This is a genomic window from Streptomyces sp. H27-H1 (assembly GCF_026627445.1).
Lineage (GTDB): Bacteria > Actinomycetota > Actinomycetes > Streptomycetales > Streptomycetaceae > Streptomyces.
Map to the genome: position 1 here is coordinate 297,673 of NZ_JAPNLJ010000002.1, position 42,757 is coordinate 340,429.

Annotated in this window: 37 protein-coding genes and 1 pseudogene (1 of these 38 cut by a window edge); 23 read left to right on the top strand and 15 right to left on the bottom strand. The window is 72.4% G+C overall.

Annotated features, from left to right (window positions below):
• Positions 1-1,909 carry the 5' portion of a right-handed parallel beta-helix repeat-containing protein gene (locus tag OTB20_RS03225; protein ID WP_267815011.1) on the bottom strand. The gene continues 269 nt to the left of window position 1, outside the view, so 1,909 of the gene's 2,178 nt are visible here — the first part of the coding sequence; its start codon is at positions 1,907-1,909; its stop codon lies beyond the left edge, outside the window.
• 610 nt (positions 1,910-2,519) lie between these two features.
• Here OTB20_RS03225 and hmgA point away from each other — a divergent pair.
• Entirely contained in the window at positions 2,520-3,842 is a 1,323-nt protein-coding gene (gene hmgA, locus OTB20_RS03230; RefSeq protein ID WP_267815013.1) for a homogentisate 1,2-dioxygenase, read from the top strand.
• Between the two features lie 63 nt (positions 3,843-3,905).
• A complete protein-coding gene (locus tag OTB20_RS03235) occupies positions 3,906-4,655 on the top strand; it encodes a GntR family transcriptional regulator (protein WP_267815014.1) in 750 nt (249 codons plus the stop codon).
• A 76-nt stretch (positions 4,656-4,731) separates the two neighbouring features.
• On the opposite strand, the gene OTB20_RS03240 is transcribed toward OTB20_RS03235, so the two are convergent.
• The gene (locus OTB20_RS03240; protein WP_267815015.1) at positions 4,732-4,896 is read right to left on the bottom strand and encodes a hypothetical protein; all 165 of its coding nucleotides are present in this window, start codon (positions 4,894-4,896) and stop codon (positions 4,732-4,734) included.
• 172 nt (positions 4,897-5,068) lie between these two features.
• Between OTB20_RS03240 and OTB20_RS03245 the strand changes: the two genes are divergently transcribed.
• The gene (locus tag OTB20_RS03245) at positions 5,069-6,202 is read left to right on the top strand and encodes a type ISP restriction/modification enzyme (RefSeq protein ID WP_267815105.1); all 1,134 of its coding nucleotides are present in this window, start codon (positions 5,069-5,071) and stop codon (positions 6,200-6,202) included.
• Positions 6,203-6,329: 127 nt separating this feature from the next.
• On the opposite strand, the gene OTB20_RS03250 is transcribed toward OTB20_RS03245, so the two are convergent.
• Positions 6,330-7,055: a TetR/AcrR family transcriptional regulator gene (locus tag OTB20_RS03250; RefSeq protein ID WP_267815016.1), complete on the bottom strand. Its 726-nt coding sequence runs from the start codon at positions 7,053-7,055 to the stop codon at positions 6,330-6,332.
• A gap of 71 nt (positions 7,056-7,126) precedes the next feature.
• On the opposite strand from OTB20_RS03250, the gene OTB20_RS03255 reads away from it, so the two are divergent.
• The 5 genes from OTB20_RS03255 (at position 7,127) to OTB20_RS03275 (ending at position 11,453) form a co-directional block, all read left to right on the top strand.
• Positions 7,127-8,161 carry an ATP-binding cassette domain-containing protein gene (locus OTB20_RS03255; protein WP_267815018.1) on the top strand — a complete coding sequence of 345 codons (1,035 nt, stop codon included), beginning with the start codon at positions 7,127-7,129 and terminating at the stop codon, positions 8,159-8,161.
• On the top strand, positions 8,158-8,946 hold the full coding sequence (locus OTB20_RS03260; RefSeq protein WP_267815019.1) for an ABC transporter permease: 789 nt from the start codon (positions 8,158-8,160) through the stop codon (positions 8,944-8,946). Before OTB20_RS03255 ends, OTB20_RS03260 begins: the two co-directional genes overlap by 4 nt.
• A 145-nt stretch (positions 8,947-9,091) precedes the next feature.
• Positions 9,092-9,466, top strand: a complete 375-nt coding sequence (locus OTB20_RS03265; protein WP_267815020.1) for a PadR family transcriptional regulator — start codon at positions 9,092-9,094, stop codon at positions 9,464-9,466.
• On the top strand, positions 9,463-10,119 hold the full coding sequence (locus OTB20_RS03270) for an HAAS signaling domain-containing protein (protein ID WP_267815021.1): 657 nt from the start codon (positions 9,463-9,465) through the stop codon (positions 10,117-10,119). Before OTB20_RS03265 ends, OTB20_RS03270 begins: the two co-directional genes overlap by 4 nt.
• Before the next feature lie 122 nt (positions 10,120-10,241).
• Complete coding sequence (locus OTB20_RS03275; RefSeq protein ID WP_267815022.1) at positions 10,242-11,453, top strand: CaiB/BaiF CoA transferase family protein; 1,212 nt, start codon at positions 10,242-10,244, stop codon at positions 11,451-11,453.
• An 85-nt stretch (positions 11,454-11,538) separates the two neighbouring features.
• On the opposite strand, the gene OTB20_RS03280 is transcribed toward OTB20_RS03275, so the two are convergent.
• Positions 11,539-11,808, bottom strand: a complete 270-nt coding sequence (locus OTB20_RS03280) for a hypothetical protein (protein WP_267760327.1) — start codon at positions 11,806-11,808, stop codon at positions 11,539-11,541.
• Between the two features lie 288 nt (positions 11,809-12,096).
• Between OTB20_RS03280 and OTB20_RS03285 the strand changes: the two genes are divergently transcribed.
• Positions 12,097-13,773 (top strand): protein kinase domain-containing protein, encoded by a 1,677-nt coding sequence (locus tag OTB20_RS03285; protein ID WP_420716310.1) that lies wholly within the window; start codon positions 12,097-12,099, stop codon positions 13,771-13,773.
• 50 nt (positions 13,774-13,823) lie between these two features.
• Here the strand turns inward: OTB20_RS03285 and OTB20_RS03290 are convergent, their stop codons facing one another.
• Positions 13,824-14,624 carry an SGNH/GDSL hydrolase family protein gene (locus tag OTB20_RS03290; RefSeq protein ID WP_267815107.1) on the bottom strand — a complete coding sequence of 267 codons (801 nt, stop codon included), beginning with the start codon at positions 14,622-14,624 and terminating at the stop codon, positions 13,824-13,826.
• 218 nt (positions 14,625-14,842) lie between these two features.
• Here OTB20_RS03290 and OTB20_RS03295 point away from each other — a divergent pair, with 218 nt between their 5' ends.
• Together OTB20_RS03295 and OTB20_RS03300 are read left to right on the top strand one after the other, a co-directional pair.
• On the top strand, positions 14,843-15,943 hold the full coding sequence (locus OTB20_RS03295; protein ID WP_267815024.1) for a DUF5925 domain-containing protein: 1,101 nt from the start codon (positions 14,843-14,845) through the stop codon (positions 15,941-15,943).
• Between the two features lie 137 nt (positions 15,944-16,080).
• On the top strand, positions 16,081-16,623 hold the full coding sequence (locus tag OTB20_RS03300; protein WP_267815025.1) for an FABP family protein: 543 nt from the start codon (positions 16,081-16,083) through the stop codon (positions 16,621-16,623).
• Between the two features lie 151 nt (positions 16,624-16,774).
• On the opposite strand, the gene OTB20_RS03305 is transcribed toward OTB20_RS03300, so the two are convergent.
• Positions 16,775-17,167 (bottom strand): GntR family transcriptional regulator, encoded by a 393-nt coding sequence (locus OTB20_RS03305; protein WP_267815027.1) that lies wholly within the window; start codon positions 17,165-17,167, stop codon positions 16,775-16,777.
• A gap of 72 nt (positions 17,168-17,239) precedes the next feature.
• Here OTB20_RS03305 and OTB20_RS03310 point away from each other — a divergent pair, with 72 nt between their 5' ends.
• The 4 genes from OTB20_RS03310 (at position 17,240) to OTB20_RS03325 (ending at position 20,622) form a co-directional block, all read left to right on the top strand.
• The gene (locus OTB20_RS03310; protein ID WP_267815029.1) at positions 17,240-18,187 is read left to right on the top strand and encodes a GNAT family N-acetyltransferase; all 948 of its coding nucleotides are present in this window, start codon (positions 17,240-17,242) and stop codon (positions 18,185-18,187) included.
• A 29-nt stretch (positions 18,188-18,216) separates the two neighbouring features.
• Positions 18,217-18,711 carry a DUF402 domain-containing protein gene (locus OTB20_RS03315; protein WP_267815030.1) on the top strand — a complete coding sequence of 165 codons (495 nt, stop codon included), beginning with the start codon at positions 18,217-18,219 and terminating at the stop codon, positions 18,709-18,711.
• Positions 18,712-18,807: 96 nt separating this feature from the next.
• Complete coding sequence (locus OTB20_RS03320; RefSeq protein ID WP_267815031.1) at positions 18,808-19,326, top strand: HIT family protein; 519 nt, start codon at positions 18,808-18,810, stop codon at positions 19,324-19,326.
• Between the two features lie 249 nt (positions 19,327-19,575).
• A complete protein-coding gene (locus tag OTB20_RS03325; protein ID WP_267815032.1) occupies positions 19,576-20,622 on the top strand; it encodes a lytic polysaccharide monooxygenase in 1,047 nt (348 codons plus the stop codon).
• Between the two features lie 92 nt (positions 20,623-20,714).
• Here OTB20_RS03325 and OTB20_RS03330 read toward each other — a convergent pair whose 3' ends face one another.
• Positions 20,715-21,575, bottom strand: coding sequence for an esterase/lipase family protein (locus OTB20_RS03330; RefSeq protein ID WP_267815033.1), 861 nt, complete (start codon positions 21,573-21,575; stop codon positions 20,715-20,717).
• 232 nt (positions 21,576-21,807) lie between these two features.
• On the opposite strand from OTB20_RS03330, the gene OTB20_RS03335 reads away from it, so the two are divergent.
• The 3 genes from OTB20_RS03335 (at position 21,808) to OTB20_RS03345 (ending at position 24,943) form a co-directional block, all read left to right on the top strand.
• Positions 21,808-22,926 (top strand): DUF3533 domain-containing protein, encoded by a 1,119-nt coding sequence (locus OTB20_RS03335; RefSeq protein ID WP_267815034.1) that lies wholly within the window; start codon positions 21,808-21,810, stop codon positions 22,924-22,926.
• Positions 22,923-23,585, top strand: coding sequence for an acetate uptake transporter (locus OTB20_RS03340; protein ID WP_267815036.1), 663 nt, complete (start codon positions 22,923-22,925; stop codon positions 23,583-23,585). Before OTB20_RS03335 ends, OTB20_RS03340 begins: the two co-directional genes overlap by 4 nt.
• 401 nt (positions 23,586-23,986) lie before the next feature.
• Positions 23,987-24,943: an AAA family ATPase gene (locus tag OTB20_RS03345; protein ID WP_267815037.1), complete on the top strand. Its 957-nt coding sequence runs from the start codon at positions 23,987-23,989 to the stop codon at positions 24,941-24,943.
• A 31-nt stretch (positions 24,944-24,974) separates the two neighbouring features.
• On the opposite strand, the gene OTB20_RS03350 is transcribed toward OTB20_RS03345, so the two are convergent.
• From OTB20_RS03350 to OTB20_RS03360, 3 genes are all read right to left on the bottom strand, one after another.
• Positions 24,975-26,246, bottom strand: coding sequence for a DUF2201 family putative metallopeptidase (locus tag OTB20_RS03350; RefSeq protein ID WP_267815038.1), 1,272 nt, complete (start codon positions 26,244-26,246; stop codon positions 24,975-24,977).
• Positions 26,243-27,505 (bottom strand): AAA family ATPase, encoded by a 1,263-nt coding sequence (locus OTB20_RS03355; protein WP_267815039.1) that lies wholly within the window; start codon positions 27,503-27,505, stop codon positions 26,243-26,245. The genes OTB20_RS03350 and OTB20_RS03355 overlap by 4 nt, the downstream gene beginning before the upstream one ends.
• A 79-nt stretch (positions 27,506-27,584) precedes the next feature.
• The gene (locus OTB20_RS03360) at positions 27,585-29,036 is read right to left on the bottom strand and encodes a hypothetical protein (protein ID WP_267815040.1); all 1,452 of its coding nucleotides are present in this window, start codon (positions 29,034-29,036) and stop codon (positions 27,585-27,587) included.
• Positions 29,037-29,197: 161 nt separating this feature from the next.
• Between OTB20_RS03360 and OTB20_RS42385 the strand changes: the two are divergent.
• Positions 29,198-29,410: pseudogene (locus tag OTB20_RS42385) on the top strand (IS630 family transposase); the annotation flags it as partial.
• Positions 29,411-29,463: 53 nt separating this feature from the next.
• Here the strand turns inward: OTB20_RS42385 and OTB20_RS03370 are convergent.
• The 3 genes from OTB20_RS03370 to OTB20_RS03380 form a co-directional block, all read right to left on the bottom strand.
• The gene (locus OTB20_RS03370; RefSeq protein WP_267815042.1) at positions 29,464-30,126 is read right to left on the bottom strand and encodes a hypothetical protein; all 663 of its coding nucleotides are present in this window, start codon (positions 30,124-30,126) and stop codon (positions 29,464-29,466) included.
• A 361-nt stretch (positions 30,127-30,487) separates the two neighbouring features.
• Positions 30,488-32,140 carry an amidohydrolase gene (locus tag OTB20_RS03375; RefSeq protein WP_267815043.1) on the bottom strand — a complete coding sequence of 551 codons (1,653 nt, stop codon included), beginning with the start codon at positions 32,138-32,140 and terminating at the stop codon, positions 30,488-30,490.
• 43 nt (positions 32,141-32,183) lie between these two features.
• A complete protein-coding gene (locus tag OTB20_RS03380; protein WP_267815045.1) occupies positions 32,184-33,572 on the bottom strand; it encodes a purine-cytosine permease family protein in 1,389 nt (462 codons plus the stop codon).
• Between the two features lie 225 nt (positions 33,573-33,797).
• Between OTB20_RS03380 and OTB20_RS03385 the strand changes: the two genes are divergently transcribed.
• Positions 33,798-34,355: a TetR/AcrR family transcriptional regulator gene (locus OTB20_RS03385; protein WP_267815108.1), complete on the top strand. Its 558-nt coding sequence runs from the start codon at positions 33,798-33,800 to the stop codon at positions 34,353-34,355.
• Between the two features lie 333 nt (positions 34,356-34,688).
• On the opposite strand, the gene adhE is transcribed toward OTB20_RS03385, so the two are convergent.
• Positions 34,689-37,325 (bottom strand): bifunctional acetaldehyde-CoA/alcohol dehydrogenase, encoded by a 2,637-nt coding sequence (gene adhE, locus OTB20_RS03390; RefSeq protein WP_267815046.1) that lies wholly within the window; start codon positions 37,323-37,325, stop codon positions 34,689-34,691.
• Positions 37,326-37,625: 300 nt separating this feature from the next.
• On the opposite strand from adhE, the gene OTB20_RS03395 reads away from it, so the two are divergent.
• Positions 37,626-38,528: an alpha/beta fold hydrolase gene (locus OTB20_RS03395; protein ID WP_267815048.1), complete on the top strand. Its 903-nt coding sequence runs from the start codon at positions 37,626-37,628 to the stop codon at positions 38,526-38,528.
• Between the two features lie 92 nt (positions 38,529-38,620).
• On the opposite strand, the gene OTB20_RS03400 is transcribed toward OTB20_RS03395, so the two are convergent.
• On the bottom strand, positions 38,621-39,817 hold the full coding sequence (locus OTB20_RS03400) for an RNA-guided endonuclease InsQ/TnpB family protein (protein WP_267815049.1): 1,197 nt from the start codon (positions 39,815-39,817) through the stop codon (positions 38,621-38,623).
• Positions 39,818-40,190: 373 nt separating this feature from the next.
• On the opposite strand from OTB20_RS03400, the gene fxsA reads away from it, so the two are divergent.
• Both fxsA and fxsBH read left to right on the top strand, forming a co-directional pair.
• On the top strand, positions 40,191-40,355 hold the full coding sequence (gene fxsA / locus OTB20_RS42690; protein WP_420716311.1) for an FxSxx-COOH cyclophane-containing RiPP peptide: 165 nt from the start codon (positions 40,191-40,193) through the stop codon (positions 40,353-40,355).
• Between the two features lie 29 nt (positions 40,356-40,384).
• Positions 40,385-42,670 (top strand): radical SAM/SPASM protein FxsBH, inactivated beta-hydroxylase extension form, encoded by a 2,286-nt coding sequence (gene fxsBH, locus OTB20_RS03405; RefSeq protein ID WP_267815051.1) that lies wholly within the window; start codon positions 40,385-40,387, stop codon positions 42,668-42,670.
• Positions 42,671-42,757 lie beyond the last annotated feature (87 nt).

Here is a 42,757-nt window from a genome sequence, read left to right on the forward strand (position 1 = left end):
CGGCCTTGTCGAAGGCGTCGAGGAGCGTGAGCCCGCCCAGGAGCAGGGTCAGCCGGGCCAGCCACGGCCTGGTGGGGCGCAGGGCGATGCCGATGCCGGTCCACCACAGGCCGAGGCACAGCAGTGCCAGGGCCGGGACGAAGGTGCCGACCAGGCCCATGGTGGAGCCGGCCACGTCCAGGGCCAGGCCCGCGAGGCCGAGGAGCGTGGCCGCCGTCCCCAGCCGGGAGGTGCGCAGCCGGCGCCACCACAGGAGGCCGCCGACCAGGAGCAGTACCGCCGCGACGGCAAGGGCGAGCTGGGTCTCCACCCGCTGGAGGCCCCGGGAGCCGTACCAGTCGCAGCCGGCCGGGAGCTTGCGCGCCTGGACGCTGTAGTCGGCGCAGACGAGGAGCTGGGCCAGCTTCACCGGTTCGCCGGCCAGCCGGGCCGAACCGCCGGAGACCGCGCCGCGGCGCTCACCGCATTCCGGGAGCGTGCCGGGGGTGGAGCCGTCCGGGCCCTGCTGCCAGCAGTTGCCCCGGCCCTGGCCGTCCCACCACACGTCCATGCCGTTGGGGCGGGAGGCGCCGGACTTGTCCTTGCCCATGACGTTGCCGGCATAGCGGTTGTGGTGGGAGGTGTCGGCCTGCTTTGACAGCTCCTCCTCGCCGCGGATGAAGGCGGGTACGGCCGAGAGGAAGAAACCCGCACGCCGGTGGCCGTACACCCAGTTGTTCTCGTAGAGGTTCCAGTTGCCGCCGGCGGTGATGATGCCGGTGCCGGGGGGCATGGAGATCTGCGGGCAGACCACCCCCTCCTCGTAGCCGCGCTCGACGGGCGGTTTGGCGCAGGTGCCGTCCGCGACGTAGCGGTAGTAGTCGGCGTTGTTGTCGTGGATCAGGTTGCGTTCGAAGTAAGCGTGGTTCTGCGGGAGTCCGGGGTGTCCGGGGAAGGCGCTGTCCATCGAGGCGCCGCCCATGTTCTGGTCGAACTCGTTGTCGTGCACCCACACGGAGTCACCCGCGGTGCCGGAGTAGCCGACCATGTTGTGGTGGCTGCGGCAGCCGGTGATCTCGATGGAGTGGCGGGGGACGTCGTAGCCGCGGCCGTCGTTGATGTCGGAGGCGCTGCCGGGGTAGATGCCGGAGTCGCCGTTTCCGTACGACTCGCAGTTCTTGTAGAGCCCGTGGTCGCTGGCGAAGGTCAGGAAGCCGTACTCGTCGTTCCAGCGGGTCAGGACGTCGTCGATGACGAAGCCGTCGCCCGCGAGGACGTACAGCGAGTTGAAGGTGGTGCGCTGGGCGGTGAAGTTCCGGAAGTAGACGCCGTTGGACTTGTCCGCGCGGATCCCGTTCAGCTTCTGGTACTTGGCGTCGATGACCACGTCCTGCCGCGAGGCCCCGGTGCCTTCGATCTGGAGGTCGGTCTTGCCGAGGATGGCGACGAGGTTCTGGTTGTGGCGGCAGGCCACCTGCTGCTCGTACGTCAGGATCTGGTAGCCGAGCGAGGAGTTGGGCGCCTTGAGCGAGGCGCACTCGCCGGTCGGCTTGGGGAGCGAGGGCTCCTCCTCGTAGAGGCCGGGGAGGATCGCGATGTTCACGCCCGGGCGGTCCACGGCGTCGACGGCCGCCTGGAGGTCGCGGAAGCCGTTCTTCTCGCAGCGTTCGTAGAGGACGAGGTTGCGCTGCTTGAGGGCGTCCGGGAAGGCGGATATCCGGCGCTCGAAGGCGGGCCGGTCCGTCTTGCAGACGATCAGGTCGGGCTCGCCGGTCCGATAGACGGGGACGGACCCGGTGCCGTCGGGGAGTTCGACGGGGCGCTCCTCGTGCGCGCTCGCGGCGGGCGCGGCGACGAGGAGTGACAGAAGCGCTAGGAGGGCGGCGAGCAGCACCGCCGGCACGGCAGGAAACCTGCGGGTCCACGACATGCGCGTGAGAGTAGAGCAATGTTCACCTTTTGGGATCCCCCCTTGCACGAATAGGCCCCCGGCGGGCGGGATCGCCGCGACGGGAGTCCTACGGGGTGTGCGTCCACGGGGGCCGCGCTGGGGTGCACGGGGTGCACGGGGTGCACGGGGATCCGGGGACAGGGGTACGACAGGGGGTGGGCCGGAGAGGCATGAGCCAGGCGGACGCCCGTCCGGGCATCCGGGCGGGCCGGCTTCAGGGCGCGCGAGTGCACGGGGCGGGCAAGCGCGAGCCGGGCGGGTTCCCGGGGTGCCGGACGTCGGGGCGCTCGCATCGGGCCGGCTGGGCGGCTGGGCGCCCTGCCGCCCTCGCGGACCGAGCACCCCCGACCTGCCACCTCCGGCCGAGCACCCCGGACCGAGCACCCCTCCGGCCGAGCACCCCTCCGGCCCAGCACCCCTCCGGCCCAGCACCCCTCCGGCCGGGCGAGCCTGCGCGGACGGGCGGGCAGACAGGCAGGCGGACATCGAACCCGGTTCGGCCGGGGTTGGCCCGGATCCCCCGTTGACGCACGCCTCCAGGAATCCTACTGTCAGGCATAGGATTCCTTCGGCAGACCGGGAGCGTGCAATGAGCGGCGGCAGCGAGCAGGCCAGGAAGACGGCGGAGGCGCTGGAGTACCTCACCGGCTTCGGCAATGAGCACAGCTCGGAGGCGGTGCCCGGCGCGCTGCCGCTCGGGCGGAACTCGCCGCAGCGCTCCCCCCTCGGCCTCTACGCGGAGCAGCTCAGCGGCAGCGCGTTCACCGAGCCGCGCTCCCACAACCGCCGCTCCTGGCTCTACCGGATCCGCCCCTCGGCCGCGCACCCGCCCTTCACCCGGACCGGCAACGGCGCCCTGCGCACCGCGCCCTTCACGGAGGCCCCGGCCGACCCGAACCGGCTCCGATGGAACCCGCTGCCCGACCCGGTGCCCGGCACCGACTTCCTGGCCGGCCTGTGGACCCTCGGCGGCAATGGCGACGCCACGCAGCGCTCCGGCATGGCCATCCACCTCTACTCCGCCGACTCCTCCATGACCGACCGGGTGTTCAGCGACTCCGACGGCGAACTGCTGATCGTCCCCGAGCGCGGCGGCCTGCTCCTGCGCACCGAGTTCGGCCTGCTGAGCGCCCGTCCGGGCGAGATGGCCCTGATCCCGCGCGGGGTCCGCTTCCGTGTGGAGCTCCAGGACGAGACCGCCCGCGGGTACGTCTGCGAGAACTACGGCCGGCCCTTCGAGCTCCCGGACCTCGGCCCCATCGGCGCCAACGGCCTGGCCGCCGCCCGCGACTTCCGGGCGCCGCTGGCCTCGTACGAGGACGACGAGCGGCCGACCGAGGTGGTCAACAAGTTCTGCGGCAACCTCTGGACCGCCACCTACGACCACTCCCCGCTCGACGTGGTCGCCTGGCACGGCACGCACGTCCCGTACGTCTACGACCTGCGCAGCTTCAACGTCCTGGGCTCGATCAGCTACGACCACCCCGACCCGTCCATCTTCACCGTGCTGACCTCCCCCTCCGACACCGCCGGGCTGGCGGGCGTGGACTTCGTGGTGTTCGCGCCGCGCTGGCTGGTCGGCGAGGACACCTTCCGCCCGCCCTACTTCCACCGCAACGTGATGAGCGAGTACATGGGGCTCATCGACGGCGCCTACGACGCCAAGGCGGAGGGTTTCGTGCCCGGAGGGGGCTCGCTGCACAACATGATGTCCGCGCACGGCCCCGACCGGGAGACCTTCGACCGGGCGAGCGCCGCCGAGCTGAAGCCGCAGAAGATCGAAGACGGCCTGGCCTTCATGTTCGAGACCCGCTGGCCGATCACCACCACCGCCCAGGCGGCCGGCGCCGACCACCTTCAGCACGGATACGACGAGGTCTGGGAGGGGCTCCAGCGCCATTTCCGCGCCTAACATCACCAAGCACGCCGCGCGGCCCGGCCGCCGCGCCCACCCCGTCCTACGGAGAACCACCTCGTGACCGCCTTCGCCCCCGACTCGCTGGTACTGAACCGGAAGCTGCCGCTCTGGTACCAGGTCTCCCAGTCGCTGCGCGCCTCGATACTCGGGCGCACCGCGGACGCCTCGCTGCGCCTGCCCACCGAGGAGCAGCTCGCCGAGCACTACGGGGTGAGCGTGCTGACCATGCGGCAGGCGCTCAAGGAACTGGAGACCGAAGGCCTCATCAGCCGCCACCGGCGGCGCGGGACCTTCATCGAGCCGACGGCGTTGCGCGGGGCCCCGGTCCGGCTGCTCGGCTCGGTCGACGCGATCGTGGCGCAGCAGTCCGGTGACCGTACGACGATCCTCGGCCACGAGCGGACGCCGGTGTCCGGGGAGCTGCTGGAGCACTTCCCGGACACCGCCGAGGTGGTCACCTACCGCAGGCTGCGGCACGACAGCGAGAGCGGTGAGCCGACCAACTGGGCGGAGAACGCGGTCCTTCCGGAGCTCGCGGACTCCATCGACCTTGCGGATCTGGTGCGTTGGCCTATGACGAAAGTGCTGCGGGACATCGTGAAGGTGGACATCAGCCGGATCACGGACACGGTGGAGGCGCGGCTCGCGGATCCGCTCACGGCCGATCTGCTCCAAGTGCCGCTGTTGAGCCCGATCCTGCACTACACGGGCGTCACGTACGACGGCTCCGGCCGGGTGGTCGACGTGGCCCGGATCCGGTACCGCGGGGACCGGTTCTCCTTCACCGTGACCGTCGACGCCCACTGACGCCGACACCTAGACCGACGGCGACAGCGACGCCCACTGATCACCCGGCCGCTCGGGGCGGGGCGCCTGCGGACACCTACTTCCCCTCCTCCTCCTCCGTTCCCCGCTCACCCTCCGCCTGGGACGGTGTGGTCCGCATCGTCTGGGCGTGGCGTTCCTTCTTCTGCTTGTCGTCCATGTCCTCGTCGAGCCGCTCACCCTCGGCCTGCGACGGGGTCGAGTACTCGTCGTACTGGCTCATGACCGCCTCCCGGGTCACCTGGTTCGGCCCGGCGCAGTCCGCATCCGGGCAGATCCCTACATAGCGAGCCTAACTCTCCGGCCTGGACGCGGCCCGGTCACCGGGTGGCATCGCTACCATCGGCCGGGTGAGCGCTGACGCACCCTCCCGGGACCCGCTGCTGGACGATCTGATGCCCTGGGGCGTGGGCTCCCTGCGCCTGGGCCGGGCCTGGGTCGCGGCCCCCGATCCGGCGATCCTGCGTGCCCGGTGGGCCGCGCTGGCCGCCGCCGACGGCCCGGAGCGGGAGCGGCTGTTCCGCCCGACCCGGACGCGGACCGCAGGTGCCGGGGCGGCCGCACTGCCGGGACAGCGTGCGGGTTCCACGACCCGCTTCGCGGACACGCCCGGGCCGCGCCCCGAGCCGGTACGGATCCTGCGCGATCCCTTCGACGAGCAGTGGCTGCTGCCTGACCAGCGGCTCATCGACCGGGCCCGCCCGGAGCTGTGGCGGGTGCTGGACGAGCACCAGCTGTTCGCCGTGGAGCCCGCGCAGAGCTCCGGACTGCTGGTCACCGCGCACCTCCCGGCGGGGCGGCTCGGCCGGATCCGCCCCCTGCACCGGCGCCCCGGCGGCGCCGAGCCCAATCTCGCGCCCGGCCTGCTGCCGCTGCTCGGCGACCGCTACGGAACCTGGGTCACCCCCGAGGACGTGCTCTGCTGGATCCTCGCCGCCGGACGCCCGGGGCCCCGGGGGTACGAGGTCCCGCTCACGGCCGACCCCGAGCGCTGGCGGGCCGGCCTGGAGCTCGGCCACCGGCTGCTGTCCGTGCAACTGCGCGGGGCACGCGGCGGCGAGGCACCGCGGCTGCCGGGCGGACGCCGGCCCTACGTCCGGGCCGCGCTGCCGGCCTGGCCGCGCGAGCTCTCGTACGACCCGGAGAGCGAGACCCTGAGCATCGGGGGCGGGACCGTCTCCCCCGTCCCGGCCGAGGCGTGGGGGTACGAGGTCCAGGGCGTCCGCGTCCTGGAGGCCTGGTTCGGTGCCCGGCTGGCACACCGGGACCCGGAGGCCGACGGACTGGAGGCGCTGGGCCCGGCCGAGTGGCCGCAGGGCTGGACCTCCGAGCTGCTGGACCTGGTGACGACCTTGGCGCTGCTGGCCGAACTGGATCCGCAGCGGGCCGCGTTCGAGCCCGGACCACCCCTGGCCGCCGCCGAACTCCACACGGCCGGGGTCCTGCCGCCACCGCCCTGGACCCGCCGCCCGGCCTCGGTCCTGGACCACCAGGAGGAGGGGCCGGGCGGCCAGTTCGCGCTGCTCTGAGCCGATACGAGGCCGCGCGAGGCCACACAAGGCCACACAAGGCAGCACAAGGCGCACGAGCACCGCGCCGCCCCTCGTCGGACCGGGATCACCCCGGGCCGCACCGGGTGGCCGCTTCCAGGGTGGCCTACTCCCCCCAGGCCCCCAGCAGTCGCGCCACCGACCGCTCGAACACCTCGGCAGGCTCGGCCAGTTCGCCCGGGACACCCGGCGCGTTCGCGAGTACGCCCGCCAGCATCGGGTACTCCCCTGTCGCCAGCCGGGAGCCGAGCCAGGCCGCCCGTACGCCCTGTTCGGCGGCCTCGCTCCAGGGGAGTTGACGGGCCCGCTCGGCCAGGGCCAGCTCGCTCGCCACGAAGGTGGCGACCGTCCCGTTGATCGCGGCGATCAGTTCCAGCTTCTCCCCTCCCGGAGCGTCGAGCGGCGCCAGCAAGGCGAGGCTGTGCTCCAGGTACCGCAGGACGTTCGGGCCGAATCCGTAGACCGGGCTCAGCAGCCGGGGCAGCCAGGGGTGCCGGTGCATGAGGGCCCGGGTCTGGCGGGCCAGCGCGAGCTGGTCGGCCCGCCAGTCGCCGGTCGGCGGCGCGAGGCTGTACTCGCCGCTGACCGCGTCGACCATCAGCTCGTACAGGTCCTCCTTGCGCGGCACGTAGTTGTACAGGGACATGGTCCCGGCGCCGATCCCGGCCGCCACGCGCCGCATGGAGACGGCTTCGATCCCCTCCTCGTCGGCGATCCGCACCGCCTCGGCGGCGATCGAGTCGCGGCTGTGTGCGGGCCGGGGGCCGCGGCCGGCCCGCGAGGGGCGGGCCCAGATCACTTCGGGTTCAGCGGAGCGGCCGCTGGGTGTCATCACTCATCACCTCGTCCATCACCCACCATCGTAGTTACGTACGCCGTACGTAGTGAGGTAGGGTGCACCGTATGACTACTACGTACGCCGTACTTAGTGACGGTCTGGAAAAGAGCTACGGTGAGGTCCACGCCCTGCGCGGTTTCGATCTCGCCGTTCCGGAGGGCTCGGTCTGCGGACTCCTCGGCCCCAACGGCGCGGGCAAGACCACCGCCGTCCGGATCCTCACCACCCTCACGACGCCCACCGGCGGCCGCGCCCTCGTCGCCGGTCACGACGTCGCCCGGGACCCGTCCGCCGTTCGCCGCGCCATCGGGTCGACCGGCCAATTCGCCTCGGTCGACGGGGACTTGACCGGCCGCGAAAACCTCCGACTGTTCGCCCGGCTGGCCGGACTGCGCGGACGGGCCGCCCGGGACCGCGCCGACGAGCTGCTGGAGGGCTTCGGCCTCACCGAGGCGGCCGGCCGGGTGGCGAGCACCTGGTCGGGCGGTATGCGCCGGCGACTCGACCTGGCCGCCGGACTGGTCACCCGGCCCCGCGTACTGTTCCTCGACGAGCCCACCACCGGCCTCGACCCGGCGGCCCGCGACCAGATCTGGACGGCCGTACGGGCCCTCGCGCGGGAGGGCACGAGCGTGCTGCTCACCACCCAGTACCTGGAAGAGGCCGACCGGCTCGCCGACGACATCGTGGTCATGGACCACGGCCGGGCCGCCGCCACCGGCACCCCGGCCGACCTCAAGGCCCGGATCGGCGCCTACGCCGAGGTCTGCGTCGCCGGGGTCGAGGCCCTCGCAGGCGCGGCCGCCGTACTCGACCAGCTGACGGGGGGCCTGCCCGCCCTGGACCGGGAACGCCTCACCGTCGGCGTGACCGTCCTCGACTCCGGGCTCACGCTGCCGCGGATCATCCGCGCACTCGACACGGCCGGGATCGCCGTCACCGACGCGAGCCTGCGACCACCCACCCTCGACGAGGTGTTCCTGCGCCTCACCGGGGCCCCCCGGACCTCCGACGCCTCCCGGGACCCCCTGGTCCCCCAGGATCCCCGCGACGCCCGGGCCTGCGAGAACCCCGCCGGAGCGAAGGAGAACGCGGCATGAGCACCCTGCTGTCCGACGGCGGCGCCGTCCTCACCCGCCAGCTGCAGAAGGCCCGGCACGCCCCGGCCCTGCTGATCCTCACCCAGACCATGCCGATCACCATGCTGCTGTTCTTCGGCTACGTCTTCGGCAGCGCGCTCGCCATGCCGGGCTCCGAGTACCGGCAGTTCCTGGTGCCGGGACTGCTGGCCGCCACCGCCGCGAACGGGCTGATGACCGGCATGTTCGCGGCCGCGCAGGACGCGCACCGCGGGGTGATGGACCGCTTCCGGACGCTGCCGATGAGCCGGAGCGCGGTGCCGTTCGGGCAGACGGCGGCGGATCTGCTGACCACCGGCGTCTCGATGGTTCCGCTGATGCTGGTGGGGCTGGCGATGGGCTGGCGGGCCGAGAACGGTCTCGCGGGAGCGATCGGAGCCCTCGGCGTCCTCCTGCTGTTCCGCTTCGCCACCGCATGGGCGGGGACATACCTCGGCCTGCTGAGCAAGAGCGAGGAGGCGGCAGGGCAGCTCGGCAGCGCCACCTTCATCCTGCCGCTCCTCTCCAGCGCGTACCTGCCGACGGCCGGGCTGCCCGGGTGGCTGCGCACGGTCGCCGAGTGGAACCCGGTCAGCTCCGTCGCCACCGCCGTGCGCGCGCTGTGCGGGAACGCGGGCGGCGAGGTCGCGGCCGGGGCCGCGTGGCCGGCCGCGCACCCGGTCGCCGGGGCGCTGCTGTGGTCGCTGGCCCTGCTGGTCCTCTTCGTGCCGGCGGCCACGCGCCGGTTCGCGCGCGGCCTCGGCTGAGCACGGGCCCGCCCTACGGGACCGGGACCGAGACCGGGACCAGGACCGGGACCGGGGCGACCGGCGACCGCGGCCGGGGAGCGAGGGGCCGGGTAAGGGGATCCCCCCGTTCCCATCCGTTGCCTCGCCAGGTATCTTGCATCGCATGGAACCAGGTGACTCGACCAAGCAGGCCCGGGCAGCCGCCCAGCTGCGCAAGGGCGTCCTGGAGTACTGCGTGCTCGCCCTGATGCGGGACCGCCCCCGCTACGGCGTGGAACTCCTCCACGCCCTCGAGGAGTCCGGCGCCCTGGCCACCAGCCAGGGCACGGTCTACCCGCTGCTCTCCCGGCTCCGCCGCGACGACCTGGTCACCACCACCTGGCAGGAGTCCACCTCGGGACCGCCCCGTCGCTACTACGCGCTCACCGACAGCGGCCGGGCCGCGCTCGAGGAGTTCACCCGCGTCTGGCCCGGCTTCCGCAACGCCGTCGACGCCTTCCTGACCACCCCCAACCCCGCCACCGGAGACCTCGTATGAAGACCTCTGCCGACCCCGTACGCGACTACCTCTCCGCCGTCGAGCGCGAGGGCTCCGCGCTCCCCGCCGACCGTCGCCAGGAACTCCTCGCCGATCTCGCCGAACACATCGAGGTGGCGCGCGCGGAACGCCCCGACACCGCGATAGGCAAGATCCTCGCGGAGCTGGGCGACCCCCGCACGATCGCGGCAACGGCCCTGGCCGAGGCAGGAATCGGGGCCGCTACCGGGGCCGGCGGGGCCCCGGGCTGGGACGGGCCCGCCGGCGCCCCGGCGTGGAACGGGCCCGCCGGACCCCCGGCCTGGAGCGACGCCGGCGCACCCGCCCGGCGCGGCAAGGTGCACCCCCTGGTCCCGCTCCTGATGCTCACCCTCTCGCTGGCCTTCATCATGGTCTTCCCCGACGGCCTCGGGCCGCTGGTCGGCGTCCTGTTCCGCATCACCGGCGCGGTACTCCTGTGCACCTCGGTGCACTGGACCGCCATCCAGAAGACCACCGGCGTCCTGGTCACCGCCATCCTGCCGACCGCCGTCATCGGCATCTACAACGAGTCCGGCGGCCCGGCCGGCACCCCGGCCCTGCTCGCCAACCTGGTGACGCTCGCCCTGTTGGCCGGCACGGCGGTATGGCTCTGGCGAGTCCGCCGCTCCTGAGGCCGTTTCCGGTCCGCGGGGCCCGGCACGGGCCGGCCACCGGCCGGCGCTCAGCCCGTCCGCCCGCCGCCCCCGAGATCGGCGGGGTGACAATCCGGCGCCGGGCCGGTAGGCAGGCCGTCATGGAATCCGATACGCACCCCACCGACCCGCTCCCGCTCGACGGGATCACCGTCGTCGCCGTGGAGCAGGCCGTCTCCGCACCCTTCGCCACCCGTCAGCTCGCCGACCTCGGCGCCCGGGTGATCAAGGTCGAGCGGCCCGACGGCGGCGACTTCGCACGCGGCTACGACACCGCCGCGCACGGTCTCGCCTCGCATTTCGTGTGGGCCAACCGGGGGAAGGAGTCGATCGCGCTCGACCTCAAGGACCCGCGCGGCCGGGAGGTCCTGCACGGACTGCTCGACGGGGCCGACGTGTTCGTGCAGAACCTCGCCCAGGGGGCCGCCGCCCGGCTCGGGTTCGACTCGGCCGCGCTGTGCGCCCGGTACCCCAGGCTGGTGGCCGTGGACGTCTCGGGCTACGGACCCGAAGGCCCGTACGCCCACAAGCGCGCCTACGACATGCTCGTCCAGTGCGAGGCCGGCCTCGTCTCGGTGACCGGCACCCCGGAGCGGCCGGTCAAGGCGGGGATTCCGGCGGCGGACATCGCGGCCGCCATGTACGCCTTCTCCGGCGTGCTCGCGGCCCTGCTTCGGCGCGGGATCACCGGGCGCGGCGGCAGGGTGGAGGTGTCGATGCTGGACGCGCTCGCCGAGTGGATGGGGCATCCGCTGCACCACACCATGCACGGCGGGGAGCAGCCGGTGCGCACCGGTCTCGCACACGCCGTGATCGCGCCCTACGACGCCTACGAGACGGCGGACGGGGACCGGGTACTACTGTCGGTGCAGAACGACCGCGAATGGCGACGACTGGCCGAACAGGTGCTGGAGCAGCCGGAGTTGGCTGATGATCCGGGGTACGCGACGAACGCCGCACGCACCGCGAACCGGGAGAAGACCGACGCGGTGGTCGCCGGCGCGCTGGGCCGGCTCGGCGCGGACGCGGCGATCGAGCGGCTGGAGGCGGCGGGCATCGCCTGCGCGCGACTGAACTCAGTGGCGCAGCTCGCGGCACACCCGCAGCTCGAGGCCCGGGACCGCTGGCGGGAGGTGGGCTCACCCGCGGGCCCGCTGCGGGCCCTGCTGCCGCCGATCGGGCTGCCCGGCGGCGCGGCACCGCACATGGGTGCGGTGCCCGCGCTCGGCGAACACACCGAAATCCTGCTGCACGCCCTGGGGATGACGGGCGAACAGATCACGACATTGCGCCGGGATGGAGTGGTTAGCTGACTGGGCAGGGTCGACCGGGCCGGGAACGAAGCGGTGGCGCTACGGGAACGGCCGGACCGGAAGGGACGCTGACAGACCGGGACCGCTACGAACGGCGGCTGCCGAAGAGGGTCCGCCGCAGCCTCCGCAGCGGCGCGAAGAGCGATACTCGCGCACTGCGGCTCCGCAGCCGGTGCGTGTGATCGCGCGAGGTGAGCTCGCGCATGAGCAGCGTCGCCTCGGCGGTCTCGCGGTGCGGAAGGGCGGGACCGCCCAGCACAGCGAGATGGCGGTCGAGGCGCGAACTGGTCGCACCGCTCCCACACGTGATGGCAGGCACGCGAGGCGGCCTGCTGCGCATTGCTATCTGTTCCATGTCTCTCCCCACCCGTACGAGGGCACCCGGCCCACCGGGCAGAGTAACCCTACCGCCCCCGCGTCGCGCACGGGTATCCCGGTGGTGTGAATTGCCCGTGTGGCGAGCGGGAGTTGACGATTACTCAGCGGAGTCGCTCGTCACTCTCCGCGAAATCCGTTGGGGCTCCTGGGCACTTGGAGTCGCACCTGGGGTGACCCCTCGACTCCTGTCGCGACCGGAGTCACACCGCACACTCTGCGCTAACTTGGAGTGATCGCCTGGTAACGCTCTTGGGGGCGCTCGTGAATGAGGCTTTCGGTGACTGAGTCCGCGTCGAACGGGGACGGCGACGGCGAGCGGGTCATCGCCGGACGCTACCGCCTGCTGGGCCCGCTCGGCCGCGGCGGGATGGGAATGGTGTGGCAGGCCCGGGACGAGGTCCTGGGGCGCGAGGTCGCCGTCAAGGAAGTGCGCGCCCCGGCCGGGATGGACGAGGCCGAGGTGACCCGGATGTACCGGCGCCTGGAGCGGGAGGCCTGGGCCGCGGCCCGCGTCTCGCACCGGGGCGTGGTCACCGTCTACGACGTGGCCACCGAGGACGGCCGGCCCTGGATCGTGATGGAGATCGTACGAGGGCTCTCGCTCGCGGACGTCCTGGAGGGCGAAGGCACGCTCACCCCGCAGCGGACCGCGCACATCGGCGAGCAGGTACTGGCCGCGCTGCGCTCCGCGCACGAGGCGGGGGTGCTGCACCGGGACGTCAAACCGGGCAACGTGCTGATCGCCAACGACGGCCGGGTGGTGCTCGGCGACTTCGGGATCGCGAGCCTGGAGGGCTCAACCTCCATCACCATGACGGGCGAGGTGGTCGGCTCCCCCGAATTCCTGCCCCCGGAGCGGGCGTTGGGGCACGAACCGGGTCCCGGGTCGGACCTGTGGGCGCTCGGGGTGATGCTGTACCTGGCCGTGGAGGGGGTCTCGCCGTTCCGCAGGGAGTCCCCGGTGGGCACACTGCGGGCGGTGGTGGAGGAGGAGTTCCCGCCGCCGCTGCGGGCCGGGCCGCTGGCGCCCGTACTGGTGGGGCTGCTGGTCAAAGACCCGGAGGAGCGGCTGCCCGCGGACGAGGCGGCCCGGATGCTGCGCATCGTCGGCGCGGGCGGAACCGTACGGGCCTCCGGCGGGCCGGTGTCGGGTTCCGCTTCGGGTCCGGTGCCCGGGGCGGACGGCCCGGCCTCCGTGGCGCAGCACCGGTACGGCCACCCCACCCCGCCACTGTCGGCGCCCGCCCCCGGGCCGGGGCGGACACCTCCCCCGGAGTCCGGGCGGAACGGCGCCGGGCTGGTCCTGACCGGCGGGATCGTGGTGCTGCTCGTGGTGGTGGCGCTGCTGGGGTGGCTGTTGCTGAAGGACCGCGGGACGGGCGGGGACGGTGGAGACGGCGCGACGGCCACCCCGACCGCCACACAGGGCGTTTCGCAGTCCCCGTCCCCCTCACCGAGCGCATCCCCCTCACCCTCGCCGACCCCCTCGCCTTCTCCTTCGGCCACGCCGCCGCCGGCCATCACCGTGTCCGCCGTCGAGGCCGTTCGGGACTCCTACCGAGGGGCCTGTCCGGCGTCCGCCGCCGAGGCACCCGCCTTCACGGCCACCCTCGCGGTGGACCGCACCCCGGCGGTGGTCGAGTACCGGTGGGCCACGCGTACCGGGGAGACCTCCGGCCCCGGCTGGCGGACCCTCGCGTACCCGGCGGGCGGGCCGCTCAGCGTGCGGCTGGACCACACGGAGCTGACGCACCGTCCGGACGCGGTCTTCGAGGACGCGGTGCGGCTGGAGGTCCGCGCACCGGCGCAGACGGCTTCCGCCTGGAGGGAGTTCTCGGTGACGTGCGAGGAGGAGACCCCGACGGGCGGGGTCTCCTCCCCCGGCACTCCCGGACCGAGCGGCTCCCCGTCACCGGAGCCGGGTCCGACCGGCAGCCCCTGAGCGCCGCCGGCACGCGGGTACCGCCGGTACCCGCGTGCCGTGGTCCCGTGTCAGGCCGCGCCGGTGAAGACGGGCAGGTAGCCGCCGGACTGTCCGGCGGCGGTCGGGTGGTAGGACTCGCCGATGTTCAGCCAGTTGAGGCTGTGCAGCCACTCGCTGCCGGAGCAGATCTCGTGCCCGGTGAAGGCGCCGGCGACGGAGGCGAAGGCGAAGCCGTGGTCGGCGGCGCGTTTGGCGATGGCGGCGTTGAGGTAGTCGGAGGCTCCGTTGATGGCCGTGCGCTCGCCTTCGGACAGTCCGGCCACGCAGTTGCCGTTCAGCTTGTAGAAGCGGGGATAGCCGATGACGACCACGCGGGCGCCCGGGGACCGGCTGTGGATGGCGTTGTAGACCTGGTCGAGCTGGCCGGGGAGGGTGGAGTCGACGTACGCCTTGGCCTGGTTGACCCGGCTGACGCAGGTGGATTCGGACTGGAGCACGCAGGTGGTCATGACGTCGGAGAATCCGGCGTCGTTGCCGCCGATGGTGATGCTGACCAGGTCGGTGCCGGAGTTCAGCGGTGCGAGCTGGCCGCTCATCACATCACCCGTACGAGCGCCCGAGCAGGCGGCGAAGGAGAACGTCTGCGGGGAGTGCGCGGCGGCCCAGAGGGCCGGGTAGGCGCGGGGGGTGCGCTTGCAGTTGCCGCTGGCGCTGTCGTAGTTGCCGGCGCCGACGCCGGAGGAGTAGGAGTCGCCGAGGGCGACGTAGCCGAAGTCGGCGGCGGCGGTTGCCTGACCGGCTCCGAACAGGGCGGCGCCGACGGCGAGTAACAGGGCAGAGGCCGAGGCGGCGAGACGAGGCATTCTCATGCTCATGTGTGCGGCTCCTTGTGGGGGGTTACTCCGGAGTTACTCCTGAGTCCGTGATACAAGGAGCAGAGGCCTTCTGGAAGTGTTCATGTCAAGAATGTTCGGGGTAGGGATACGGTCCGAATCTTCACCCGCATGGCGTTTGAAGAGGGAATCCCGCCACTCGATCCGGCGAAACACGGGTGCATGAGGGCAGTTCGTGCCGGATCATGGGCGCCATGCCAGCCAACCCTCAAGACGCACTGCCGATCCGGCTCAACGTCGACGACAGCGACTCCCCCTCGGACGTCGTCGACGCGCTGTTCCTCGGCCGCTTCGCGTCCGGCGAGCAGCCCCATTCGCACAGCGTGTCGATCGACCGGGTCAAGCACGGCGCGACCCTGCTGCCGTCCGGGGCAACCGTGTTGCGCTCCGCCCGCGACAGCGACCGCAGCGCGATGCTCGCCGAGGGCGAGGGGTGGACCCTGCTCGTCTCCCGCTGGAGCCGTGGCGCGGACGTCACGGTGACGGCGGTCAGCGAGGAACTCGCCGCCGGCGTGCTCGGCGAAGCCACGGAGGGTGCGCAGGACGAGCCCGAACCGCAGCCCGAGAACGTCTCGATGGGGTTCTGGTACGTCTCCCCGCGCCGCGGCCCGTACCGCACGACCCGGCAGATCGCGGCCGGCACGTGGGAGGAGGTGCGGCCCAACTACACGGCTCCGGTGGCCGGGGCGATGGACCGGCTGATGAAGGTCACCCCGGACGACATCGCCGGCCGGCTGCTCCTGCTCCACGGCCCTCCGGGCACCGGGAAGACCTCGGCCCTGCGCACGCTCGCCCGGTCCTGGCGGGACTGGTGCCAGGTGGACTGCGTACTGGACCCGGAGCGGCTGTTCAACGACATCGGCTACCTGATGGACATCGCGATCGGCGAGGACGAGGGCACGGCCAAGAGCCGCTGGCGGCTGCTGCTACTCGAGGACTGCGACGAACTGATCCGCGGCGAGGCCCGGCACACAGCCGGGCAAGCGTTGTCACGGCTGCTGAACCTCACGGACGGCCTGCTCGGGCAGGGCCGCAACGTCCTGGTGGGCGTCACGACCAACGAGGACCTGGAGCGGCTCCACCCGGCGGTGGTCCGGCCGGGGCGCTGCCTCGCGCGCATCGAGATCGGCCGGCTGACGCACCGTGAGTCGGTGGACTGGCTCGGCACCGACGAGGGCATCTCCCGCGAGGGCGCGACGCTGGCGGAGCTCTACGCCCTGCGCCGCGGCGCGTCGGGCCCCGCCGCCCTGCTGCCGCCGCAGGGCCACGACTCCGAGGCCGGGATGTACCTGTAGGAGCGGCGCGGCCCGCGGGTCCCGCCGCACGGGGCGCGCACCGGTCCGGCGTGCACGGCGACGACAATGGGGGCGCGGCCGAAGGCCCCCACCGGCCGTGCGCACCCCCGGGGGACCCACGAACAGGAGAACGCACCGTGCTCGAACCGGCGCAGGAGAACCCCTTCCCCGACAGCCACGTCCTCGGCGAAGGCCCCGAGCCGCACCCGCAGCTCCAGCCCGTGCTCGGCCTCATCGGGCGCTGTCACGGCCGGGGCAGCGGCGAGTACCCGACCCTGGAGCACGGGTTCCGCTACGAGCAGGAGATCACCTTCAGCCACGACGGCCGGCCCTTCCTGCGCTACGAGTCCCGCGCGTGGCTGATCGACGGCTCCGGAACGGCCCTGCGCCCCGCGGGGCGCGAATCCGGCTGGTGGCGGATCCTCCCGGACGCCTCGGTGGAGGTCACACTCGCCCACCCGACGGGCATCGTCGAGACGTACGTCGGCCAGGTCTCCGGTACGGAGATCGACATGGCCACCGACACGGTGGGGCTGACCCCGCGCGCCAAAGAGGTCACCGGCATGCGGCGCCGGTACGCGCTCCAGGACGGCGGGCTGACGATCGTGCAGGAGATGGCCGCGGTGGGCCAGCCCATGCAGCACCACCTCCAGGCCCGGCTGTTCCCGCGCAAGGACTGACCGGCGGGGCACTGACCGGCGGGGCACCGGCCGACGGGGCACCGGCCGGCGCGGCGGAGGACCAGGCGCGGCGGAGCCGACCGGGCACAGCTGAACTCCGACCGGGCACGGCGGGCTGCACCGGCCCGCGGAGCCGGATCCGGCCCCGGGGTCAGTCCGCGTACCGCGCGCGCAGGGCGTCCAGCGCCGCCGCGGTCGCCTCCTCGAAGGTCAGGCCCAGCCGCCGCGCCCGCTCCGCGTAGGCCTGCGCGGCGGTGGCCGCCTCCCGGGCGGGTCCGTCGCCCTCCGCCGCCACGAAGCTGCCCGCCCGGCCGCGCGTCTCGATCACGCCGTCGGACTCAAGCGCCCGGTAGGCCTTGGCGACCGTGTTCGCCGCCAGTCCCAGATCCTCCGCGAGCCCACGGACCGTCGGCAGCTTGAACCCGGCGGGCAGCCGGCCCGCCCGCGCCCCTTCGGCGATCTGGGCGCGCAGCTGCTCGTACGGGGCGACGGCGCCCGCCGCGCCGTCGATGCGGATCTTCAGGTGCGGAGAAGTCGAGGTCACGCGGCCGATTGTCCCCCATCCGGTGGGAAATTCGCAGGCGCTCGCCCCCCTGCCGCCCATACCGTCGCGCAGGTGACAACAACCATCCGGGATCTGCGCCCGAACGACCCGGCCGACACCGAGTCCGTCGTACGGGTGCGCCGCGCATCCCTCCCCTTCATGATCAGCACCGCCCGCGGGGTGGCCTTCGAGGTGACCTCCGCCCACCCCGACAAGCGCTACCGCCTCCTCGTCGCCGAGAACGGCGACGGCCTGGTCATCGGCACCGCCCAGGTCGGCATCACCTACGACAGCCCCGAACCCGGCCAGGGGTTCGTCAACGCCTACGTCGACCCCGCCCACCGCGGCCACGGCGCCGGAACCGCACTGCTGGGCGCCGCCGAGGAGCATCTGGGAACCGAGCGCGCGAAGGACTCGTACGCCTGGGTCCTCGACGAGCCGCCGCATCGCGCCTTCGCCGAGCGGCAGGGCTACCGCGCCTCGCGCTCCGCGCACTTCCTGCGCCTCGACCTCACCACGGCCGGCCTGCCCGCCGCCCCCGGGAACCTGCCGGCCGGAGCCGAGCTGTGCTCCGGCGCGGAGTTCGCCGCCGACCCGCGGGCGCTCTTCGAGGCCGACGCGGCGGTGAGCCTCGACGAACCGGGCGACGTACCGCGGGACTTCGACGACTACGAGGACTGGCTGCGGCACACCTGGAACAACCCGTACCTCGACCTGGACCTCACCACCGTGGCCCTGGTCGACGGCACGGTGGCCGCCTTCACGGCCGCCCACACGGACGGAGCCACCCGCTACTCCTCCGCGATGACCGGCACCCTGCGCGGGTTCCGCGGCCTGGGACTGGCCCGGGCCGCCAAGATCGACTCGCTGCTGCGGGCCCGTGCGGCGGGCTACACGGAGGCATTCACCGGCAACGACACCGGCAACGCCCCGATGCTCGCCGTCAACACCCGGCTCGGGTACGAGATCTGCGCGACCGAGACCCACTTCACCAAGCGGCTGCCCACATCGGACAATTGACCGAAACCAAGAGAACCGGAGACACCCCGATGACCGACCGGCCGACCGACCAGCTGACCGTCACCCTCACCAAAGCGGGCCGTACGAAGATCCGTTACCCGGCCGAGCTGGTGGCCGACACCGGCACCCGGATCACCGTACGGGCCCCCTGGTCCGCCCCCGGGGTACGGGACTTCGGGTTCGTCCGCTTCGAGCCGGGCGACGTGTTCACCGAGCACTTCTGGCGCGACCGGTGGTACGCGGTCAAGGAGGTCCGGAACGGCGAGGGCGTCCTCAAGGGCTGGTACTGCGACGTCACCCGCCCGGCGTCGGTGGAGGACGGGGTGATCCTGATCGAGGACCTCGACCTCGACCTGTGGGTGTCGGCCGACGGAAGCTCCGTACTGCGGCTCGACGAGGACGAGTTCGCCGAGAGCGGGCTCGCCGACACCGATCCGGAGGCGGCCGCCCAGGCGGTACGGGCCCTCGACACCCTCGACACCCAGGCCCGCTCGGCCGCCGGCCTGTCCGCACTGCTGGCCTGACGCACCGGGGCCCGGCCCGCCCGGGCGCCCTGCGGCGCCCTGCGGCGCCCTGTGGCTCCCTGTGGCTCCCTGTGGCACACGACCGGAGGAGTGCGGGTGTCGACCGAACGGCAGCCCATGGATCTTGACGCCTACGTGGACCGTGCGCGACACGGCCCGTGCTTCGTCTGCGCGTTCTTGCGCGGGCACCCGGACTATCGGCACGAGGTGGTCTTCGAGGACGAGGATCACGTGGCGTTCCTCGACAGGTGGCCGACCCTGCCCGGGAAGGTCCTCGTCGCACCGAAGGCGCACATCGAGCACGTCGTCCGCGACCTGGACGAGGCGGCGTACACCCGGCTCATGCTGGTCGTGCGCGAGATCGCCCTGGCCGTCGAGGCCGTCTGCGGTTCCGAGCGGACGTACCTGTACTCCCTGGGGAGCCAACAGGGCAACGCGCATCTGCACTGGCACGTCGCCGGCCTGCCGCCCCGCACCGCCTATCAGCAGCAGCAGTTCCACGCGCTGATGACCGAGAACGGCGTGGTGTCCGTGCCCCCGGAGGAAGCAGCCGACACGGCCGCACGCCTTCGCGAGGCCGTTACCACCCGGGGAATCCTCCGCGGACAGGCCTGACCCCGCGGCGGCAGGGCTCCGCGAGGCCGCTTCCTGAGCCCCCTCTTAGACCGTCCTTAACTGCGTCCTAAGGATCGGCTTCCGGGCTCCGAACCCGGTGGAACGCGGGGTTCGGGCGGCTAGTTTGGCGGGGCCAGGGAGGGCCGGAGGCGGCGCCGCGGACCCGTGAGGGGGCGGCGCCGCACAGCCTCGGCCTTCCGGTGCACCCACCACTCGCGCTGCCATTGCCGTGCCCAGAGGAGATCCACCATGCCCGCACGCCGTACCGCCGCCCGCATCGCCGCCGGTCTCGCCCCGCTCGCCGTGGTCGCGTACGCCGCGGTTCCCGCGGCCGCCCACGGTTCGATGACGGACCCGGTCAGCCGGGTCGCGGCGTGCTACGCGGAGGGACCGGAATCCCCGAAGTCGGCGGCCTGCAAGGCGGCGGTCACGGCGAGCGGTGCGCAGGCGTTCTACGACTGGAACGCGGTGAACATCGCCAACGCGGCCGGACAGAGCAAGTCGCTGATCCCCGACGGACAGCTGTGCTCGGCGGGCAACGACAAGTACAAGGGACTGGACCTGGCGCGCGCCGACTGGCCGGCGAGCCCGCTGGCCTCGGGCGCGCACACCTTCCGCTACAAGGGGACCGCCCCGCACAAGGGCTCCTTCGAGCTGTACGTGACGAAGGACGGCTACGACCCGTCGAAGCCCCTGAAGTGGTCCGACCTGGAACCGGCGCCCTTCGTGAAGGTCACCGACCCGGGGATGCGGAACGGCGACTACGTCTTCTCCGGCACCGTCCCGAACAAGACCGGCCGGCACCTGATCTACAGCGTCTGGCAGCGCTCCGACAGCCCGGAGGCCTTCTACAGCTGCTCGGACGTGGTCTTCGGGAAGGACAATGGCGGGAGCGGTACGGGTGGCGGCGGGGGCACGCCCAGCACGCAGCCCAGTGCGAAGCCGACCTCGAAGCCCGGTACGAGGCCCAGCTCGCGGCCGAGCTCGAAGCCGGGTCACAGGCCCTCGGAGGAGCCCGCGCAGCGCCCTTCGGCCCCCACCGACCAGCAGATCTCCGAAGGGGCCGGCAAGTCCACGGTGGAGCATCACGGGCACGGGGACAACGACCCCAAGACGAACGGCGGCGCCTCCCCGTCCCCGATCCCCTCGCAGGGCGGGAGGGACCTCGCGGAGACCGGCGGGAGCAGCACCACCCCGGCGATCGCGATGGCCGGGGCCGGTGTGCTGGCCGTCGGCGCGGCCGTGCTGTTCGGGCTGGCCCGCCGCCGTGCGAACCCGGGCCGCCACGGCCGCTGACCGGCCGACCGGCCGACCGGCCGACCGGCTGCCACCGACCGGCTGCCAACGACCGAGGACGGGCGGCCCGCCGGACGGGCCGCCCGTCGCCGTCAGTCGAAGACCGACGCGCAAGTGGTCCGTTCGGCGTGCGCCGGGTCGAGGGCGTTGACTGCCTCGTGCCAGGCGATCCGGTCGGTGAGTCCGATGGCCACGTGCTCCGAGAGGTCCACCGCGCACAGGTCCTGGAGCAGCACGTTGCGGACGTTCGGCCCGTCGAGGAACTGGCTCCGGTACGGGGTCACCACCTCGTCGTACCGGGTGGCGATCACCGTGTAGTTGACCCCGGGGACGGTGTCCCCGCCCGCGTTCAGCTTGTTCTGGAAGGGCGATCCGGCGATCTGGTCGGCGAGCCCCGGGGTGGCGGCGCTGATCAGGTCCTCGGCTCCGGGGAAGTACGGCAGGAGCCGGGTCAGCCCGAGGAGGGTCGTCCCGTGGTTGTCGGGGGCGAGCCCGACCAGGGCGTTGACCTTGGCGGCGCCGCCGAGGAACTTCAGGTAGTAGTTCGGCATCATGCCGCCCTGGGAGTGGCCGACGATGTCCGTCTCGGCCGTCCCGGTGGAAGCGAGGACCCTGTCCACGAAGGTGGCTAGCTGCCCGGCCGACTTGTCAATGGGGCCGAGGCCGTTGAAGAGGGGGACACCGGGCAGTTGCCCGTAGTCGAGGGAGTAGACGCAGTAGCCCCGGTGGACGAGGTACGGCGCGAAGCCGAGCCAGTTGTCCACGGAGTTCCCGAAGGTTCCGTGGACCAGGACGACGGGCCGGGGGTGGGCGGCGGAGGGTTTGCAGGACCAGTTGTTCCAGCCGCTGCTCGGCGCCGAGGCGGCCTGGGCCGCTCCGGTGGGGGCGACGAGCGCGGCGGCGGTCAGGGTGAGGACGGCAAGCGGGCGGAGCAGGCGTCTCCAGGGCAGCATCGTGTGATCTCCTTGCGGGTCAAGGGGAGTAACGAGGGATGGCGCGGGAAGTACGTGGGGGTGCATCCCGTGATCCGGATCACAAGGGGGTGCTGCAGCCGCTAAATTACGGGCGGGTAGCAAAACTGGGAAGTTACGCGTCGGTAAAAAATGTGCGGGCTGCCCACCTGGCCGTCATCCGTTCGGCCCTCCCCTGCTGCGCACGCCGCCCGGTAGGCCGAGCGTGTGAGACATGACCCAGCCCACCCACACAGACCCAGGGCAGTCCGGCGGGTTCCTCGCCGAGATCAAGGACGCCGTCACCACCCGGGCCGCTCTGCTGGTCCTGGGCGTACTGGCGCTCCAGCTCGCCTTCATCACCTCGTACGTCGGGGCCTTCCATCACCCCAAGCCCCGCGAGATCCCGATCGCCGTCACCGCGCCCGCCGCGCCGGTCGCCGAGCAGACCGCGAAGCAGCTCGACGCACTGCCCGGCACACCGCTCGACCCCCGCGCCGTTCAGGACGAGGCGGAGGCGCTGCGGCAGATCCAGAACCGGGACGTGGACGGCGCGCTGATCATCGACCCGGCCGGCAAGACCGACAAGCTGCTGGTCGCGAGCGGCGCCGGGGCCTCGCTGGCCCAGGCCGTCGAGGAGGTCGTCGGCCTCGTCGAGAAGACCCAGGGCCGTACGGTCCGTGTCGTGGACGTGGCCCCGGCCGCCGCCGGCGACGGGCGCGGCCTGAGCTCGTTCTACCTGGTCGTGGGCTGGTGCGTGGGCGGCTACCTGTGCGCCGCGATCCTCGCGATCAGCGCCGGCGCCCGCCCCGCCAACTCCGCCCGCGCCGTCATCCGGCTCGGCGCGCTGGCGGTGTACGCCATCGCGGCCGGACTGCTCGGCGCGGTCATCGCGGGCCCCGTCCTCGGCGCGCTGCCCGGCAGCGTCATGGCTCTGTGGGGGCTCGGCGCCCTGGTCGTCTTCGCCGTCGGCGCGATCACCCTGGCCTTCCAGGGCCTGGCGGGCGTGGTGGGCATCGGCCTGGCGATCCTGCTGGTGGTGGTACTCGGCAACCCGAGCGCCGGCGGCGCCTATCCGTACCCGCTGCTGCCGCCGTTCTGGAAGGACATCGGCCCCTGGCTGCCGCCGGGCGCGGGCACGTACGCCGCGCGCTCGATCGCGTACTTCAAGGGCAATGACATCACCGGTCCGCTGCTGGTCCTGAGCGGCTGGGCGGTACTCGGCTCGGCCGTCACCCTGGCGTGCGCCGCATCGCGCAGGGGCCGGACCGGGGCGGCGGTGGGCAGCGGGCTCCCCGACGGACCCGAGGGCCCGGACCTCGCCGACTCGGCCGCGAAGGCGGCCGGCCGATGAACAATCCCATCGTCCGCAACCGCCAGGGACCCGCCGAACAGGCCGTCTCCGTCAAGCGGATGGAGCCCAGCGCGCAGGCGCAGCTGGGCGCCCTCGGCCTCACCGGCTTCATCGTCGTCACCACCATCGCCACCGGTATCGACGCGGGCATCTTCCCCGAGAAGCTCGGCCACTCCGTGCTGCCGCTGGTCGGGTTCTTCATCGGCGGGCTCGCCCAGCTCCTGGCCGGCCTCTTCCAGGCGCAGCGCGGCGACACCTGGCACGCCACGGTCTTCGGCGGGTTCGGGCTGTTCTGGATGGCGAAGGCCTGCCTGCTCCAGTGGGTGCTGCCGGCCACCGATCCGGCGCTGCGCGGGGATGTGAGCGGGCTGTTCACGCTGCCGTGGGTGTTCGTGGTGTTCGTCCTGTGGATCGGCAGCTGGCGGATCCACCTGGTGCTGCTGTCCACTTTCACGTGCGTGCTGGTGGTCTTCGTCGCCATGACCGTGAGCGGGTTCACCGGTTCCGTGATCTGGAACCGGATCACGGGCTGGAGCGGGCTGCTGGCCGCTCTCGGCGCCACCTATCTGCTCGCCGGGCAGATCATGGCGAGCACCTGGGGCCGGCAGGTGCTCCCGATGGGCCGCTTCCTGGCACCCGAGGAGCACCCCGAGGCATGACGGGAACGCCGAGCGCTGGACGACGGGGCCGGGGCGCCAAGACCGGGCCGCCGACGTGGACCGGACCGACGTGGACCGGACCGACCTGGACCGGGCCGGAGTGGAGCGGACCGGCGTGGAGCGGACCGGCGTGGATCGGGCAGGCGTGATCACGACGCTCGCGGTCGAGAACTACCGCTCCCTGCGCAAGCTGATCGTCCCGCTCGGCCGGCTCACGGTGGTGACGGGCGCCTGGGGGTCCCCCCGGACGGAGTCTGGGGGATGGCACCGGCAAGTCCAGCCTGTACCGGTCGCTGCGGCTGCTGGCCGACTCCGCGCGGGGCGGCGCCGTCGCGGCGCTGGCCCGGGAGGGCGGACTGCCCTCCACCCTGTGGGCGGGCCCCGAGACGACCGGGCGGGCGGTGCGGGAGGGGCGGTACGCCGTCCAGGCGACCGTTCGCTCCGAACCGGTCAGCCTGCGGCTCGGCTTCGCCGGGGACGAGTTCGGGTACGCGGTGGACTTCGGCCATCCCGTGCCGGTCCACGGCTCGCTCTTCGCCCTGGACCCCGAGATCAAGCGGGAGTGCACCTGGGCGGGTCCCGTCCTGCGCCCGGCCGCGCTGCTCTCGGACCGCGCGGGCCCGGCCGTGCGCACCCGGACCGCGGACGGCGGCTGGCACCGCACCCAGGGCGCCCTGCGGCCGTACGACTCCATGCTCAGCGAGCTCGCGGACCCGCAGCTCGCCCCCGACCTGCTCGCCCTGCGCGAGCTGATCCGCTCCTGGCGGTTCTACGACCACGTCCGAACGGACGCCGAGGCGCCGGCCCGCACCCCGCGCGTGGGGACCCGTACGCCGGTACTCGCCGCAGACGGCTCCGACCTGCCCGCAGCCCTCCAGACGATCCGGGAGACCGGCGACGACGCGGCGCTCGACGCGGCCGTCGAGGCGGCCTTCCCCGGCAGCCGCGTGGCGGTCGCGGAACGGGACGGCCGCTTCGAGCTGGAGCTGCACCAGCACGGGCTGCTACGTCCGCTGGGCGCGGCGGAGCTCTCCGACGGGACCCTGCGCTACCTGCTGTGGACGGCCGCCCTGCTGACCCCGCGCCCGCCCGCCCTGATGGTGCTCAACGAGCCGGAGACCAGCCTCCACCCCGATCTGCTGGCCCCTCTCGCCGACCTGATCCTGACGGTGGCCCAGGACACCCAGACGGTGGTGGTCACGCACGCCGCCCCGCTGGCGGACGCCCTGGCCGCGGGCGTCCGCCGGCACCGGGTGGACCTGCAGACGATCACCCTGGTCAAGGACTTCGGCCAGACCGAGGTCGCGGGCCGCGAGGGCCCGCTGGACGAACCCCTCTGGTACTGGCCCAAGGGCTAGTCCGGCCTTCCGGCCCGGACCGGGCACAGCACTAGCCGATCTCCACCACGCGCGCCCAGTCGGGCGGCGCGTCCGGTACGTAATGGCCCTCGTCCTCGTCCCAGGACCCGGCCGACCGCCGCTCCCGGGGGAACAGCCCCACCACCGTCCGGCACGGCGGCCGTGTGCTCGGCCAGGGCGTCTGTCCGTCCGTCAGAACCACGATGACGTCCGGCCGGGCCCCCGACCGCAGCGCCGTGGCGAAGCCCGTGCGCAGATCCGTACCCCCGCCGCCGATCAGGACGATTCCTTCGGCCTGGCACAGCGGCTGCGCGATCCGCGCCGACGCGTCGCAGGGGACCACGGTGACCAGGTCCCGACGGCCGCCCACGGCGCGGGAGATCGCGGCGACCTCGAGCAACGCGCTGCCCAGTTCGCCGTCGCTCACCGATCCGGAGGTGTCGATGACCACGCAGACCCGGGGCGGCCTGCGCCGCAGGCTCGGCAGGACGGCTCCGGGCACCCCCGCCGAGCGCCGCGACGGCCGGCTGTAGGTGTAGTCGTCGCCGGCGCCCGAGCCGGAGGTCGCCGAGCGGACCGCCGCGCCCAGCAACTCCCGCCATGGCTGCGGCGGGTGGAACGCCTCCTGCGCCCACCGCTTCCACCCGCTCGGGGCGTTTCCCGGGCGGCCGGTGAGGCCCTGCGCCACCCGGAACCGGACCGCGTCGCGTTCCTGCTCGCTGAGCCCGTGCGCGCCGTCCTCTCCGAGGTCCCAGTCCCGTTCCAGCCCGTCGGCGCCGCTGCCGCAGTCCAGCCAGGCCATGTGCTGGGTGTGCGGCCCGAGCCCGAACCGGCGGAGGTAGTCCTCCATGAGCTGCCCTTCCGGCAGCCCCACGGCCGCCGGCTGGACGGCGTGCTCGGGCCGGACCAGCCCGTCGCCGAACACGTCGTCGTTGATCTCGAAGTCCGCCGCGATGTTGATCCGCAGCCGCTCCCCCGGACCGTGGAGCCCGCGTTCGCGCGCGACCCGGTCGCCGCGCCCGTGGTGGTCGCGCAGCAGGTGGGACACCTCGTGCACCCAGACCGCGGCCAGTTCCTCCTCGGACGTACGCTCCACGAACCCCGGCGAGACGTAGCACCGCCAGTGCCGGTCGACGGCCATCGTCGGCACCCGCCGCGACTCCACGACGTACAGGGCGAACAGTGCGGTGGCCAGGTAGGGCCGTACGCGTACGGCGAGCAGCCGGGCGGCGAAGAGCTTGTCGAGGTCCAGGGCGCCCGTGGCCTTCGGTGTCACCGCCGTCACAGCCGTCACAGCCGTCATCGGCCCGCCTCGACGGGTACGCGGGACCGGGCGGCCGCCCGGTCGGCGCGCCGGGACAGGGCCACCGCTCCGGCGAGCCGCTCGATCGAGGCGGGCACGTCCCAGTCCTCGCGGCGCAGCGCGGCGAGCGTGCTCGCGGGGACGACGACCAGGTCCGGGGCCCCGGTGTCGAGCGCCCGGACCAGGAGCGACCAGGCCGCGTCCCAGCGGGACTTCTCGGGCCGTCCCCGGACCGCCTCCACCACGCCCTCGAGTACGGCCTGGCGCAGATCACCCCGCTCGGGCAGGACGGCTCCTGCCGGATCGGCGAGCAGTGCCTCGGGATCCGGCAGGTCCATCCGGTCCAGGCTCGCCAGCAGCTCCAGTCCCGGTCCGTCCCCCACCGTGCCCCTGACCAGCAGGGAGAGCACGTCCCGGGAAGAGCCGGCGGCTGTCGCGAAGGCGATCAGGCGCAGGGTCATTTCCCAGCTCCTGGGGGACGGCCAGGGTCCGCCCCGGCGGGTTTCGCCGGAGGGCAACTGGTGGACGAGTTTGGGGCGGGCGGCGAGCAGCCCGCACACGGCCCGGCGGGCGAAGTCCACGGCCTGCGGCAGCCGTTCGGGGTCGAGCCGGGGCAGGGTCGCCCGGGGCCAGGTGCCGCCGAGGCCGCGTACCACGACCTCGTGGTCGTGCGTCCACTCCAGGTGCACGAACCGGTTGGCCAGCGGCGGACTCAGCTCCCAGCCGTCGGCCGCCGAGGACCTCGGGTTGGCGGCGGCCACGATCCGGACCTCGGGCGGCAGTCGCAGGGCGCCGATCCGCCGCTCGAGTACGAGGCGCAGCAGCGCGGCTTGGACGGCGGGCGGGGCGGTGGACAGTTCGTCCAGGAACAGCAGCCCCCGGCCGGCCCGCACCAAGCGCACGGCCCAGTCCGGCGGGGCCATCGGAACGCCCTGCTCCGCGGGGTCGTCTCCGACGATGGGCAGCCCCGAGAAGTCGGACGGCTCGTGCACGCTGGCGATCACGGTGGTCAGCGGAAGGTCCAGGGATTCGGCGAGCTGTGTCAGGGCCGCGGTCTTGCCGATCCCGGGCTCGCCCCACAGGAGGACGGGCAGATCGGCGGCCACGGCCAGGGTCAGGGCCTCCAGCTGCTTGTCGGGGCGCAGTTCGGTGGTCGTATCGCGCAGCAGGCCCAACAGATGTCCCGCGACGTCGAGTTGGGTGGTATCGGCCTCGGGAGAGGAAGTGGAGATGGGAGCAAGTGGCGTACAAGCGGGCATGTTTGATCACCTTGGGGGTTCGTCATGGGCAGAACGGGGGCGTGGAACAGGGGGCAGAGCGGGCAGGCGGAGGTCCGGGTCAGCGACCGGTCGTGTGCCGCGGGTGCGAGCGATGTCCCTTGGGGCGGCGCGGACCGGCCTCGACGCGACCGGGCCCCGGTCCGACCAGGCCGGCCCTGAACAGCCCGTAGGTGATCCGCCGGAGCGCGGCCGCCTGCAGTTCGTCCCGCAGGGGGCCGGCGCGCAGCAGTGCGCCGGGGCCCAAGAGTCCCTCTACGACTGCCAGCGCACCGGCGGTGTCGCCGTGGTCCAGGCGTTCGCGGACGCCGGACAGCGAGTCCGGGCGACGGTGCGCCTCGTCGATGGCCCGCAGGCAGGGAAGCGGTGTGCCGCTGAGCGCGACCAGCAGCTCCTCCCGGCGGATCTCGGCCGGGTCGTGGTCCAGCGGGGCCAGCGCCCCGTCGACCATGCCGATCCGGTGCCGGGCCCCCCGGCACTCCACGAGGCGCGGCTCCGCCGGCCGGCCGCCACCCCCGGCAGGCCCGGCCGGCGACCAGTCCGGTACGAGGGCCCGGGCGACGAGCGGGTGCAGCCGATCGGCCTCGATCGCACCGGTGCGGAGCAGTTCGAGGTCGGGCAGCGTCCAGGTCGCCGCGTCGGGCAGGACCAGCGGCGGGGAAACCCCCGCGTCCGTGGCCGCCGGTGCGATCCGGAGCGCGGGCGACCGGGCACCGGCCCCGTCCCCGGCCCCATCCCCGTTCGCATCCGCGATCAGGTCCAGGTCCAGCCGGTGCCCGGCCCCGAGCCGCACGGCGACCGTCCCGGTGGACCGGCCCTGGGCACCGAGCACGATCGCCACCTCGGCCGCCCACCGGTCGATGGCGCAGCGGACTCCCGGCGGCAGCGCCTGCACCAGGTCCGGATCCGGGCACGGATCCACGTCGGGCTCCAGGAACGGGCGGTCGCCGCGGGCCGGCCGGTCGGCGCCGGATCTGAACCGCAGGTCGCCGCTCCTGCGCGCGTCCCACAGGTGGCGGTGCAGGTCGAGGCGGTACCGCGGGTGGGGATGGGGATGCGGGTGCCGGAGGGCGCCGGGCTCGGAACGGGAACCGTCCCACAGCGCGAGGCCGATCCGCTGACCGGCGTCCGCCCAGGCCGGTGGCGTGCGGGCCACGAGGTGCACCGGCGGTCCGCCGCCGGGCCCTGCGGGCTCGTACCGGGCCAGCGCGAGGGTCAGCCCCGGGCGCAGCAGTCCGTCGGGGGCGATCCTCGGCATGTGCCAGCGCAGGAGGTCGGGAGCCAGGTGGCGGAGGTCCGCCCGGATGCGGGTGGCGAGTTCACGGCCTCGCGTACGCGCCACGAAACGCAGGTTGAAATCGACGTCGACGCCTGCGGCGGCGCACGCCCCCGCCCAGTCCCCGGCGTGTCGCCGGGCGGTCGCGGTCTCGATCATGGAGGGCGGCACGGCGAACTCGCGCACGCGCAGCCAGAGGGAAAGGCGGGAATCCCCGTTCACGGTCCGAGTGAGCATCAGCGCTCACCTTGCGTGGACGGGACCCCCATTCTGTGAATGCAAGAAGTCGTCATCGAGGCGAGGTTAACGCCCCTCCCCACGGCCTGCCAGGCATTTTCCGCCCCGCCGGCGGACAGCGGCGACTGCCCTCCGTCCACCGCCGCGGACCGGCTCCGGTCAGCGTCGAGATCGCCTACACACCGACCAACAGCTCCTGGCTCAACCGGATCGAAGCCCAGTTCACCGCCCTACGCCACTTCACCCTCGACGGCACCGATCACACCGACCACGAGAAACAGGGCAGCATGATTCGCCGCTACATCATCCGGCGAATCCGCCACGCCGACGACCAGGGCCTCCGCAAGGTCGTGGCCAGGGCGAACGTCGCCTGAATCCGACCGCGTCGGCGTTCACGGGTGTCGGCCAGGCCGTAACTCTTCCGGCATCAGGATGCCCTGGCCTGACCGGCCAGCCACTGCTTCACTTCATGCCAGGCGGCCTGCTCTGCCGTCTCGGTGCCCCACCACCATGTGAAAGGCGAGTTGTCGGACGTCAGCTCCTCCCGCCACCAGCCAAGGCTCTCAGCCAGGTGACGGCGGCCTACAGGGCCCGTCTCCGCCTCCCAGCGGGCAAGCCACGGGGTGACCGCGGAACTTGCGGTCACGCAGCTCTCGAACACGGCACACGCCGCAATGGGCGGCGACTTCGTCCGCAGGGTCTGCGTCCACCACGCGTCCAGGAATCCGGCCACTGCCCCAGCCTGCTCGCGGGGCCACCGTGACCAGCCTGCCGCGGCCAGTCCACGGGCCATGAGATCGGACTCATCCTCGCCCTCGGCGAGCGCCACGACGAGCTGCGGCAGAACCCGACGGATGATCGCGGGCTGGTCGTCCCAGTGGAAAGGATCTTTCTGTGCGACCCGGCGGACAAGGTCCGCCGGAAGCGGAGCGCCGGGAGTCCGCAGCAGCTCGACCTCGCCCTCATCGAAGCACCGGCCGCAGCCGACCTCGCCCGCTTGGGCCGTCATGCCGGCGAAGGTCTTCGCGACCCTCGTCGTCGCAGCGGCAAGAGCACTGTCTTCTGGAGAAGCCACCATGTATCCCGTCAAGACTCCAGCAGGCTGACCCAGCCGAAGAGCGCGACGCTACCAGGCCAGAACTCAGCCATCAGAACAGGGCGAACGTTGCCTGACGTGGCACTCGCCAGCTCCTGTTCCGCCGCGCAATGGCCCTTACCCGCTTGAGCCGTTCAGCCACACCTGGAGTCCACCGTCCATGGTCGCGTTACACGCGGCGGCCCGGACGGCCGGCCAGAGCCAGTCCGCCGGGTCCGCGGCCCGCGGAAGCGGCCGCCCTGCCCGGCTTCGGCGTCGCACACGCGGAAGCCGGGCCGCCCGCCCGGGGACGGGGGCACGCGCACAGCGCGCGCCCATACGGCCCCGGGAGATCCGCGCCGAAGGCGCCGCCGGGCTACGAGGCCCGGTGGACGACGTCCCCGGCGACCACGACCACCTGCGCCACCGTCCCCGGGATCCGGTCCGGGGCCACCGCGAGGATGTCCCGGGACAGGATCACGAAGTCGGCCGCCTTGCCGACGGTGAGGGAACCGCGCTCGTCTTCGAGGAAGTTGGCGTAGGCGGAGCCCATCGTGTAGCCGTACACGGCCGTGCGCGCGTCCACCGTCTCCTGCTCCTGCCACGGCTCGCCGCCACCCAGGGGGCGCCGGGTCATCGCCGTGTAGATGCCGATCATCGGGTCCATCTCGGCGACGTTCCAGTCGCTGGAGAAGGCCAGTACCGCCCCCGCCTCGGCGAGGCTGCGCATGGGCCACGCCTTGTGCCAGCGGCCCTCCCCCACGTTCTCCGCCCAGTCCTGGCCCGGGCCGGCGATCTCCGGCGCGCAGTGCCGGGGCTGCATGCAGGCCACCACCCCGAGCTGCTCGAAGCGCGGTACGTCCTCGGGGTCCAAACATTCCACGTGCACCACCTGGTGCCGGGCGTCGCGCGGCCCGTTCACCGCCCGCGCGTGCTCGACGGCGTCGAGGACGGTACGGATGCCCCGGTCGCCGGTGGCGTGGACGAAGCACTGGAATCCGCGTGCGTCCAGCCGGGCGAGGAGCTCCGCGAACTCCTCCGCCGGGTAGAAGGTGTCGCCCCGGTGGGAGCCGCAGCCGGTGTAGGGCTCGAGCAGTGCGGCCGTGCGCGGCTCCACCACGTCGTCGATGTAGAGCTTGAGGGGGCCGACCCGGAACCGGTCTCCCGAGTGCACCCGGGCCGCCGCCTCGAAGTGGTCGAGGTCCTCCTCGGTCGTACCGCGCGGGTGGAACAGTGCGGCGACGATCCGGGAGCGCAGCCGGCCCTCGGCGCGTGCCCGGTCGTAGAGTTCGAGGTCGTCCAGGGAGTTCTGCGGTTCCACGACCGTGGTGATGCCGAAGCGGATCGCATCGTCGAGGCTCTGGGCGAGGCGCCCGTACTGCCGGTCCGGGGAGGCCCACGGCACGCCCAGGTCGCGCAGGGCCCGGTGGCCGTCGCGGGACAGCCCCTTGATGGCGAAGTCCTTGACGAATCCGGTGGGTTCACCGGTCTCGGGGTCCACCGCGGCCGTGCCGAAGGGGAGGTCGGTACGGTCCTTCGCGACTCCGAGGCGGCGCATCGCCGCCGTGTTCAGCCAGGCCGTGTGGACGTCGTAGGAGAGCACGATCGCGGGGGTGTCCCCGGTGACCGGGTCCAGGTCGGCGGCGGTGGGCATGCGCCCGCCGGGGATCGCGGAGTAGTCGAAGGCCTCGGCCTCGACCCACTCCGCGTCCGGGTTGGCCTCCCGCCACGCGCCGATCCGGTCGAGGATGGCGTCGAGGGTCCGCACCCCCGCGAGCTGCACGCACGCGTCGTCGGAGCCGAGCCGGACGTGGTTGTGGGCGTCGATGAACCCCGGCAGCACGAGCCGGCCGCCCGCGTCGATCCGCTCGGTGTCCGGGCCCGACCAGTCGGCGGCCTCCGCGTCCGGGCCGACCCAGACGATCCGCCCGTCGCGCACGGCGAGGGCCTCGGCCTCGGGCAGGTCCGGGTCCACGGTGTGGATGCGGGCTCCGGTGAGCAGCAGGTCGGCGGGGGTGGGGTGGGGCATGGGTGGTGCTCCTGTGCAGAGGGGGTGCGGAGGAAGGGGGGCCTCAGGCGGCCGGGGCGCGGGCGGGCACCCGCCGGGCGAGCGCCCAGTACGTGAGCCCGGCGACGACCGAGCCGAGCAGGGTGAGGTCGGCGCCGCCGAGCGGGGCCACGAGTGGACCGGTCCACAGCTCGGAGTCGCAGGTCAGGGCGGCGAAGGCCATGCCGGCGAGCAGGGCGGTCATGCCGGCCGGGTGATAGCCGGAGCGGTACCAGTAGGCGCCTTCGCTCCCGGCGTGCAGGGCGTCGGAGTCGTAGCGGCAGCGGCGCATCAGCATGTCGGCGAGGAAGACCCCGCCCCACGGGGCGAACACGATGATCAGGAGGGAGAGGAACGAGAGCAGCGAGGTGGTGAAGTCGGTCAGGAAGAGCGCGGCGAGCGATCCGACGGCTGTCACGCCGGCGCTGATCACGATGGCGCGGGCCCGGCTCCACGGGATGCCGAGGACCTGGAGGTTCAGGCTGGAGGAGTAGAGCGTGATGATCGAGTTGGTGACGGAGCCGCCCAGGACCAGGGCCAGGAACAGCGGCTGGAACCAGCCCGGCAGCAGGCTCTCGGCTCCGGCGACCGCGTCGGTCATGTCCGTCTGGGTGGCGGCGGCGACGCCCCCGATCCCGAGGGCCACGGAGGAGACGAACCCGCCCAGCGCGCCCATCCACGTGATCGACTTAAGCGAGGTGGTGCGGGGCAGGTAGCGGGTGTAGTCCGCGGGCATGGGCAGGTACGAGAACGGCCCCGCGAGCATCACCACGAAGGCCAGGCTCCAGCCGGACAGGCCGGGGGCCGCGACGACCGTGGTCTGGGCGCCGGGCAGGATGAAGACGAGCAGGGCGCCGAAGCCGATGGCCAGGATGTACGCCATCCAGCGCTCGGCGAACTGGACTGTGGCGTGGCCCCACATGGCGACGGCGAAGGTGAGCGCGAGGGTGATGCCGAGGGCGAGGGCCCTTGTCAAGGTGCCGCTGCCCAGGCCGATTTCGTCGAAGAAGACCTCCAGCGCCAGGGTGCCGACGACGGTGTTGACGATGGTGTAGCCGATGCTCACCACCCAGTTGAGGACACCGGCCGGCCAGTTGCCGCGTACGCCGAAGGCCGCGCGGGAGATGACCAGGGTTGCGGTTCCGGTCCGGATGCCGCTGAGCCCGGCGGCGCTGATCGCGAAGAAGGAGAGTCCGCTGAGCACGACCACGGCGGTGGCCTGCCAGAAGGAGAGGCCGAAGGCCACGGCGAGCGCGCCGTTGATCACGTAGGTGAAGGTGAGGTTGGAGCCGAACCAGAGCCAGAAGAGGTCCTTGGCCCCACCGTGGCGCTCGGCGTCGGGGATGGGGTCGATGCCGTGCGTCTCGACTCTGAAGACCTCGTCGACGTCGGCCGTCGTCTCCTGCTGCGTCATGTGTGCGTCCCTGACCTTCGACCCGGTGAACCGCCGCGCCCGACATTGAATGGCGTTCTAGGTTCTTGAATGGCATTCAAGATGCGCTCCCGACCAGGGCCCCGTCAAGACCCTGTCCGGGATAAGGTCGGCCCACGAAGATGGGGAAGGCGGCACGGGGTGTCGGGAGCAGCGGGCGGGGCGGGCGCGGCACGGCGGCGCGACGGGCAGATCGCCCAGGAGCGGATGCTGGAAGAGGCCATGACGGCCATCGCCGAGGACGGGCTGGCCACGCTCACCATGTCCGCGCTCGCCGAACGGCTCGGCACCAGCGGCGGCCACATCCTGTACTACTTCGGCAGCAAGGACCGGCTGCTGCTGGCCGCCCTGCGCTGGAGCGAGCAGCAGCTGGCCACGGAACGGGCGGAGCTGCTGAGCCGCCGGGTCACCGCCCACCGCAAGCTCGCGCTCTTCGTGGAGCTGTACCTGCCGCGCGGCCCCCGGGACCCCCGCTGGACGCTCTGGATCGAGCTGTGGGCCCGTACCGCGTCGAACGAGGCGCTGCGCGCCGCGCAGCAGGAGATCGACGACGGCTGGCAGGGCGACCTGGAGGCACTGCTCGCCAAGGGCGTGGACCAGGGGCGCTTCGCCGCCGGCCTGGACGTCCCCGCCCGCGCCTCGGAGCTGCTCGCCCTGCTCGACGGGCTGAGCACCCGCGTGGTGCTCGGGCAGCGCGACGCCGACCGGACCACGTCCCTGGAGCGCGCCCGCACGGCGGCGGCCCTGCTGATCCCGCACACGTAGGCGGGAAACCGGGCGCCCCCGGGGCGCCACCCGATCACCGGATCACTTGGCCTCCATCAACTCCTCGGCCGGGGTCGAGCTGCAGCCGACGAGCAGCACCCCGGCAGCGAGGGTCGCGGTGGCGACGTTGAGTAAGCGGACGCGCAAACGCATGGGACCCCGGCCCCCTTGTTCGGATCCCGCCGATGCTGCCAGGAACCACCTGGCCGGGGGGCCAACGCCGGAGCTGCCGGCCGCAGCCACCCGCCCGGACATGTGGAGAGCCCGCCCGGGTCTTGGCGTCCCGGGCGGGCCCTTCCGCTCCTCAGCGGAGGTTCTCGGTAGGAAGAAGGGCTACTTCTTCTTGGCGGCGGCCTTCTTGGCGGGGGCGCCCTCGGCGTTGCCGTAGTACGCCTGGCGCATGAGCTGCTTCAGGTCGTCGATCATCGGCATCCGCGGGTTGGCGGGGGCGCACTGGTCGGCGTAGGCGTTCATGGCCTGGGTCGGCAGCGCCTCGATGAAGGCCTGCTCGTCCACGCCCTCCTCGGCGAAGGAGGAGGTGATCCCGCACTTACTGCGGAGCTCCTCGACGGCCTTGGCGTAGGACTCGACGCCCTCGGCGGCGGTGGCGGCCGGCAGGCCCAGCATCTTCGCGATCTCCTGGAAGCGCTCCGGCGCCCGGTAGACCTCGGCCTTCGGCCACGGGGTGGCCTTGTGGGTGACCGTGCCGTTGTGGCGGATCACGTGCGGCAGGAGCAGTGCGTTGGTGCGGCCGTGGGCGACGTGGAAGGTGTTGCCCAGGGTGTGCGCCATGGCATGGACCATGCCCAGGAAGGCGTTGGCGAAGGCCATGCCCGCCACCGTGGAGGCGTTGTGCATCTTCTCGCGGGCCTCGGGGTCGTTCGGGCCGTCGACCACGCAGCGCTGCAGGTTTTCGAAGATGAGCTTGATCGCCTGGAGGCACAGGCCGTCGGTGTAGTCGTTCGAGTACGCGGAGACGTAGGCCTCGGTGGCGTGCGTCAGGGCGTCGAAGCCGGAGTCGGCGGTCACCTTGGGCGGGAGGCCCATCGGCAGCATCGGGTCGACGATGGCGACGTTCGGGGTCAGCGCGTAGTCGGCGAGCGGGTACTTCTGGGCCGCGGCCGGGTCGGAGATGACGGCGAACGGGGTGACCTCGGAGCCGGTGCCGGAGGTGGTCGGGATGGCGACCATCCTGGCCTTCTCGCCGAGCGAGGGGAACTTGTAGGCGCGCTTGCGGACGTCGAAGAACTTCTCCTTCGTGTCGGCGAACTCCACCTCCGGGCGCTCGTACATCAGCCACATGATCTTCGCGGCGTCCATCGGCGATCCGCCACCGAGGCCGATGATCGTGTCGGGCTTGAAGTCGCGCATCATCGCGGCGCCGGCCTGGACGGTGGTGAGCTCCGGGTTGGGCTCGACGTTGTCGATGATCTGGATCGACACGGCGCCCTCGCGGGCCTGGAGGATGTCCACGACCTTCTGCACGAAGCCGATGGAGACCATCGTCTTGTCGGTGACGATCGAGACGCGGCTGATGCCCTCCATCTCACCGAGGTAGCGGATGGAGTTGCGCTCGAAGTAGATCTTCTGCGGGACCTTGAACCACTGCATGTTGGTGTTGCGCCGTCCGATCCGCTTGACGTTGATCAGGTTGACGGCGGTGACGTTGTTCGACACCGAGTTGTGTCCGTACGAGCCGCAGCCGAGCGTGAGCGAGGGGAGGAAGGCGTTGTAGACGTCGCCGATCCCACCGAAGGTGGAGGGCGAGTTGGCGATGACTCGGATCGCCTTGACCTTCTTGCCGAACTCCTCGACGAGCTCCTCGTCCTCGGCATGGATGGCGGCGCTGTGGCCCAGGCCGTGGAACTCGACCATCGCGGCGGCCAGTTCGAGGCCGTGCTCGGTGTCGGAGGCCTTCAGGGCGGCGAGGACCGGGGAGAGCTTCTCGCGGGTCAGCGGCTCGTTCTCGCCGACCTCGTTGCACTCCGCGAGGAGGATGGAGGCCTCGGCGGGGACGGCGAAGCCGGCCTGCTCGGCGATCCACTGCGGGGACTTGCCGACGACCGCCGGGTTCAGCTTGGCGCCGGAGGCGTCGGCCGCGTAGGCGGTGGTTCCGAAGACGAACTGCTCCAGCTTGGTCTTCTCGGCGGCGGTGACCACGTGGGCGCCGAGCCGCTTGAACTCGGCGAGGCCCTTCTCGTAGATCTCGGCGTCGAGGATGACGGCCTGCTCGGAGGCGCAGATCATGCCGTTGTCGAAGGCCTTGGAGAGCACGATGTCGTGGATCGCGCGGCCGAGCTTGGCGCTCTTGTGGACGTACGCCGGGACATTGCCCGCGCCGACGCCCAGGGCCGGCTTGCCGCACGAGTAGGCGGCCTTGACCATGGCGTTTCCGCCGGTCGCGAGGATGGTGGAGACGCCCGGGTGGTTCATGAGGGCGCCGGTGGCCTCCATGGAGGGGGCGGTGACCCACTGGACGCAGTTCTCGGGGGCGCCCGCGGCGACGGCGGCGTCGCGGATGATGCGGGCGGCCTCGGCCGAGCAGTTCTGCGCGGAGGGGTGGAAGGCGAAGATGATGGGATTGCGGGTCTTCAGGGCGATCAGCGCCTTGAAGAGCGTGGTGGAGGTCGGGTTGGTGACCGGGGTCATCGCGCAGACGACGCCTACGGGCTCGGCTATCTCCGTGATGCCGTTCAACTCGTCACGGCGGATGACGCCGGCCGTCTTCAGCCCGCGCATCGAGTTCACGACGTGCTCGCAGGCGAAGAGGTTCTTGACGGCCTTGTCCTCGAACAGACCGCGGCCGGTCTCCTCGACGGCGAGCTGGGCGAGCTCGCCGTGCTGGCTCAGCGCGGCCAGCGAGGCCTTCTTGACGATGTGGTCGACCTGCTCCTGGTTGAACGACGAGAACTGGTCGAGAGCCTTGAGCGCCCCCTGGACCAGTCCATCCACCATCTCGTTCGCCTGCATGGCAGGAACTCCTTCATTTCGACTCAACCCGAACCGCTTTCCTGATGACTCAATTCGACACCCAAAAGCGGAAGCCGTGCCGCCGAAAAAGCCCTTTCCCGCCGGGCCGAAGGGCCGTTCACGCCCGTTCACCACCCGCCGATCGCCCGTCTGACCTGTGCGAATACCTCGGGACCTAAGACCCCTGCGTGCTTGTGAAAACTTTCACAAGAATTTCTGACGAAGTGCGCCCTACCGCGCTCCTCCCCCAGCGAGCACAATCACCGTGACGAGTCGCGTCGACCGTGAGGGAGGGAGCGCGTGCGCAGTCAGGTGCGCGTCGCGGACGGACGGAATCTGACGGTCGAGCGCTGGGGCGACCCGGACGGCAAACCCGTTTTCCTGCTCCACGGAATGCCCGGCAGCAGACTGGGCCCCGCTCCCCGGGGCATGGTCCTCTACCAGCGCCGGATGCAGCTCATCGCCTACGACCGGCCGGGCTACGGGGGCTCCGACCGCCATCCGGGCCGCACCGTCGCCGACGTTGCCGCCGAGGTGGCCGCGATCGCCGACTCCCTGGGCCTGGACGCCTTCGCCGTGGCCGGCCGCTCCGGCGGCGGCCCCGGAGCGCTGGCCTGCGCCGCCCTGCTCCCCGACCGGGTCACCCGGACCGCCGCGCTGGTCTCCCTGGCCCCCCGGGACGCGGAGAACCTGGACTGGTTCGAGGGCATGTCCCCCTCCAACGTCCGGGAGCACTCCACGGCCGGCCGGGACCCCGAGGAGCTCGCCGCCCGGCTGATCCCGCGCGCCGCCGGGATCGCCGAGGACCCCGGCCGGCTCCTGGACGAGCTGCGCCGCGAGCTCACCGAGAGCGACCGCATGATCGTCGCGGACGCGGGGTTACGGGCCATGCTGCTGCGCAATTACCGCGAGGGGGTCCGCACCTCCGCCTACGGCTGGATCGACGACGCCATCGCCTTCAGCGGCCCCTGGGGCTTCGACCCGGCGGACATCCGCTGCCCGGTGCTGATCTGGCACGGCGAACTCGACGTGTTCTCGCCCGTGGGCCACTCCCGCTGGCTGGCCAGCCGGATCCCGGGCGCCACCACGAACATCGACCCGGCCGCCGCGCACTTCGCGGCCCTGCGCGCCCTGCCCGACATACTGACGTGGCTGCTCAGAGAGGTGCCCGCACCTCCCGTCAACGAGCAGCAGCCGGCCTAAGAGGGGCCCGGGAAGCGGCCCGGAAGGCCGCCGGGCGGGAAATCGATCTTGCATTCAATTGACGTCCTCCCCTCCCTAAAGGGAGGAGATTCCTACGACTCGCGCCGTGGGGCTTTCTGCTTCGTCGCCGACTGCCCGCCCGGAGAACTCCGTTGAGGTCTTACACCAGCTCCACAGACTGTCACGGCCAGCCCGGCCGCCAGAAGGTTCTTCGCCGCGTTCACGTCCCTGTCGTGGGTCGTGCCGCAGTCGCACGTCCACGTGCGGACGTGCAGGGGCATCTTCGATGCGATGGTTCCGCAGGTGGAGCACAGCTTAGACGAGGGGAACCACCGGTCGACGGCGACCACGTCCCGCCCGTACCAGGCGGCCTTGTACTCCAGCATGCTCCTGAAGTCGGCCCATGCCGCGTCGCTGATGGCGCGGGCCAGGCTCTGGTTCTTGACCATGTTGCGGACGGTGAGGTCCTCGATCACGAGCGTTTGGTTTTCGCGCACGAGTCGGGTGGTCAGCTTGTGCAGGTGGTCGCGGCGCCGGTCGGTGATCCGGGCGTAGACCTTGGCTGCCGTGCGCCGGGCCTTGGCCCGGTTGGCGCCGTCGCCCTTGGCCTTCTTCGCCAGACGGCGCTGGGCCAGGGCGAGGCGGGCACGGTCCTTGCGTTCGTGCCTCGGGTTGGCGATCTTCTCCCCAGTGGAGAGGGTCAGCAGGTGGGTCAGGCCCACGTCGATGCCGACCGCCGTCGTGGTGGCGGGCAGCGGCACGACGGTGGAGTCTTCGCACAGCATCGAGACGAACCAGCGGCCGGCCGCGTCCTGCGACACGGTCACGGTGGACGGGCTGACGCCCTCGGGCAAAGCCCGGGACCACACGATGTCCAGCGGTTCGGACATCTTGGCCAGAGTCAGACCGCCGTCCCGGTAGCGGAACGCACTGGTCGTGTACTCGACACTGCGGCGGGACTTCTTCCGCGACTTGAACCGCGGGTACTTCGCCCGCTTCCCGAAGAAGTTCGTGAACGCCACCTGCAAGTGCCGCAGCGTCTGCTGCAACGGAACCGAGGACACCTCGGACAAGTAGGCCAGCTCCTCGGTCTTCTTCCACACGGTCAGCAGCGCCGAGGTCTGGTTGTAGTTGACCCGCTCACCCCGTGCCCACGCCTCGGTACGGGCCGCGAGCGCCATGTTGTAGACCTTCCGCACGCATCCGAAGGTGCGCGACAGCTCGGCGGCCTGCGCATCCGTCGGATAGAAGCGGTACTTGAACGCCCGCTTCGCGTGAGTCACGGTCATGGCTCACAAACTAGCCTCACAACAGGTGAAGATCAAACCTGCCGGTCAGAGCGCTACGGTCCACCCAGAGGGCGAATCGCAGCCCATTGCCCCGCTCCGCAGGTGCTTCGTTTCCTCCCCCACCTAAAGGTGGGGGTATCCACGAAGGAGTCAGGATGAACGGCCGGGGCGGAACCCCATTGAATTCGGTCACATATGCCACGGGCACGTGACCGTTCGTCACAATCGTTCGATCGAGAGGGCAGTTTGCAGAAACCGCCGGACCGGTTTAGCGAGCCGATGGGCGGTCAGCCAGGTAAAGTCCGCGCCAGGCACTGGCTCCTCGCCGATGTCAACCCTTCCCATTCCCCATGACCTCCCCGAGGACGGCGTCATGAACACCTCCGCAACCCCCCCGACCAGCACCGTCACGGCACGCCGCGTCCCGCTCGACCGGATCGACGTCCGCGGTGCGCGCGCGTCCGCGACCCTGGGCCGCGTGCTTCCGACGGAATCCGGTCGAAAGGTTCAGACGCCCATCTTCAACTCTGCACTCTGACCCCGAAGTCACCGCTCTAGACTGGCGGAATGACCGGCCTGATCGCTTTTCGCGAGATCGTCCTTAAAGTTCACAGCAGATGTGATCTTGCTTGTGATCATTGCTATGTCTACGAACATGCAGATCAGAGCTGGCGTGACCGGCCGAAAGTGATCTCCCCCGAGGCCGTTGCACAGACTGCGTCGCGGCTCGCCGAACATGCGAGGACACACGCACTCCCCTCCGTCACGGTCATCCTTCACGGAGGGGAACCGCTTCTCGCGGGCCCCGCCCGCCTCCGGCTCGTGTGCGAGGAATTCACCCGCGCCCTCGACGGCGTCGCCGCCCTCGACCTGCGCATCCACACCAACGGCCTCCAGCTCAGCACCCGTTACCTGGACCTCTTCGCGGAATACGGCGTCAGCGTCAGCGTCTCCCTCGACGGCGACCGCGCGGCCAACGACCGTCACCGCCGCTTCGCCGACGGACGCACCAGCCACCCCCTGGTCCTGGCCGCAGTGGACCTCCTGCGCACCGAGCCCTACCGCCACCTCTACCAGGGCCTGCTCTGCACCGTCGACGTGGCCAACGATCCCGTCGCCGTGCTCGACGCCCTCGTCGAACTGGCCCCGCCGCGCGTGGACTTCCTCCTTCCGCACGCCACCTGGCAGACGCCCCCGGTCCGCCCGGACGAGGCCCCCGACACCTACGCGCGCTGGCTGCTGCGGGTCTTCGACCACTGGGACCACCGCGGACGCCCGGTCCCGGTACGGCTCTTCGACTCGCTGTTCTCCACGCTGGCCGGCGGCCCCAGCCTCACCGAGGCCCTCGGCCTCGCACCCACCGATCTCGTGGTGGTGGAGACCGACGGGAGCCTGGAGCAGGTGGATTCCCTGAAGAGCGCCTTCGAGGGGGCCGCCGCCACCGGGTTCAACGTCTTCGATCACCCCTTTGACCTGGTCGCGGCCCATCCCGGGGTCCGAGCCCGGCAGCTGGGCCTGGCCGGTGTCAGCGATGCGTGCCGCCGGTGCCCCGTCGTACGTTCGTGCGGAGGCGGGCTCTACACGCACCGCTACAAGGCGGATCCGGCCGATGCCCCGGGCACCGGGGCCCCCGGGAACTTCGACAACCCCTCCGTCTACTGCACCGATCTGCGCGAGCTCGTCGACGGCGTGGAGGGGCGTACGAGTGCCGGCGCGAGCGCGCCGGAACTGTCCGACCCGGCCGAGCTGGCCGCCTCCCAGGAGCAGCTCACCCGGGACCTGCTAGCCCTCTTGAACGACCGCCGAACGGGTGATTGCGACTGGGAGCGCGCCTGGCGGGTGCTGGGCGCCGTGGAGCGTGCCGGACAGGGGGGCGCGGACGCGCTGGACGCCGTACTGGCCCACCCCTTCACCCGGACCTGGGTCATGGCCTGCCTCGACCCCGGGCTCGAGGGCCGCACCGACGCCTCCGAGGCGGCCCGCCGGCTGACCGCGCTGGCCGCCGCCGCCGTCCTGCGCGGCGGGCTCGACCTGCCCGCCGAGGTCCTCTACCGGGACGGCGAGGTGTACCTCCCGACGCTCGGCCTGCTGCGCCTGGGCGAGCCCGGCACCGACGGGCGGGCCACCCTGCACGCCGCCGACGGCGGGTACGCCGTCCGCGAGGAGGGCCGCCCCGGGCACCGCTTCGGGCCCGCGGCGGGTGACGCGCGCTGGCAGCCCGTACGCACCTGGTCGCCGGGGCCGCACGGGGCCCCGGTCGCGCTGGAGGACCTGGATCCCCACCGCAACTGCTTCGCCCGCCCGCCCAGGCTGCGGCTCGGCGCCGGGGAGGCCCAGGAATGGCGCGATCGCCTCGACGCGGCGTGGGCGCTGCTGCACTCCTCGGTGCCCGAGTTCGCGCGGGCGGCCGGCAGCGGGCTGACCACGCTGACCCCGCTCGCGGGCGGCCCCCGGGCCCGCGGCTGGGGCGAGGCCGGGCGCCACGGTCCGGGCGCGCTCGGAGTGCCGTACGCGGCGGGGGTGGCGGAGACCGCGCTCGCGCTGCTGACCGGGCGGCGGCGGGCCGGGCTCCAGGCACTGACCGAGGTGGCCGACCTGTACGCGCTGGACGGGGAGTGGCAGCACCCCTCGCCGTGGCGGGAGCGCCCGGTCCCGGTGTCCCGGCTGCTGGCCGACGTACACGAGCGGGTGGCCGTGGAGGCCTACCAGCGGGCGACCGCCGCCGCGGAGCCGGGCGGGCTGGACCGGATCAACCGGGCGCTGGACCGGCTGTCGGGGGCGGCGGAGCTGACGAGCACCGGGAAGCGGCTGGTGGAGCAGCTGCGCTGGGCACTGAAGGCGGTCGACGCGTGACAGGGCGCGCGGACCCCGGGGCAGCCCGCCCCGGCCCCGCCGGCCCCCTCGGCTCCCCCGACCCCGGCCCCGACCCCGGCCCCGACT

What these genes read in the sequence shown, in the direction of transcription:
- OTB20_RS03335 (WP_267815034.1), top strand. Translation starts at nt 21,808, where the DNA reads ATGACCCAGCCCACCCACACAGACCCAGGGCAGTCCGGCGGGTTCCTC.
- OTB20_RS03290 (WP_267815107.1), bottom strand. Translation starts at nt 14,624, where the DNA reads ATGAGAATGCCTCGTCTCGCCGCCTCGGCCTCTGCCCTGTTACTCGCC.
- OTB20_RS03360 (WP_267815040.1), bottom strand. Translation starts at nt 29,036, where the DNA reads ATGCTCACTCGGACCGTGAACGGGGATTCCCGCCTTTCCCTCTGGCTG.
- OTB20_RS03295 (WP_267815024.1), top strand. Translation starts at nt 14,843, where the DNA reads ATGCCAGCCAACCCTCAAGACGCACTGCCGATCCGGCTCAACGTCGAC.
- OTB20_RS03245 (WP_267815105.1), top strand. Translation starts at nt 5,069, where the DNA reads ATGCCCTGGGGCGTGGGCTCCCTGCGCCTGGGCCGGGCCTGGGTCGCG.
- fxsBH (WP_267815051.1), top strand. Translation starts at nt 40,385, where the DNA reads ATGACCGGCCTGATCGCTTTTCGCGAGATCGTCCTTAAAGTTCACAGC.
- OTB20_RS03275 (WP_267815022.1), top strand. Translation starts at nt 10,242, where the DNA reads ATGGAATCCGATACGCACCCCACCGACCCGCTCCCGCTCGACGGGATC.
- adhE (WP_267815046.1), bottom strand. Translation starts at nt 37,325, where the DNA reads ATGCAGGCGAACGAGATGGTGGATGGACTGGTCCAGGGGGCGCTCAAG.
- OTB20_RS03240 (WP_267815015.1), bottom strand. Translation starts at nt 4,896, where the DNA reads ATGAGCCAGTACGACGAGTACTCGACCCCGTCGCAGGCCGAGGGTGAG.
- OTB20_RS03385 (WP_267815108.1), top strand. Translation starts at nt 33,798, where the DNA reads ATGCTGGAAGAGGCCATGACGGCCATCGCCGAGGACGGGCTGGCCACG.
- OTB20_RS03250 (WP_267815016.1), bottom strand. Translation starts at nt 7,055, where the DNA reads ATGACACCCAGCGGCCGCTCCGCTGAACCCGAAGTGATCTGGGCCCGC.
- OTB20_RS03380 (WP_267815045.1), bottom strand. Translation starts at nt 33,572, where the DNA reads ATGACGCAGCAGGAGACGACGGCCGACGTCGACGAGGTCTTCAGAGTC.
- OTB20_RS03270 (WP_267815021.1), top strand. Translation starts at nt 9,463, where the DNA reads ATGAAGACCTCTGCCGACCCCGTACGCGACTACCTCTCCGCCGTCGAG.
- OTB20_RS03265 (WP_267815020.1), top strand. Translation starts at nt 9,092, where the DNA reads ATGGAACCAGGTGACTCGACCAAGCAGGCCCGGGCAGCCGCCCAGCTG.
- OTB20_RS03330 (WP_267815033.1), bottom strand. Translation starts at nt 21,575, where the DNA reads ATGCTGCCCTGGAGACGCCTGCTCCGCCCGCTTGCCGTCCTCACCCTG.
- OTB20_RS03255 (WP_267815018.1), top strand. Translation starts at nt 7,127, where the DNA reads ATGACTACTACGTACGCCGTACTTAGTGACGGTCTGGAAAAGAGCTAC.
- hmgA (WP_267815013.1), top strand. Translation starts at nt 2,520, where the DNA reads ATGAGCGGCGGCAGCGAGCAGGCCAGGAAGACGGCGGAGGCGCTGGAG.
- OTB20_RS03315 (WP_267815030.1), top strand. Translation starts at nt 18,217, where the DNA reads ATGACCGACCGGCCGACCGACCAGCTGACCGTCACCCTCACCAAAGCG.
- OTB20_RS03400 (WP_267815049.1), bottom strand. Translation starts at nt 39,817, where the DNA reads ATGACCGTGACTCACGCGAAGCGGGCGTTCAAGTACCGCTTCTATCCG.
- OTB20_RS03260 (WP_267815019.1), top strand. Translation starts at nt 8,158, where the DNA reads ATGAGCACCCTGCTGTCCGACGGCGGCGCCGTCCTCACCCGCCAGCTG.
- OTB20_RS03340 (WP_267815036.1), top strand. Translation starts at nt 22,923, where the DNA reads ATGAACAATCCCATCGTCCGCAACCGCCAGGGACCCGCCGAACAGGCC.
- OTB20_RS03350 (WP_267815038.1), bottom strand. Translation starts at nt 26,246, where the DNA reads ATGACGGCTGTGACGGCTGTGACGGCGGTGACACCGAAGGCCACGGGC.
- OTB20_RS03355 (WP_267815039.1), bottom strand. Translation starts at nt 27,505, where the DNA reads ATGCCCGCTTGTACGCCACTTGCTCCCATCTCCACTTCCTCTCCCGAG.
- OTB20_RS03285 (WP_420716310.1), top strand. Translation starts at nt 12,097, where the DNA reads ATGAGGCTTTCGGTGACTGAGTCCGCGTCGAACGGGGACGGCGACGGC.
- OTB20_RS03280 (WP_267760327.1), bottom strand. Translation starts at nt 11,808, where the DNA reads ATGGAACAGATAGCAATGCGCAGCAGGCCGCCTCGCGTGCCTGCCATC.
- fxsA (WP_420716311.1), top strand. Translation starts at nt 40,191, where the DNA reads ATGAACACCTCCGCAACCCCCCCGACCAGCACCGTCACGGCACGCCGC.
- OTB20_RS03375 (WP_267815043.1), bottom strand. Translation starts at nt 32,140, where the DNA reads ATGCCCCACCCCACCCCCGCCGACCTGCTGCTCACCGGAGCCCGCATC.
- OTB20_RS03325 (WP_267815032.1), top strand. Translation starts at nt 19,576, where the DNA reads ATGCCCGCACGCCGTACCGCCGCCCGCATCGCCGCCGGTCTCGCCCCG.